The sequence below is a fragment of the Haladaptatus sp. R4 genome, assembly GCF_001625445.1.
In the GTDB taxonomy this organism is placed as follows: domain Archaea; phylum Halobacteriota; class Halobacteria; order Halobacteriales; family Haladaptataceae; genus Haladaptatus.
The window spans coordinates 57,672-112,176 of record NZ_LWHG01000003.1 but is presented as its reverse complement, the minus strand read 5'-3'; the positions used below and the strand labels follow the sequence as shown (position 1 = coordinate 112,176).

The following is a 54,505-nucleotide window of genomic DNA, read 5'->3' as shown; positions in this document are numbered from 1 at the left end:
TCGAATCCATTCCCGTGCCCGACCCGCGCGTTGCCGAGACGCGCGGCGTGCTGGAGGGCGACGTGCCGTCGCCCATCGACCCGCCGAGTGGCTGTCGATTCCGGACCCGCTGTCCGAAACTCATCGCCCCCAAGGAGTATGATCTCTCCCACGAGGAGTGGCAAAACACGCTCACCTTCCTTCGGGAGGTCCAGCGCCGGTCGTTCGAGACGACGACGGAGTCGACCCTCGTGGACCGCTTCTTCGCCGACGGAAAGCCGACCGGCGAGGCGGGACGCATCGTGGGACGAGGCCATCGGCGCATCTCGAACGACGATTGGGACGGTGCGACGGAACTGTTGAACGAGTCGTTCGCAGAGAAGAGCGTCTGTGCGAAAGAAATCCCCGACTACGAGGTGCCGACCGAGCACGGAACGTCGCTCCACTACGCGGCGTGTCATCACCACCGCGAGGACGTTCACGACGGCCGTCAGGTGGATCTGTAATCGGGGAACGAGAAAAGAGGGCAATTCTTTATTCCGGGCACCCCTCGATGGGACATGCAACTGTCCGAATACACGCACACGCCCGGTGCGCATTGCGGGTCGGCGTCGCTTCGAAATCTGGCGGATTATTACGACTGGGGGCTGAACGAGTCGCTCTGTTTCGGATACGGGGCGGGACTCGGCTTCGGCTACTACGAACGCGGCCCGGCGAGCCACATCATCATGGGGCGCAACGGGCAGTTGGAGACAGGATTCTTCGAGACGTTCGACCTCGACTACCGGGAATCGAGCGGACAGGACTGGGAAACGGCGTGGGCCGACGTGCGGGACGCCATCGCCGACGAGACGCCGGTCATGCTGTTCGTCGACCTCTACTACCTCGACTATTTCGGCACGGACACCCACTTCGGACCCCACATCCTCCTCTGATGTCGGCGTCGAGGACGACGAAGTCCTCCTCTCCGACAGCGAGTTCGATTCCATCCAGCGAATTCCCGCGTCTCATCTCCGAAAGGCGTGGAACTCGGAGTACGGATTCGGCCCGCTCGACAACCACTGGATCACCGTGGCCGACCCGACCATCGAAATCGACCGAACGACGGCAGCGCGGAACGCGATTCGGCGGACGACGGAACTCATGCTCTCGCCCGAGGGCGGTGAGTGGGATTCACAGGGTGTGGACGGGATTCGGGCGTTCGCGGCGGACCTCCCCTCGTGGACGGAACTGGCGGATTCGAGTTGGTGTGCGCGCTTTGCCTACCAGAACATCGAACGGCGCGGGACCGGCGGCGGCGCGTTCCGCCGGTTGTACGCCGACTTCCTCGACGCGCTCGCACCCGACCTCGGACTCGACGAGTCGATTCCCGCGGACTGCCACGGCATCGCGGACGATTGGACGGCTTTGAGCGACACGCTCAAGGACGCGAGCGAGACCGAAGGGGAACGACAGGTTCACCTGTTCGAGGACGCTTCCGAGCAAGCCGCGAGAATCGCCGACCGCGAAGAACGGCTGTTCACGCGGCTCCGGGACGAACTGTAGTTCCGGGAATTTCTCATTCGAACCTCCTATCGAACGCTTCGGAAATCGATTGAAGTGTTCGGCCGTCGAACCCCGCCCGGGGGGAAGAATGTGCAAGCGTACGTGATGAAATCGATCGGCGAAACGGGGTTCGTCGACAAGGAACGACCGGAAGCGGGACCGAACGACGCCGTCGTCCGTCCGACGAAGGCGCTCGTGTGTACCTCCGACGTTCACACTGTCGGCGGCGCAATCGGAGAGCGGGAAGACATCACGCTCGGCCACGAAGCGGTCGGAATCGTTCACGAAGTCGGGGAGGAGGTCGAGCACTTCGAATCGGGCGACCGCGTGTCAGTCGGTGCGATCACCCCGAATTGGGGATCGCTGGCCGCTCAGGACGGGCACCCATCTCAGTCGCGGGAAGCGTTGGGCGGGTGGAAGTTCGCCAACGTCAAGGACGGCGTCTTCGCGGAGTACTTCCACGTCAACGAGGCCGACGCGAACATGGCACACATCCCGTCGTCAGTGAGCGACGAGGCAGCCGTGTACGTGACGGACATGATGAGTACCGGTTTCAGTGCGGCGGAGAAAGGGCGGATTCCGGTTGGCGGAACGGTCGCCGTTTTCGCACAGGGACCGGTCGGCTTGATGGCGACCAAGGGGGCGGCCTGCGCGGGGCGGGGACCATCATCGCCGTCGAAACCGTTCCCGAGCGACAGGAGTTGGCCGGGTTCTACGGTGCAGATGAGATCGTGGATTACACCGAGGTGGATGTCGTCGAGACCATCCTCGACCTGACGGACGGCGAAGGCGTCGATGCCGCCATCGAAGCCTTGGGGACGAACACGACGTTCGAAGCGTGTGTCGAAGTGACCAAACCGGGCGGCGTCGTCTCCAACGTTGGGTACCACGGTGAGGGGGAGTACGTCGAGATCCCACGCGCGGAGTGGGGTGTCGGCATGGCCGAAAAGGACATCGTGACCTCGCTCTGTCCCGGCGGTAGGCTCCGACTTCGGCGTCTCCTGCGGTTGCTGGAGACGGACCGAGTCGATCCGACGCGGATGACGACCCACGAGTTCTCGTTCGACGACATGGATGAGGGGTTCGACCTCATGGCTACCAAAGAGGAGGGGATCATCAAACCGCTCATCGACTTCGAGTAACCGTAAAAGAACATGTTCGCGTCAATCTACAGGCCGTGACGACTCGTCCGTTTAGTCGATGACTCGAACGTCATGCAGCAGATCGGATTGTGGTGTGGAACAGGCAGAAACGAACCCGGAAAACCGGCAGGGACCACCGGCACGCTGTGGTCGGTCGGGACGCACCGGATCACCGGCACGGCGCGGCCCATCGGGACGCGCCGGACCGCCGAGATTCGTCGTCTTCGCGCTCGGCGTCGCCCTCGGCGTGTTCGCCTCCCGTCGACTCGAACTCGACTCCGGAGGCGATTAAATGCCCGAAATCGGCGGCGAGCGAGTCGGTTGCGACGCTCGTCAACGTCTTCGAAATCGCCCCCAAAAAACAGAACGCACTCGTGGACGAAATTCGGGAGACGGTGGATTCGATGGGCGAACTGCCGGGATTCGTCTCGATGAGCCTTCATCGGAGCCTCGACGGCGAGCGCGTCGTGAACTACGTGCAGTTCGAGAGTCAGGAGGCGTTCGAAGCGCTTCGGGATTCACGCGACTGGGAGGCGGACATGGGCGAGGCGATGGCATCGGCGGAGGTGGACCCGCACTTTTACGAGGTCGTACTCACGCACGAGGCGTCGGAGTGAATCGGTTGCGGTGACCGTTCACTTCGTGTCGTTCTCCGGAAAGATGGATTGCGGGAGGTACGCCGAGACGACCCAGTTCGGGGCGTCCACGACCTCGTTGATTTTCAGATCGACGGTCGCGGAACACAGCAGATAGGCGTCCGTCCGGCTCAACCCGTGATTTTCGTGGAGGTGGGTGATCATGTGTCGAATCGCCTTCTTGCTGGCGTCCATCAGGTCGTCGCTGATGCCGGTCGTTCCGTAGGCCCGTTCGCCGCGGGTCGCGGCGAAGGCGTCGGTCTCGAACTGCGGTTGTTCGATGTCCATCCCGGAGACGACGCGGAGTCGCGTCGTCACCGACATCGGCGCTTCGATACCCGTGATGCAGACCTCGCCGTCCCCCTGTGCCCCGTGACAGTCGCCGATGCTGAACAGCGCGCCGTCGACTTCGACGGGGAGGTAGAGCGTCGAACCGGCTGTCAGGTGCTTTACGTCGAGGTTCCCGCCGACCCGACGCGGCGGGACCGTGCTGTGTTCTCCGTCGTCGGCGGGTGCGACGCCGAGGTTACCCGGAAACGGAGCCAGCGGGACTTCGATTCCGTCCACGAAGTGGCCGACGTCTCCCTCCAGTTCCCAGACGTGCAAGCCCGGTTCATCGAAATCCTCGGGGAGCAATCCCGTTCCTTCGTCACCCCCGTAACAGTACGTGAAGCCGATTCCTTCGTGCTCGAACGACAGCAGTTCGACCGCGAGAACGTCCCCCGGTTTCGCCCCCTCCACCGCCACCGGTCCCGTCAACGGGTGGCCGGGGAGGGTTCCGACGAGGGCTGAAACGTCCTCGACGGTCGAGTCCGCGTCGAGTCGGCCGTTCGTCGCGTCGCGGCACTCGAATCGGACCACGTCGCCGGATTCGACCGTTCGAATCGGTTCGTGGTCGCGGCTCCAACTCGTGTGGACGTGTTCGTCCTGCGCGGAGATACGGTGGTCGGGAGTGGGTGTCGATGACATCGGCGTACGGGATGATAGCGCCAAACGGGGTATAAAGCTCGTTTTCGCGGCAGTTCACGACGTATCGATTTCGGCTACCGAACCGTGTATCCGCCGTCGAGAACGACCGTCTCACCGGTCATGTACGCCGATGCATCGCTCGCGAGGTACACCGCCGTCGGACCGAGCGCGTCCGGGGACGCGATTTCCTCGTGTAACATCTCCCCTTTCCAGACATCGACGGCGTTTTCGACCGCTTCCGCCCCTTGGTCGGCGTTGTCGGTGGCGATGTAGCCCGGCGCGATGTTGTTCACGCGGATGCCGTGTTCCGCCCACTCGGAGGCGAGTTGGTTCTTGAACCCTTCCAACCCGGCCTTCGAAGTGTTGTAGGCGACCTGCCGTTGTGGGTGATTGGCGATGAATGCGGACATGGAGGAGACGTTCAAAATGGTGCCGCCGCCGTTTTCGATCATCTCACGACCGGCGGCGCGCGAACAGAGGAACGTCCCCGTAAGGTTCACGTCGATGACGTCGCGCCACTCGTCCAAGGTCATGGTTTCCATGGCCTCGTGCACGACGATTCCGGCGTTGTTGACGAGGATATCCACGCCGCCGAACCGCTCGACGGTCGCTTCGACCATCGCTTCAACCGCATCTTCGTCGGCCACGTCACATTCGACGGCGAGCGTCTCCACTCCCGTCTCGTCGGCGAGTTCGTCCGCCGCGGTTTTCCCTGCCGGTCCGTTCCGGTTCGCGACGACGACGTCCGCGCCCGCCTCCGCGAGCGCGGTTGCGATTGCACGACCGATACCACGGTTTCCGCCGGTCACGATAGCCGTCTTTCCGTCGAGTGAGAACGCGTCGAGTACGGACATATTCGTCCCATCGTACGGGGTGCACAAAACGATACGGAACTGTCGAATCGAAAGAAAGTGGTTTCGGGTTCAGTCGTCGCTCATCGATGGCGGCGGACTGACCGCTCCCTTCGGCGTGACACCCCAATCGGTGTTCTTCTCCGTCCCCATGTGGAGTCGAAGTTCACCGCCGTCTTCGAGGTCGGCGTGGTCGAACCAACTCTCGCGGTGAACGTCCCCGTTCAGGTGCGCGTTCTGGATGTAGCGATACCGGTCGCCGTCGTACTCCGCCCCGGTCGTGTCGACGACGAACTGGCCGCCGCCGTAGTGGTAGTCGGGCAGGTTGATGGTCACGGTTTCGAACGCCGGGGAACCGATGACGTAGCTTCCGCTCGCGGGCGTGACGGCGTAGAAACCCATGGCACTCATGACGTACCACGCGGACATCTGTCCGACGTCCTCGTTACCCGGAACCCCACCCGGTCCCGTCGTGTACAGCGAGTTCATGACGTCCTGGACGACCTCCTGTGTTTTCCACGGCTGTCCCGCGAAGGGGTACAGGTACGGGGCGTGATGCGACGGCTCGTTCCCCTGCCAGTAGTGGGTGAACGGGTCGTTCCAACTGGGATAGACGAACTCGTCGAACATGTGGTCGAGGCGCTCGACGAACGTCTCCTCTCCCATCAGATCCACGAGGCCGCCGATGTCCTGGAGAGTGTGCCACGTGTACGACCACGAGTTCCCCTCGGTGAACCCGCCCCAGTCGGTCGGTTTCCATTCCCCGTCGTCCGGCGAGTACCACGACCCGTCCGCGAGCCGTGGCCGCATGAACTTCGTGTCGGGGTCGAAGACGTTCTCGTAGAACCCGGCGCGTTTCATGTACGTCTCGTAGTCGTCGTCCTTCCCGAGCAGGTCGGCCGCCTGTGCGATGGCGAAGTCGTTGTAACTCCCCTCCAGCGTCGTGGAAACGGACCCGCCCGCGTTCCCCTTGTCGTCCTCGGGGATGTATCCGTACTCGGTGTACTTGTCGAGACCGAGACGTCCGGCGTAGTACGTGTCGTCGCCAGGCATCCGCGTCGAGTTCTTGTACATCGCCTCGTACGCCAGGTCGGTATCGTAGCCCTCGGTGAGCCCTTTCACCATCGATTCGCCGATGATGGAGGTCGCGTGGTCGGCGATCATCACGTTCGTGTACCGATTGGCGAACTCCCACTTCGGAAGCCAGCCCCCGTGCTCGTACATGTCGAGCAGGGATTTGATGGCGTCTTCCTGCACCTTCGGCTCCACGATGTTCAGGAGCGGATGTTCGGCGCGAAAGGTGTCCCACAGCGAGAACATCTGGTAGTGGTGGTAGCCGTCGCGGTGTACACCTCGTCGTCCATTCCGAGGTACTCGCCGTTGGTGTCCTCGAAGATGGTCGGACCGAGCATCGCGTGGTACAGCGCCGTGTAAAATTTCACCTTGTTCGCGTCGTCGCCTTCGACCTCGATACGACCCAACCTGTCGTTCCACGTCTCCGTCGCGTCCGCCTCGACCCGGTCGAAGTCCCAGTCGGGAACCTCGGTTTCGAGGTTGTCCATCGCGTTCTCCCGACTCACGTAGGAGATTCCGACCTTCACGATGACTTCGCTCGCGTCGCCGTACCGAACGAACGCGCCGACGTCTGGTCCGCTCGCCGACGTCGACCCATCGCTGGTCTCGACGCCGTTCCACGTGCCGTACTCGTCGAACGGTTTCGAGAACTTCGCCGCGAAGTGGACCGAGTACGGTTCGGCACCGGAACAGAACGGTCCCGGGACGGTCTGACTCCCGACGATGGTTCGTTCGTCCCGAAGTTCGACGTCAGCACTCTTCGTTCCGGAATCCCCGAGGTTGTACCCCGCATCGAGGAGGAACCCGGCGTCGCTCCCGTCGTCGAAGGTGTATCGGTGGACGCCGACGCGGTCCGTCGCGGTCAGTTCGGCCTTCGTCGCGTACTCTTCGAGTCGAACCGAGTAGTAGCCCGGACCGGCCGACTCGGTTTCGTGCGAGAACGTCGAACTGAGTTGTGGAAGGGATAGCCCGACGCCGTCCCCCGCGCCGTCGAACGAGAGCGCGGTTCCGGACGCTCCGTCGGTCGGTTCGGGGTCGCCGTAGACCATCCCCGTGTAACCGTTCCCCGCGTCGTCGGCGACGTCGTCTCCGTCGCTGGGGGAGTTGACGCCGTCGAACGAGTAAGAAAAGAGCACGTCTCCGCTCACCGACTCACCGTCGGCGAGCGCCCGTATCTCGCACTCGTCGAGAACCCGGGAGTACACCGTGGCTTCGTCCATATCCCCGGTAAACCACTCGCCGCCGTTGTCGACGGCACCGCCGACGCTCCACGGGAGTTCGCTGGTTGCGAGGGTGCCGACGGTCGCATCGTCGCCGTCCTCGGCCGAGGCGACTTCCTCGCCATCGACGTAGGCGGCGACCCGGTTGCCGCTCTCGTAGGTGACGGCGTAGTGGTGCCACTCCCCGTCCGCGTACGGTTCGAAGTCGAACGACGCGGTCTGGTAGCCCATCCCCTCGGAGAACCAGACGACGTTGGCGTTGTGAGGGCTCCACACTTGCAGCGGCGTGATGTTGTGGTCGTGACGGAGGAGCGACGTCATTCCACCGGGCGCTTTGTCCGTTCTGAACCAGAACGACGCGGACAACTCGTCCGTGACGTTGAGTTCGCGCTGTTCCCGTTTGACCTCGGTCACGTCTTCCGTCGTCGGACTGAGGAGGAAGTTGCCGAGGCCGAAACAACCGGTTCCGGAGACGTGCGTGTGACTGAAGCCGAGTATCTCGTCGTCCTCGTGGTGATAGCCCGCGATGTTGCTCGTTCCGGTATCGGGGCTCAACTGTACCATCCCGTGCGGGCGCGTCGCGCCGGGGTAGTTGTTCGGGTACGGCATCGCCCCGCCACCCTCACCGGCGGCGGCCGCGCGGGCGGTGCCGACGAACGTGTCGGCGTACTCCACCGGTTCGCTGGCCGTCGCCGGATCGACGCTCATCGGGGCGTCGGAACCGGCGGCGTCGATACCCTGTACCCCCGTGAACGCGCCGAGGCCGAGGGCAGCAGTTCCCTTGAGAACGCTGCGGCGGCGTATCCTGGAGGAGGTCGTCCGTTCGGTGCTGCTATCTGTGTCGGTCGGATCTGTGTCTGCCATCTGTAGTGTACTCTGTTGGTGGCGCAGTGGACGACGGGGTTCGACCCTCGTCACCAGTTGCCAAGGTAATATTCCTAAACCATCCTAAAATATATTTTTATAAAAATATTTAAATTCTATATTGTAAGAACTCAATGAAAATATATGTATCAGGAGAGGAGTCGGTTGGACTGCTATCTTCATCCGAATCGGTCATCGACGCGGTAGCGCGCGCGCCATAGTTTCAAACTTTTTCTCTTTAATTTAGATAATAATCTTACAAGATTTACTTGGGATTTTAATTCCGAATCATATTTTATGGAATTATGTTCGCAAACTCCGTTCGGTATCTGTGACGGATTTTCGATCACCATCCGGCGTAACTGGGTCGTATTTCCACAGTTCACAAGCGTATCGAGAAAATATGTTAATAATAGGAGATAATATGCGTATATACCGTGACAAACGGAATCTCACGTCGTCACATATCGTGAACCGTTGGCCGCGTGATTTACGTCGTTTTTCCCGTGTTCGTCCGTGAACGGATACTCCTCGGCGCGATATTGGTCGATTCACAAAACGTAAATAGTCACCCTTGGTAGCTATTCTCCATGGTGGGTGATTCCCCCCCGAGTCGTCCGCTGAAGACCGTCGAGACCGCCGTCGATATCGTCGACGCGATTCAACGGCTAGACGGCGCGGACATCGGGGAACTCGCTCGGGAGTTCGACCTCGCACAGAGCACGATTCATGGCTACGTGAAAACCCTCGAAAACCGCGGCTACCTCACTTTCGAAGACGGGACGTATCACGTCGGGCTAGAATTTCTGAACAAGGGCGGCCACGCTCGCAAACGAAAACGCGAGTACGACTTCATCATCGGAAAACTGGACGACCTGGCCGAACAGACCGGCGAGCGTGTCCAGTTCATCGTCGAGGAAAACGGCCGCGGCTACTACATCCACACGTCCATCGGGGAGAACGCGGTTCACGTCGATGCGCACATCGGAAAGAAAATCCATCTCCACGCGAGTTCGGCGGGCAAGGCAATACTCGCCACCCTCCCGGAGGAACGCGTCGATGCCATCCTCGACCGTTGGGGACTCCCCGTCTACACCCAGCAGACGGTGACGACCCGCGAGGCGCTGTTCGAGGAACTCCGATCCATTCGGGACGCCGGGTACGCGACGAGCGAACAGGAGTCCATCGACGGCCTACGCGCGGTCGGCGCGCCGATACAGGTGGACGGGGACGAAGCCATCGGAGCGATCAGTTTTTCCGGTCCCGCACACCGCTTGACGGGCGAGTGGTTCGAGGACGAGATTCCCAACCTCGTTCTCGGCGTCACGAACGAAATCGAACTGGATCTCAAATACCAGTAATCGGCACGGATCGTCGTTTTACGATATTCGAACTCCCATTTCGCCGACGCCTTGGGTGGTAGAACGTAATTATTAAATATTAGTTCGGGATTGCCGTGCCTGTTGATGACTGGTAACAAGCACCCCATCTCACGGCGGAACTTCTTGGCGGGAGCGGCAGCGAGTAGTGCCCTTCTGGCAGGATGTACAGGTGACAGTGGTGGCTCGTATCCGAGCGAGGATATGCACTACATCGTCCCGTTCAGTCAGGGCGGCGGGACGGACACCTACGCACGCAAGGTCGTCCCCGAAATCGGCAACGAACTCGACGTCAGCGTCGCCATCGAGAACGTCCCCGGGGCGGCGTCGCTGAAGGGTACCGGTGAACTGCTGAAATCGAAATCAGACGGCTACACGTTCGGTGGTTTCAACCCACCGTCGACGCCGATCTCCTACCTCGTCCACGAACCGAGTTGGGACATCACGAAACTCGTCCCGGTGGCGACGTACGCCCGGACGCCGTACGCCGTCTTCGCTCGTCCGGAGCTCGAGATCGAGGGGATGAAGGACTTGGCGAAGCGGTACCGGAGCGGTGACCTCTCGAAGTTCGCCGGACTCGCTCGCGGTGGCATCGTCCACGTCGCGGCGAACGTGATGAAATCGGAGTACGATCTGAAGTACAACCGGTACATCGGCTACGACGGCGGTGGCCCGGCGATCAAAGCGGCCATCTCGGGCGAGGTTCCGGTCGTGGCGACGACGGACACAGCGGCGATGAGCGCCGTCGATTCCGGCAAGTTGGAACCCATCGCTATCCTTTCGAGCGAGGGGAGTAGCGTGTTCAAGGACGCCCCGTCCCCCTCGGACGAGGGGCTGCCGAGCATCGACTACATCGGCCAGTTGACCCGCTGTATGTTCCTCCCGAAGGGAACGGACACGAAAAAGCGCGACAAGGTAGAGGATGCCGTGAAATCGGCGCTGAATCACGACTCGGTTCAGCAGTGGTCGAAGAAGACCGGGAACATCGTGGAGTTCGGCGGCCACGAGAAGGCGAAGAAGGCCCTCAACGACTCCATCGAAACGATTCCGAAGAAGGTCGACCTGAAGAAAATCGCGAGCGAATAACTAACACAGAGATATGGATATGGAATATTCTGAGACACACGATTACGATGTCGCCGTAGTGGGGAGCGGAACTGCCGGACTCGTCGCCGGGCTTCGGGCGGCGGAACTTGGACATTCGGTCGCGGTGCTGGAAAAAGCACCCGAGGAACGACAGGGTGGCCACACCCGCTTTAGCGAATCTTTCCGTGTGCCGTCGGTCGGTACCGACCTCGAAGAGTACGGCTACGAGTTCGCCGTGGACGACTACACGGAGGAGGATTTCTACGACGACATCATGCACCAGACGAGCGGGAAAGCCGACGAGGCGTTGACCACTACTCTCGTCGAGAACGCCGGGGATACCGTCGAGTGGCTGACCGCGGCGGGCGTCGATTGGCAAATGGAACCGCTCGCGGTGGGGTACACCGCCGCCCGAACGTGGTTCGACGGCGAGGAGTACGTCGAAACGCTCACCGCCGCCGCCGAGGACGCTGGTGCGGACTTTTGGTTCGAGACGCAGGCGGCGGCGCTCCACCGCGCACCGACCGGGGAAATCGACGGCATCGGCGCACGGACGCCGGACGGACAGGTCGAGTTCGACGTTGACGCGGTCATTCTCGCGGCGGGCGATTACGGCTCCAACGACGAGAAACGGGTCCGCTACTACGGCCCCGGCTACGACGAGATGAACGTCCTCGGCAGTCGGTACAACACCGGGGAAGCGCTGATGATGGCCGAGTCGGCGGGCGCGAACCTCGTCGGTCAGTGGGGCGGCGCACACATGGCGCTCATCGACGCGGCGTCGCCGGACGTCGAAGGCGGCGCGAACCGCGTCGACGGCTACCAGTACGGCGTCATCCTCAACGACGACGGCGAGCGGTTCGTGGACGAAGGCGAGGACGCCAGAGCCCACACCTACGCCAAGTTCGGCCGGAAAATCTTCGAACAACCGAACCACGTCGCTACATCGTTCTCGACTCGAAGGCCCACGACATGGTGCGGGCGACCGGTCCGTCCGACCCGGTTCGGGCCGACGACTTCGAGGAACTGCTCACGGAAATCGGCTGTGGCGACCCCGAAACCGGAGCCGAGACGATTCGAGCGTTCAACGGCGCGTGTGACCCCGACGAGTTCGAACCGAACGTGTTGGACGGCAACCACACGGACGGCCTGGCGCTCGAAAAGTCGAACTGGGCGATTCCGATAGACGAACCGCCGTACTACGCCTACGCCGTGACCGGCGGCATCACGTTCAGTTTCGGCGGCGTGAAGACCGATACCGACGCGTCCGTCATCGATACCCGTGATACGACGATTTCGGGGCTGTTCGCCGCCGGAAACAGCACCGGCGGGTTGTTCTACGACAACTATCCGGGCGGGACCGCACAGACGAACGCGGCGGTGTACGGCAAGATAGCGGCCGAATCGGCGGACGGGTACATCCGATCATGAGCAACGAGGAACAACCGGGAACTCTCGAACGCAACCCGGCAACGCCGGTCGCGGAGTTCCTTCGCGAAATCGACGGCGGACCGGTGTTCTTCTGGTTCCTCGTCGTCGTCGCCGGATACATGTTCGTGACCGCCGGGCAGTTCTCGTCGTCCGCACAGCTCTTCCCCCGACTAACCGCGGGGACGGTGCTCGTCGCGGGCGCACTCCGATTGGCGGTGACGCAGTTGGACATCGGCGTGGAGCGCAGCGAAGCGGTCGTCCTGAGCGGCGGCCACGACGAATCCGAGGAAGAGGGCGAGGGTGAAACGACGCTCGAATCCATGCTCATCCTCGGCGTCCTCGTCATCGGCTACGTCCTCGGCGGCTTCTTCGTCGGGTTGTTCTGGCCTACGCCGCCCTTCGTCTTCCTGTACCTGCTGTACAAGCGACAACCGCTCTGGCGCACGGCCCTGCTCACGGTCGCCATGACCGCCGTCGCCTACGGCTTCATGACCATCATGAACCTCGACCTCATGACGGGGGGATTCTGATGGCGGATCTCGGGGTTCTCGTCCACGCGACGAAGATCGTGCTCTCGTGGCCGAACATCGGGCTCGTCCTGCTCGGCGTCCTCATCGGCATCATCGGCGGGGCACTGCCGGGCGTCGGCGGTGCGCTCACCGTCGCGATCACGATGCCGTTCACGCTGGGAATGCCGAGTACGACCGCCATCATCTTCCTGATGGGGATCTACAACGGCGTGATGTACGGCGGCAGCATCTCCTCGATCCTGTTCAACGTCCCCGGCGACTCGTCGCCGGCGCGACGACGCTCGAAGGCTATCCGATGACGAAACAGGGTCGTGCCATCGACGCGTTGACGATATCGGCGCTCTCGTCCGGATTGGGCGACCTCTTCGGCTCCATCGTCATCATCCTGCTGATGCCGGTGATGGTGTCGTTGGTACTGATGTTCGGAACACCTGAGTACTTCCTCATCGCCATCTTCGGCCTGTCGCTCATCATCGTCGTCTCGGACGGTTCGTTCCTGAAGGACGTGATGGCGGGCGGGTTCGGCGCGCTCATCGCCACCGTCGGCGTCGCGCCGATGTCGATTTCGGAGCGCTACACGTTCGGTATGCTCGGGCTGTACGACGGCGTCAACTTCGTCGCCGCGCTCATCGGCATCTTCGCCATCTCCGAAATGCTCCGGCTGAGCCTTCGCGACGGGAGCATCTCCCGCGACGGCGACGTGGACGTGAGCGGCAGCGTGATGTCCGGCGTGAGGCAGGTCCTCTCGAAACCGGTCACCCTGCTCAAATCGTCCAGCATCGGCCTGCTGGTCGGGGCGATTCCCGGTTCCGGCGGGTCGGTCTCGACGTTCATCGCGTACGGGGAGGCGAAGCGGTCGAGCAAGAACCCGGACGAGTTCGGCAGCGGTGCCGAGGAAGGCGTCGTCGCGACGGAGTCCGCGAACAACGCGACGGTCAGCGGCGCGTTGATACCGACGTTGACGTTCGGCATTCCGGGTAGTACGACGACCGCGGTGCTCATCGGCGCGCTCATGCTTCACGGAGTGCGCCCCGGACCGGCGCTGTTCGACCAACAGATCGGGCTCACGTACTCCATCTTCGCGACGCTCGTCATCTGTAGCGTCGTCATCATCGTCTTCGGCTTGCTCGTCGTCCGATGGGCGGGGTACATCACGACGGTCAACACTGACCTGATAATCCCGGTCATCATCTGCCTCTCGATTCTGGGGGCCTACTCGCTTCACTCGAACTACATCGACGTGTTCGTGGTGCTCGTGATGGGGTTCGTCGGGTATCTCATGGACGCATACGACTACTCGCTCGTGGCGTTCCTCCTGGGACTCATCCTCGGACCGATCGCCGAGGAGAACCTGTATCGGTCGCTCCAACTGAGCGGCGGGAGTTTCGACATCTTCGTCGCCAACCCGCTCCGCATCGCGCTCGTTCTGATGACCGTTCTCGTCATCGTCGGGCGTACGTGCGACCGCTGTTCGAGCAACTGCAACGACGGGCAACCAGCCAGTAACACCACACCAATTCACCCTTTGACGGATAGAAAATAATGCAGCAAGAGACAATTCACTGTGCGTTAGTACGGGGCGGTACGAGCAAAGGAGTCCTCATCTCCGGCGGCGAACTTCCGGCGGAGAACCACGACGAGGCGATCCTCTCCCTGTTCGGGAGCCACGAGCCACGGCAAGTGGACGGACTCGGCGGTGCGACATCGACGACATCAAAGCTGATGATCGTCTCGCCGAGTTCGCGACCCGACGTGGACGTGGATTACACCTTCGGACAGGTCGGCGTCACGGAACCTCTCATCGACTACGGCGGCAACTGCGGCAACATGACGGCCGGAATCGGGCCGTTCGCCTACGACGAGGGACTGATTCACGCCGAACCGGACGAGGACGGGCGCGTGTCGCTCTCGCTCTACAACACGAACACGGGGACGTTCCTCGAACAGTCGTTTCCGGTGGACGGATCGCGTGCGGTTTCGAACGGGGAGTTCTCCATCGAGGGCGTCCCCGGAACCGGTGCACGGGTCGATACGACGTTCCTCGATCCCGGCGGATCGAAGACCGGGTCGCTGTTCCCGCTCGGCGGACCGACGATCACGCTCGAAACCCCGTTCGAGGACATCGAAGCGACGGTACTGGACGTGACGACGCCCGTCGCGTTCGTACGGGCGCGTGACCTCGGACTCGACGGGACGGAAGGGCCGAAGCGAATCGACACCGACGACGAACTCCTCGAACGGATCGAGCGGATTCGGGCGCACGTCTGTGCGGAACTCGGCCTCGTGGACGACCCCGCCGACGCGGCGGCGGAATCGCCGGGCTACCCGAAACTCGCGTTCGTCTCCGAACCGCAAACCTACGACACCAAAAACGGAATCGTGGAGGCGTGCGGACTCGACCTCACGGCGCGCATCATGAGCATGCAGTACCTCCACCCGATCTACGCCGTGACCGGGGCGGCGTGCACGGCGGCCGCGGCACTGCTCCCCGGCACGATTCCGAACGAAGCCACGGCGGTGAGCGATACCGACGTGACGCTCGGCCATCCGCGCGGACGATGACGGTCTCGGTCGATGCCGAAGCGGAAACCGTTCGGTCGGTGACCGTCTCCCGGACACAACGACGGCTCATGGAAGGAGATGCGTTCTGCACGGTCCCGGAACCGTCCCCGGCCGAAAAATAAGCGAATTGGGGGAGCGAACTACTTCAGCGTCGCGTCGAGCGTGATCTCCGGCCCTGCCAGCGCTTTCGAGACCGGACAGGTTTCCTTCGCTTCGGTGGCGATGTCGTCGAACGTCGCCTCGTCGATGTCCGGAATTTCGGCCTCCAGCGTCAGGTCGATGCGCGGAATCTCGAACCCGCCGCCGTCGGCGCTTTCGAGGTGAACGTCCGCCTCGGTATCGAGGCTGTCTGGCGTGTACCCTTCGCCTTCGAGGAGTGCCGTCAACTGCATCGAGAAACAGCCCGAGTGGGCCGCGCCAATGAGTTCTTCGGGGTTCGTTCCCACCTCGTCCTCGAAACGCGTGGGGAATTTGAACGTCCCCTCGATCTGTCCGCTCTCGGTCTCGAAGTCACCGCTGCCGTCCTTGCCGCCGGTCCACGTCGTCTCTGCTTGTCTTGAGGTCATCTCATCACCGGGTACGGGAAGCTACCGTATGGTACTATTGGCAGCGAACGTAACCGGCGGGCGGCACCCGTTACACAGTCCGGTGGAAGTGATATCGACGAACGTCGAGATTGCTTCTGGACGACAATCTTTCCTGTTCCTCTGATTGGTAAATCAGACTGATGATCACTCGACAGAAAAGTAATGAGACTGATTGAAACCCCGTCCTCGCCAACACCTTTTCTGCGTCGGATACGTTCCGTCCTGAAAGGAATTGGTTCCGAGACTGGAGAACCCGACCGCGATGGATCGGTGAACAGACCGTGTTCACGTCGGAATGATCCTCCCGTGATGTCGTGACGGAGACCGGTCGGAATACACGTCACGATCCGATCCGTGTCGGATACCGTCCCGCCACTTCCGATGTTCCAAATACCGTCCTATGAATGTTCAATGAACGTTCCACCGTTTACTATATATTCTGATAATAACATGGATCGATAGTTACTGTTAATCGACATCGGCTACCGACTTATTCGTGAAAGAAACGTCTCAGTAGTTGACCGAATTCGACCGCTTTCGACGGCCGTATCCACCCCCCTCTCCACGCTGTGCCCGTTTTCCCACCTATCCATCACGCCCCATTACGTCCCTAATTTTGTAATGGTGTTCGTGTCATGCTTTTTTCGTGGCCGTATTCGTAGCAATATCGTTCGAAACACGGGGATCGATTCCGTCTCAGATGAAGTTCGGATGGTCGGATTCCTGCTCGGCCATGTTGATGTTCACCTCGATGACGTTCGCCGCGTTGGTGACTTTTTCGACCATCGTATCGTGATACTCCGCTTCGTTCATTCGATTGGTCGGGCCGGAAACGCTGACCGCCCCGAGAACGCGGTCCTGCCTGTCCAGCACCGGTGCACCGATCGCTTTGAGTCCCTCTATCTCCTCCTCGTCGTTGTAGGCGTATCCGCGCTCTCGAATCTCCTCCAATTCCGCGAGCAGTTCCTCCCGGTCGGTGATCGTGTTCTTCGTCTTGCGAACCAATCCGTAGCGGTCGATGATCCCGTTCACGCGCTCGGTCGGGAGCGATGCGAGGATCGACTTTCCGGTCGCGGAGAAGTGGAGATAATCCGGCTTCTGTAGTTTGTTCGTCTGGTAGTTGCTCCCCACCGCTTTCGCCCCCCTTACTTTGTAGAGGTTCACACTCAGCCCGTGCTGTTCGGTCGCGAGATGGGCGTACTCCCCCGTCTCGTCGGCCAGGCTCTCGATCTCCTCTTTACCGATACTGTACAACTTGTTCTGATTACGAACGTACTCTCCGAGGAGGAGGAACTGCAGCGACAGCGAGTACGTGCTCCCCTCCTGAACGACGAATTTGTTCTCACGAAGCGTCGCGAGATGGTTGTACACGGCACTTTTCGACATATCGAGGTGCTCTGCGAGTTCCGTCACTCCCGCTCCGTTCAACTCCTCCAGCGCTTGTATCACGTCGAACGCTCGCGTCACCGTTTTCAACGTGCGCGACGAGCCCGTTTCCGTTCGATCGGTCATGTGAGATGATACCGAATCCAACCGTAATAGTGTTTGTATATGGTGCACGGTTTTCCGGCGAGCAAAATCGATAGCAGTAAACGACCTTTATCGATATCGATAATTATTGGAATTTCTATATATGCTGTTTCAATCCTCAAATGGCCCGTTTTCCGGTGAATAGATCGCTTCGACATTGGTCAAATCTGTTCTCCATACGTGCAAACCGTTTCTTGACATTCAGGCTTCGAGGCCGTATCTTTTTACAGTATTTCGAACGGACAAATGATATCTCCGGAATTCACGGCTTCTGGGCGCTCTGTAGCCAGCCGCGAATTCATCCGATGTTCTCGATAGGTGCAATCCACTATTCGGGGGTCGGTCGAATTCGGATTCTCCAGCTATCGGATTCGTCCGGTCCGATAGTCCGGCGTGACGAGGATAGCGCTCCCACTGTCTTCGTGAATCGACCGAAAAACCGCCTGAAGATACTGCACGGTATCGGTGCACGTCTCGGCGACGTACGGGACCGTTGTCCGACGAACTGGAACGGGACTATTCGCAGGCGAGTCGCTTCAGCGCACCGCCGAGCACCTGCGTCGCGGCGGCACAATCGTCCCAGTCGGTCCACTCCAACGGGTTGTGGGAAATCCCATCCCGTGACGGGGCAAACAGCAAGCCAGCGTCCGTGACGTTCGCGACGTGCATGGTGTCGTGGGCCGCGCCGGAGTGCAGGTCGAGCGTTTCGATACCCGCGTCGACCCCGGCGGCGCTCAGGGCGGTTCGACAGCGCTCGCTCATCGGTACCGGGTGGCGGTTCCACGGGCGCTCGAACTCGGCGGTCACGGGGCGCTCGGTCTCGATTCGGTCGAGGCTCGTTCTGGCGCGGTCAACGACGTGTTCGATGGACTCCTGTTCGATGTCGCGGACGTCGAGGCTCAGTTCGACGCGTCCCGGGATGACGTTCGGCGCGTTCGGTCGCACGTCGAGTTTACCGACTGTGGCGACTGCCGTGTCCGTCTCCGTTTCGACGTCCGCGGCCGTTTCGATATCGAGAACGAACTCGCTGCTTGCAGCGAGCGCGTCGGATCGGTCCGGCATGAGCGTCGATCCAGCGTGATTCGCCTCGCCGGTAATCCCGACGGCGCAGCGGGAGAGTCCCGTAATCGTGGTTACGACGCCCGCGGGAACGTCCGCCGCTTCGAGGCGCTCGCTCTGTTCGATGTGGAGTTCCAGCCACGCGTGCCACTCGTCGGCCGCGACCCGCCCATCCCCGCGAAAGCCGATGCCGTCGAGGGCGGATTCGAGCGTCACGCCCGTGTCGTCTTCCAGCGAGAGGGCCGTCTCGGAGGGCCATCTCCCCGGCGGCGACCGCCGAACCGAGCAGGCCGCCGTCGAACCGTTGGCCCTCCTCCTCGGTGAAACAGACGACGTCGTCCGGACGGTCGGTTCGATTCCCGTATCCTGCATCGCTCGGACGCTCTCCAACGCCGCGTACACGCCGAGCGGACCGTCGAAGATGCCTCCTTCCGGCACCGAATCGAGGTGGCTCCCGGCGGCGACCGGTGCGGCGTCCGGATCGGCGCTTTCGGGCGTCCATCGGCCGACGATGTTTCCGACGCGGTCGATGCGAACGGCGAGTCCAGCGTCCCGCAACCGCTCGCAGAAGTACTCTCGTGCGTTTCTATCCGCCTCCGTTCCAGTGAGGACCGTCCGACTGTGGCCCTTCTCGACTGCGACCGATCCGAACGCCGCGTTGGTTTCGATATCACTCCGCAGTCGGTCCTCGCTTACTTGCATGCCTCCCCCGAGAGTTGTCCAACCCTCCTATTTGATTGTTTCTCAAACTGATACCGAACGTATATATTCCGTGATTTATCACCCCCTTCATCGTGCGTGACTGGACGATTCCGAATTCCAACGCCGTTTCCACCGTCGTCCAGACCGATATCGGTCCGCCTTTTTCACGTTTCAACTAAATATCCGCGTAATGCACAACATTTATGACGGGTAACTGAGTTCGATATTCTATGCCAAGCGATAGCAATAGCCGCGATGTTGTTGAAAATAGCGACACGGCCGGAAACGGACGCGTCGACCGCCGAGCATTCCTCGCCGCGACGGCGGCCGGCGTTCCGGTCGCGCTCGCGGGATGTCTCGGAGGGAACGATTCCGGCGGGTCGGACGGCAGTGGCGGAGGCGACGGAAGCCCGAAATCCGGTGGAACGCTCCAGTGGGGCGGTGCTGTCCCGGTGCAGGGACTCGACCCGCACCTCGAAAGTGCCGCCGCGACCAACCGCGTGCTCGAAAACATCACCGAACCGCTCATTCGGTTGGCTCCGGACTACTCGCTCAAGCCCCATCTGGCGAAGAAGTGGACGACGTCCGACGACAATACCAAACTGGAGTTCACGCTCCAAAAGGGTGTGAAGTTCCACAACGGCGACGAGATGACGTCCAAGGACGTGCTCGCGACCTTCGATCGGATCTCCAACGGCGATTACCTCGCCACCGGCTTCTTCGACTTCGTGGACTCGATGAAGAACCCGGACGATCAAACCTTCGTCATCCAACTGTCCGAACCGTTCGCGCCGTTCCTCTCGCGGATGTCTACCGGTGAGATGCACATCGTCCCCGAGAAACAGGCGAAGAAGAAAAAGATCAATGCACCCATCGGGACGGGCCGTACCAGTACGACAGTCGCGAGGTCGAAACCTCGTTCACGATGACGAAGTTCGACGACTACTGGAACGCCAGCGACGAGAACGGCCCGTTCCTCGACAAGATCGTCAAGAGCGAGATCAAGGACCCCGACGTGCGCCTTCAGTCGTTCCGTGCGGGTGAGTACGACTTCATCAACGGCGTCCCGCCGAAGGACGTCGAGTCGCTCAAAAACGACTCGTCCGTCCGCTTCGAAAAGCAGTTCCCGAAGGCGCTGGTCTACCTCGGACTGAACTGCAACAAGAAGCCGTTCAACAACAAACACGCCCGTCTCGCGCTCGATTACGCGCTCGACAAGGAGAAAATCGCCGAGGCCGCGCTGTACGGCACCGGTAAGACGACCGCGACTCCGGCGGCACCCGGCAGTCCGTGGGTCGACAAGGACATCAAACCGCGTCCGCGCGACCTCGACAAGGCCAAGGAACACCTGAAGAAGGCGGGAATGTCCGACGGCTTTTCGGTTTCGTTCAAGATTCCGCAGTCCTACCCGACGCAGGTGCAGGGGGCGAAAGTCATCTCCGACCAGGCATCCGACGCCGGAATCAACCTCAACATCCAGAAGATCACGTGGAGCACGTGGCTTTCGGACGTGTACAGCAAGCAGAACTTCGAGGCGACGACCAGTTCGTACCTCGCGCTGACGTACCCGGACGTCTCGTTCTACAAGTTCCTCCACCCGAAGGGAGCGTTCTACTTCACCGGTTGGAACAACAGCGAGTACAACAAACTGGTCGAGAAGGCACGGCACATGTACGACGAGGACAAGCGTGCTAACCTGTACAAGAAAGCGACCAAAATCTTCCACGAGGACCGCGCGGGTCACCTCCTGCTCTGGTGGCAGGCGAACCTGTACGCCGGTTCGAAGAAGTACAAGGGTAAGATCGGAACAGCCGACGGTTCGACGCTCCGATTCGAAGACAACTGGTTGGACGAATAAGATGGAGGGACACCATGTCGATGTCTGATTATCTACTGCGGCGGTTGGGGTTCATGGTGTTAACCCTCCTGTTCGTGACGCTGATAACGTTCGTCGTGACGACGATCCTGCCCGGAAACGTCGCGTTGCTCATCCTCGGGCCGAACGCGACTGACAAGTCCATCCACGCGCTGCAAGCCCAGATGGGCCTCGATAAGCCCCTGTACGTCCAGTACATCGACTGGGTGCTCGGGCTTCTGCAGGGCGATATGGGGACGTCGCTCCGGTTCGGTGACCCGGTCATCTCGCTCATCGCGGAGAAGTTGCCGCGGTCGCTCCTGCTCGCCGGTGCGGCGACGGTCATCGCGGTCGTTCTGGCGCTGCCGCTCGGCGTCATCGCCGCGGTGAAACAGAACGACATGCCGGACCTGTTGGCGTCGATGTTCGGTTTCATCGGCGTGTCGATTCCGATCTTCCTGTGGGGACTGGTGTTCATCCTCGTCTTCGCCGTCTGGCTGAACGTCCTCCCGACCGGCGGATACGTCCCGCCGAGCGAGGACCCGGTGGGAACGCTGACTCACCTCATCCTCCCGGCGTCGGCGATGGGATTCGCACTCACCGCGTACATCATGCGGATGACCCGGTCGTCGATGCTCGAAGTGATGTCCGAGGAGTACATCAAGCTGGCTCGGTCCAAGGGGATGACCCAGCGGGTCATCGTTCTCAAACACGCGCTTCGGAACGCCATCATCCCGGTCATCACGGTCATCGCGTTTCAGTTCAGCTACGCCTTCGGCGGCGTCGTCGTGCTCGAACAGGTGTTCTACTGGCCGGGCATCGGCAAACTGATGCTGACCGCCATCCAGAGCCGCGACATCCCGCTGTTGCAGGGTTGTATCCTGGTCGTCGCGGTGATGTACATGCTCTCGAACCTCGCCGCGGACATCCTCTACGGCTACTTCGATCCGCGGATTCGCTACGGGGGGAGTGAATAATGGCGACCTCGACGTCGAACTCGACGACTACCTCCGCGCGAAAGGAACGGTTCGAGCGGTTCGCCAGGCAGTTCAGGAACAACACCAAGGCCATGATCGGTCTCGTCATCGTGGTCGCGCTCATCATGGTCGCGATTTTCGCGCCGGTCATCGCACCGTATTCGATTTCACACACGTCCGTCGCCGACCGCACACAATCGCCGTCGGTCGACCATCCGTTCGGAACCGACGACCTCGGTCGGGACATCTTCAGCCGCGTCGTGATGGGAAGCCGTATCTCGCTGAAGGTCGGCTTCGGTGCCATCACCGGCGCGCTCCTGATCGGGACGGTAATCGGACTCGTCTCCGGTTTCTACGGCGGGATCATCGATGAACTGCTGATGCGGTTCATGGACGCCGCGATGTCCTTCCCGCCCATTCTCCTCGCACTGACCTTGTTGGTCGTTCTCGGGCCGGAACTCGACAACGTCATCATCGCGTTGGCGTTCGTGTACACGCCGTACATCGCCCGCGTCGCCCGGAGCGCGACGTTGTCCGAGCGAAACGAGGCGTACGTCGAGGCGGCTATCGCCCGCGGGGAGAGCAACCCATACATCATCTTCAGCGAGGTGTTACCGAACTGTTCGGCCCCGCTGCTCGTGCAGGGGTCGCTGAACATCGCCTTCGCGATGCTGGCGGAAGCGAGCCTGTCGTTTTTGGGACTCGGTGCACAGCCACCGACGCCCTCGTGGGGACTGATGATCAACAACGGGAGCGGCTTCATGCAGACCGCGCCGTGGATCATCATCTTCCCCGGTATCGCCATCGCCGTCACCGTCATCGGGTTCAACCTGCTCGGTGACGGCCTCAGAGACGTTCTCGACCCCAAGGTGGATTCGATAGAATGAACCGAGAAAACACGGACGGCGGACGGCAACCCCTCCTCGAAGTTCGCGACCTCAGGACGGAGTTCCTCACGGAGGACGGGGCGGTCGTCGCCGCAAACGACGTATCGTTCGCCCTCGATGCTGGCGAGACGATGGGTTTGGTCGGGGAGAGCGGTGCCGGAAAAAGCGTCACCGCGCGTTCCCTGCTCCAACTCATCGATACGCCCGGCGAAATCACCGGCGGCGAAGTTCTCTTCGACGGCGAGAACCTGCTCTCGCTCTCCGAGAAGGAGATGCGCGCTGTTCGCGGGAACAAAGTCGCGCTCATTCCGCAGGACCCGATGTCGTCGCTCAACCCGGTGCTCACGGTCGGCGAACAGATCGTGGAGACGATCATGCACCACCAGGACAAGGACCGACCGGCGGCGCGCGAGCAGGCCATCGAGGTGATGCGGGACGTCGAGATTCCGGATGCGGCGGAGCGGTTCGACGACTATCCCCACGAGTTCTCCGGCGGGATGCGCCAACGCGTCCTCATCGCGATCGGACTCTCCTGTAAGCCGGACCTGATCATCGCGGACGAGCCGACGACGGCGCTCGACGTGACGACCCAGGCGAAGATCCTTGACCTGCTGAACGACCTACAGGACGAGAAGGGGATGGCCATCCTGATGATCACGCACAATCTCGGCGTCGTCGCCCAGACGTGCGATCACGTCGGGGTGATGTACGCGGGCAACCTCGTCGAGACCGCGGAACTCGACGACCTGTTCGAGAACCCGCGCCATCCGTACACGCGCGGCTTGATCGATTCGATTCCCCAAGCGGACGTACAGTACGACGAACTCCCGACGCTCGACGGGGCGATGCCGGACCTCACCGACTTGCCGCAGGGATGTAACTTCGCGCCGCGCTGTGCGTACGCGACCGAGGCGTGTCGAACCGGCGGGAACCCCGAACTCGCTCCGGTCGAAGGGACGACCTCGCGTGCGGCGTGTATCCACGCGAACGACCTCGATCTGAGTCAGGGATACGAAGCCGAGGAGTCGGGACACGAACGCAAGCAATCGACCGCAGCGGCGAGCCGCTGTTCGCGGTGAAGAACCTGAAGAAGCATTTCCCCGCCGGGGACGGTTTCTTGGGTAACCTCACGTTTTCGCGGTCCGACGGCGGTCTCCCGACGCTCGAACGACAGGCCGTCAAAGCCGTCGACGGCATCGATTTCGACATTTACGAGGGCGAGACGGTGGGGCTCGTCGGCGAGAGCGGTTGTGGCAAATCGACGGTCGCACGCACCGCGTTGAAGCTCCTCGAACCCACCGACGGTGAGGTGTACTTCGAAGGTGAACCCATCCACGAGATGGGGAGTTCGGAAATCCGGAGCCTGCGCCGCGAGATGCAGATGATCTTCCAGGACCCGCAGTCCTCGCTCAACCCGCGAAAGACGGTGGGCCAGATAATCGGGCGCGCGATGGAGAAACACGACATCGCGACCGGCAAGGAAAAGCGGGAGCGAACCCGCGAGTTGCTGACGCGCGTCGGTCTCTCGCCGGATTCCATCCACAAGTACCCCCACCAGTTCTCCGGCGGACAACAACAGCGCATCGCCATCGCGCACGCGCTCGCCGTCGAACCGAAGCTCATCGTCTGTGACGAACCGGTTTCGGCGCTCGACGTCTCCGTTCAGGCACAGATACTGAACCTGCTGAACGAGATTCAGGACGAGTACGGTCTCTCGTACCTGTTCATCTCGCACAACATCGGCGTCGTGCAGCACATCTGTGACCGCATCGTGGTGATGTATCTCGGGAAGGTCGCCGAGGTAGGCACCGTGGAACAGGTCTTCTCGGCCCCGTTCCACCCCTACACCGAGAGCCTCCTCTCGGCGGTGCCCCACGCGGACCCGGAACTGAAGAGCAACCGCATCCTGCTCGAAGGAAGCGTTCCGAGTCCGCTGAACCCGCCGTCGGGCTGTCCGTTCCAGACCCGCTGTCCGAAGAAGATCGGGGAAGCCTGCGAGCAGACTGAACCCGTCTTGGAGGAAACGGAACCCGGTTCCGGCCATCGGATTTCGTGTCTCCTGTCGGTCGAGGAGATGAGCGAACGCCGGTCGGTCGGCGAACCGGTCGAATCGAATCCCAGCGAACGGGTTCAGTAACTCCAGCGGCTCTCCGGACGTTCTTGTTTTCGACTCGTTCCACGATGGGATGGTCTTCAGTCGAGTACCGACGGGTCCAGCGCCGGACGAAAAAACCTAATTCTGACATATTCTATTATTGTCGCGTAAACAACTTCAATGATTTAAATGGGGGTGGTTAATAGGATTCCGGTCGTCATCGCGAATCGAGGGGGGCGTCAGCGGTCAGGATGGGTTCGAAAACATTGCTGAAAATCAAGGAAATCGATCTGGCACGTCCGTTTCGAAGGAAATTATATAGTGGTCCTCCGGGAAACGAAGAAGCGTAGAGGGCAATGACCCGAGAATCACCGACTCCCGTGAGGACGACCGCGCGTTCGTTCGACATCATCGAGACACTGCGCGAACTCGACGGTGCCCGTCTCACCGAGGTTTCCGCCCATCTCGACCTCCCGGACAGCACGGTCCACAATCACCTCCGGACGCTCGTGCAGCGGGGCTACGTCGTCAGGGACGACAACACCTACTACGTGAGTCTCCAGTTCCTCGACTTCGGGGAGTACGCCCGCTCGCGGCGCAAGGTGTACGAACTCGCCAAATCGGAGATCGATAAACTGGCCGACGAGACCGAAGAGTCCGCGAACTTGCTCGTGGAGGAGGGCGGCCGCGGCGTGTACATTTACAACGCACGCGGCGGCGACGCCATTCCGCTCGATACCCATCCCGGAAAACGCGTCCCGCTCCACGCGACCGCGCTGGGGAAGGCGGTCCTCGCGTACCTGCCGGAGAGCAGGGTGGACGAAATTTTCGACCGACTGGGGTTGCCCGCCGAAACGCCGAAGACGATCACCGACCGCGAGGAACTCCGCGCCGAACTGGAGAACGTCCGCGAGAACGGGCGCGCGGTCGACGACGAGGAACGCGTGCCCGGCATCAGATGCGTGGCGGTCGCCATCAAAAACGAGAACGGCCAAGTCATCGGTGCTATCAGCGTCTCCGGTCCGACGAGCAGGATCGATGCCGACCCCGACGGTCCGCTCCTCGACGACCTCCTCAGGGCGAAGAACATCATCGAGTTGAAACTCGCACACGCGTGAGAAAGTCCGAAGACGAAGAACCGAAACGAAACCCGACTACGGGTTCATCTTGTCGTGCATCGTCGAGACGAGAGTATTGCTCGCGTCCTGCGAAAGCTCCCAGCACATCGTCCCGCCGTAACCGTTGTTCTTCGCGAACTCCGATTTGTTTCCGATCGACGCCGCATCGTCGTAGGAGACGAACGTGTTTTCTGCCGCGGAATAGAGCCACGGAACCTGAGCGGTCGAATGCCAGTGGTACACGTAGTCCGACTGCGGTTTGATGTTCTGTTGGATGTCGAAATAGGTCACCGAACTCGAAGAGTCGAACGAGTTGAACAGTCCGTCGTCGTCCGACGCGACGCCCGAATACGACCGTCCGTAGAACGGCATTCCCATGACGAGTTTGTCCTTCGCGATTGGCTTCCCCGCCCAATACTGCATGTGGTGTTTGACGTCGAACTCCGACGACGACTTCGGGGCCAAAAACGGCGCGTTGAAGTTGGTCTCGCTGCTCCAGTCCCCGTGATAGTCGTAGGTCATGACGTTGACGTGGTCGAGGTAGTCGCTGATGGTTCCCACCTCGTAGGCGTCGTCCACGACGTTCGGGTTCGGGGACGCCGCGATAGAGAGGTGCGTCCACGTGCCGAATCGCGCGTCGAGTTCGTCCCGACACGCCTTCAGGAGGAGCGAGAAGTTGTGCGGGTCGGCGGACCGAACCGACCCGTCCGGGTACTCCCAATCGAGATCGAGACCGTCGAACTGGTACTCCTCCATGATATCGACGGCCGTCTTCGCGAACCGCTGGCGTCGCGTCGCCGTCGATGCGGCGTCCGAGAACGTCCCCGAGTACCATCCGGCGCTGATGGAGAGCATGAACACCGTGTTCGTGTCGTCGTACGTCGCCAGTTCGTCCAGCAGATCCGTGTCCGACGAACTACCGACGCTGACCGTCCCGTCCGACGCCACGTCGAGGAAGGCGAAGTTCAAGTGCGTGAGTTCGTCGAACGGAACGTCCGAAGGCGTGTAACTCCCCGCATACGAGGGATAGTACCCGACGACGCGATTGCCGCCACTCGCCGCCTCGGCCCCGCTAGCGGCGAGCGCGCCCGCCGTGACCATCGCGCCGGTTCCTTTGAGGAACGTTCGCCTCGACGCGTTCGTCGTCAGTTCCCGTTCGATTCCATCGAACCTCCGCTTTTCTCCCGCCATACCCGATCATAGAGCTATAGAACAATAAAATTTATTTCTATATCTTTGAATTTTAATTCCGGTCGCCGCTCGACAGACTCGTCACGGCGTCGCCGTTCCGTCTTGACGGAACCCAAACCGTTATACGGCCGATACGAGCAGTGTATCCCATGACTGCAGCGATGCGTCTCTCCCCCGTCGCGTGGGCGGCGAAGACTCGACGCGAAATCCGCGATGTCGGCGCGGCCGATGGGTCGGTCGTCGTCGTCCCCGTCGGCAGTATCGAACAGCACGGCCACCACCTCCCAGTCGCCACCGACACGCTGTTGGCCGACGCGGTTGCCCACGAGGGCGCGGAGCGCGCCGCGGAGGACGTCCCGCTCCTCGTCACGCCGCCGGTGTGGTCGGGCTTTTCGCCCCACCACCTCTCGCTCGGGGGCACCATCTCGCTCGAACTGGACGACCTGCTCGACCTGCTCGCCGACGTGGCCGACACCGCGCTCGAAAACGGCTTCGACGGTATTTGCTTCGTCAACGGCCACGGCGGCAATGGCAACGCCATCGGAAGCGCCGTCAGCATCGTCGGCAAGGAACACGAAGGGGTGGAGGTCGCCGGACTGACCTACTTCCAACTCGCCGAACCGTTCATCGACGAGGTTCGGGAGAGCGACGTCGGCGGGATGTCCCACGGCGGCGAGTTCGAAACGTCGCTCATGCGCCATCTGTACCCCGAACTCGTGAAGATGGACGAGGCCGACGCCGAATACTTGGACGAACCGTACGACCGCGGGATACAGGACCTCCACGTCGGCGGCCCGCTCTCGACCTACCGCCCGTTCGAGGAGTACTCCGATTCGGGAGCCATCGGGGACCCGAAACTGGCCACCGCGAAAAAGGGCGAGGAACTCCTCGACAGGTTGGGCGACGAGGTGGCCGACGTGTTTCGAAACGTTTCCGAGCAGGCGCAGTAACGACCGTTTATGGTTCCTCGACGCCCGGAATCGTCACCGGAAGCTGACCGGTAAACTCGCCGCGGCCGACCAGCAGGTCGGCCACGGGCGCGAGCGAGGCGGCGTGTCGTCGTACGTCGTCAGGTACGTCCCGACGTCCGGCATCGTCGAGAGGTCGTACGGGTTCCGCGTTGCGACGACGATTGGGTTCGCGCCCGCCGCGACCAGGTCGTGAACGGCGTCGGCCTGTTCGGGATTCGAGGCCGCGTCGGACGTACGGATCACCGTCGGGCGGTCAGCGTCCACGGATTCTCCGGGTGATTCACCAACCCCGAGAACGGTACTGTCCACCGTCAGGCCCACATCCGAAAGTGCCGAGGCGAACTCGCCGCCGCTGTCGTGGGACTCCTCGGCGATGGTCCCGTCGCCACCTTCGAACTCGTAGACCGAGACGCGGTCGCCCGTGGAAAGCGGGAGCGAGTCCGCGTCGTCGCGACGAGCGACGCGCCGCGCTCCGCGACGGTCCGGGCGACCGTTTGACAGTCGGCGGCCGCGGTCTCCCACTCTTCTCGTCGCCGACGTACCCCGCATCGTACGCTCCCTTTGCGTGAAACACCCGCCGAACGGCGGCGGCGTTCCGCTCCTCGGAAATGCGTCCCGATTCGACGGCGTCGATGACGGCGTCGATGGCGGCGTGCTGCTCGCGCGGCGTGTGCGAGACGAATATCTGGTTACACCCCGCTTCGACGGCCTGCACGCACCCTTCCGCAGTACCCACGCCGTCGGCGATGGCGTTCATCTCCATGCAGTCGGTGAGGACGAGGCCGTCGAAGCCGAGTTCCTCCCGAAGGAGTCCCGTGACGACTCTTCGGGAGAGCGTCGCGGGTCGCTCCGCGTCCTCCGTGATGGTCGGAAACGCGACGTGCGTCGTCATGACCGCCCCGATACCGTCCTCGATGGCCCGCCGGAACGGCAACAGTTCGACCGCGTCGAGGCGCTCCCGGTCGTGGTCGATGACCGGCAAATCGAGGTGGGAATCGACCGCCGTGTCGCCGTGGCCGGGGAAGTGCTTTCCGCAGGTCGACGGACACCGGCGTCCTGAAGCCCGCCCGCGAAGTCGGCACCCAGTTCCGCGACGCGTTCGGGGTGTTCGCCGAACGACCGGACGCCGATGACGGGGTTGTCCGGGTTGTTGTTCACGTCGAGAACCGGCGCGAGGTCGATGTCGATCCCGAGGGAACGCAGTTCCCGTCCGACGGCGTTCCCGGCCTGTGCGGCCAGTTCCGGGTCGTCTGCCGCGCCGAGCGCCATGGCGCTCGGCAGTTCGGTCCCCCACGAGAGGCGTGCGACTCGGCCGCCCTCCTGATCGATGGTGACGAACAGCGGCGGCAGTTCCTCCGGGACGAACCCCTGTAGCGTCCGCGAGAGGGTTCGAACCTGTTCGGGCGATTCGACGTTACGGCTGAAGTAGATGATACCGCCGAGATTCCGTTCGGCGACGAGTTCCTCGATTTCCCCGGTCGGCGTGAGACCGTCGAATCCCGCGACGAACAGTTGGCCGACCTTCTCCTCCAGCGAGAGGGCCGCGACCGCCGATTCCAGTCCGGTGACGTTCGATGGCGGATTCGTCGATGTCGATGCTGATGACGATGTCGGTGATTCCGGTTCGCTTGGTGCGCTCGTCATGGCTATCAGTACCGCAGGTACTCGGCCCGTGCGTCGAGGAACTCGGCGCGTCGTCCTCCCAACTGCTCACGATGGTTTCGGCGATTTCGCGAGGGTCGGTCGATCCGTCCGCGTCGTCGATCGTCTCCCGGAGATAGCTTCCGCCCGCCAACTTGTCGATGAAGTACTCGTCGTCGTAGGCGATCCACTCGGGATCGTCGTACGTCGTGAACGCCGAGGCGAGCACCGTCAGGCCCACCATCACGGGATCGACGGTGTCCCGGTCGAGGACGTGAATCTGCACGCCATTGACGTTCTCGGCGTTCGTGTTTGGAGAACGTCGGCGAGAAGTACGCCGGTCGGAAGGCGACGCCGTCCAGGTCCTGACTCGACAGTTCCGACGCCCACTCGTCCCCGTCGATCCACGGCGCGCCGACGAGTTCGAACGGCTTCGTCGTTCCGCGCCCTTCCGAGAGGGTCGTCCCCTCGAAGAAACACATTCCGGGGTACAGCGTCGCGGTTCCCGGCGTCGGCATGTTGGGCGAGGGGTACACCCATGGGAGGTCGGTGTCCGAGAACCAATCCGACCGCGACCAGTCGCGCATTTCGACGACTTCCACGTCCGCACCCATGTCGAACTCGCCGTTGAAGTACGTCGCCAACTCGCCGACCGTCAACCCGTGGACGATGGGCAGTTCGTAGCCGCCGACGAACGAGGACGTTCGCGTCGATTCGGTTTCCGGTGACCGGGAGCGGAGAGACGGGGTTCGGACGGTCGAGGACGACCATCCGCTTGTCCGCTTCCGCGACTCCCTTGAGCGCGTATCCAAGCGTGTAGATGAGCGTGTAAAACCGACAGCCGACGTCCTGCATGTCGTACACGATGGTGTCGATATCGTCCACCATCTCCGGTTTCAGTCGCCGTTGTTCGCCGTAGAGGCTCTTCACCGGTAATCCCGTTCGGTCGTCGGTGCTGTCTTCGACCTTCACACCGGCCTGCGCGTCGCCGCGCAGGCCGTGCTCCGGCCCGAACAGTTTGCGCAAGTCGAACTCGTCGCGCGCATCGAGGAGGTCTATCGTCGTGTTGAGGTTGCTGTCGGTACCGGACGGGTTCGTGATGAGTCCGAGCCGTTCGCCGTCGACCGTCTCGGGACAATCGTCCAGTAACGTTCTACGCCGAGCGTAACCATATCTTTGGCAATGCGTTATCCCCTTAAAAAACCCCGTGTGAATCGGGACTAGTTCTCCGGCTTGACGACCGCCGCGTTCAGCCAGTCGAGATGGGCCTCACCCATGAGCGCGTGGTTATAAACGTGGAGTTCCTCGCCGAGTTCACCGACCTCTGCGACGAAGGTCCGCCACTCGTCCTCGGAACCGATGACGTCAGGGTCGAGAGTGACTCCGACATCGACCGGCATCTCGACGGAGTCTCGATACCCACGAACTCGCCGCCGGGCGAGGTCCCGGTCGTCCGTGTAACAGAGCGCGATGATTCGGTCGAGATGCGGTCGAATCCGGTCGAGGACGACCCCCGCTGGCCACCCGTCGTTCGGGTCGCGGCCGAGTCCGTCCGCCGTGGTAGGTCAACTCCACGTCGCCGCTGGCCGCCGCGATTCGGGAGAGGAACTCGTCGATGACGACGCGCGGAAGTCGAAGAGGTCCGCGAGCACGGGTTCCTCCTCGGCGAGTTGCGCCAGCGATTCGACCTGCCGTTCCGGTGTTCGGAGAACGTCGCGTACCAGTGACCGGACGACTTCGCGGGCACGGTCGAAATCGACGGCGTGGTCGGCCGCTCGCTCCCGGCAGGCCGAACAGAAACACTGGGAGACCAATAGTTGCTCGTCCGGTCCGCGGACGACCTGGTTCTTCGCGTGACCGAACGTCGAACCATGGGGATGGAAGACGCTCGGGAAACCGATCGATTCGAGGTTGATCGCCGAAATATCGTAGTCGGCCAACGAGCGAACGACGCCTTCGAAGTACGCGTGAACCTCGGGATTCGACGGACAGAACGCGTGTTCGTGGGCGTCGCCGAACGCGCTCTCGACCCGAAAATTCGGGTTCTCCGTCGCGAGTTTCGTATTGTGAAAACAGACGAGCCACGCGTTGACGTCGATTCCGCCGTCGGTCAACCGTTCGACGACGTCCCCGAACGGGTCGGGGTGGCCGTCGATGTCGTTCACGGGCGGATCGATGGGCGTGTCGGCGAATTGCTTCGAGTCAGGTGTGAAATAGCACCCCCCCTCGTACGATTCGAACAGCGTGCCTGAGGAACGCGGATTGAGCGTTCGGATGGAGTGATAGTGCGCGGCGACGTTGACGCCCGTCACGCCCAGTTCGGCGAGTTCACGCCTCGTCTTATCGGGCTGTTGAGAGAGCAGACGCCACGGATAACTCCAGACTGCGACCATACCAGCCAACGTTCGCGCCGTGTATTAAATATTGCCCGGTCGGCGGGGGAAAATCAGTCGAACCGTCCGGCGGCGACCATCGCGTGGAACCGCTCGACGAACCGGATGAGGCCGGTTCCTTTCCCGTCGTACACCTGGTTCGTGAGCAGAATCGCGAACCTGTCGCAGTCGTGGTCGAGCCACAACGACGTTCCGGTGTACCCCGTGTGCCCGAGGCCGACGCGCGACCAGTTCGGCGCGGGGTAGGTCTCGTCGGCGAGTCGCCACCCGAGGCTGTGACGGGTGTCGAGACCGGGCAACCAGTCGTCCTGCATGCGCTCGACGTCGCCGCGGAGAGGAGCGTCCCGTCGGCGGCGAGATACGCCCGTGCGAACCGCGCGAGGTCGTCCACCGTCGTGAACAGCCCCGCGTTTCCGCTTTCCCCGTCCATCGCCCAACCGAGCGGGTCGTGGATTTCGCCGCGGAGTATCCGGTCGCGGTAGTCGTGGTCGTACGTCGCGGCGACGTTTCCGGTATCGGACAGCGGTCCGAGGCTCGAATCTTCCATTCCGACTGGACCGAAGACGTGTCGCTCGGCGAGTTCACCCAACGAGCGCTCGGTCGCGCCCCGCAGTGCCGCGGCCAGATAGACGAAGTTGAGACAGCTGTATTCGTTTCGACTGCCGGGTTCGGCTTCGAGTATCGACCGGTTTTCGAGGCCGTTCAACACGTCCTCGACCGAACTCCACTCCTCGGAGAACGAGTACGGTTGGAACCCGGAACTGTGGGTCACGAGTTCGAGGAGTCGGATTCCGCCGCGTCGATGACCGTCGAGGTTCGGAACGTGTCGCCGGAGTTCGTCCGACAGCGTGATCTCGCCCGCTTCGAGGAGCGAGAGCGTCGTCGTCGCCGTCACGACCGGTTTCGTCAGCGAGGCCACGTCGAACGTCGTCCCGCGCGTCATCGCTTTCCCCCGTTCGGGGTCGCGGTCGCCCACGACCGCTATTCGTTCGATACCGTCCGCCGACCCGATTGCGGCCACCGCGCCGGGATACGTACCCTCGTTCATTCCCCGCGTGAGGGTGGCTTCGAGCGACCCGTCGTCTATCGAGCGTTCCATGGTGCCGGATGAGGGTGGGGCATCGACTTAACCCCTCGGTCCGTGGAAATTCGGTGAATAACCTATTTGTCCTCTCCGCCGCTAGGGAGTACTCAATGACATACGATTCGGTGCTGTTCGACGTTGATGGGGTCCTGTTGGACTTCCATTCGGACCACCCGACGGTCTATCGACAGGCGGTCGAAGCGACGTTCGGCGCGTTCGACGTCTCGCCGTCGGTCGACGACCTGAACGCCTTCATCGCCGGTGCGACGATGGACGAAATGCGACGGGCGTGTGCCCGTCACGACATCGACTTCGAACGGTTCTGGCCGGAGCGAGAGGAGAACGCGTCGGCGCTTCAGTCCGGGATGATGGACCGCGGCGAGCGGGTGCTCTACGACGATAGCTCGGTTCTCTTCGACCTCGCCGACCATCACGACATGGGTCTCGTCAGCAGCAACCAGCACGCGACCATCGAGTACATGGTGGAGCGCTTCGACCTCGCGCACCTGTTCGAGGCGGTGTACGGCCGCGACCCGACCGTCGAGGGGTTCGACCGGACGAAACCGGAGACGTACTACATCGAGAAGGCCATGAACGACCTCGACGTGACCGACGGTCTCTACGTCGGGGACAGCGCGTGTGACGTTCGTGCCGCCCACCGGGCGGGGTTGGATTCGGCCTTCATCCGTCGGGAACACCGGAACGGCTACGAACTCCCGGAGGAACCGACGTACGAAATCGAATCGCTCACCCAACTCCACGACCTACCGGGTGTCGCGGATTCCGCGTAAGGAGCTCTTTTCCTCGGTCGGCGTTTATCAGTCGACGTCAATGCGTCGACGTTTGTCGTATCCGTCGACGTTTGTCGTTCGTTTCGATAGTCCGGAGGACTCGCCGAAAGCGGTACATCGTCACCCGTTTCGACTGAGTCGAAACGGGTCGTATAGGGATTCTCGACCGATAATTTGGCGCTCTCGTACCATTCGGTGTTCGTTCGCACGTCCCGACGAATTCGGAAGGGGCGAAATCAGTCCCCAACTCCGTGTGAACTAACCTCATGGCGCTGTTCGATGGGTTTTCGCTCGCAGAGGGCATTACGAGCATAAGCGTGTAATGGTGTTCTCGGCGGGACGCTCGGTATCTCTCGCCGCTATTCGTCATCATTGTATTTTCGTGCCGAATTTCGGCCCGTCCGAAACCGATTTCGAGCCGATTTCTCGCCACGGATATTCCGCTTCGACCTCGATTCCCCGTCGAAGCGTCGTCGCTGGTGATTCGACGGTACCGAAAGCTGTCGATCGATAGAACGGAGACCCCGAGCACTCGAAAAAGACGGACTGCCGGACCCTATCGGTCGGTCGGCGGACAGCGCTTGCCCATGACGACCGGTCGTGATGCGCCCGTCGCGCCGGGAACGTTGTTCGGGACGCCGTCGAGTGCGGCCGCGGCGAGCAGGGCGAACGCGACGGCTTCCTTTTCGTCGGCACCGACGCCATATTCGTCGATGGTTCGTATCGGTGCGTCCACCTCCCCGTCGAGCATGTCGAGCAGCGTGGGATTGAACGCGCCGCCACCCGAGACGACGATTTCGTCGGGAGAACGGGGAACGAATCGTCGGTAGGCATCGGCGATGGAGCGGGCCGTCAGCGCAGTCGCCGTCGCGACGATATCCGCCTCCGAGCAGTCGTGTTCGCGGCAGTCGGCGACGAACTCCCGTGCGTACTCGCGGCCGAACCGTTCGCGCCCGGTCGATTTCGGCGGCGCTTCGCGGAAGTACGCGACGTCCATCGCGTCGGCGAGGACGGATTCATCGACGGTTCCCTCGCGGGCGGTTTTCCCGTCCTCGTCGTAGGTTCGCTCGCCGTCGGTGAGCAGTTCGACCACGCCGTCGATGACCATGTTTCCGGGACCGGTGTCGAAGGCCGTCACGTCCGCCGGTCCCGCACCGGATGGAAGCGCGGTGCAGTTCCCGATGCCGCCGACGTTCTGGGCGATTCGAAACGACTCGTCGTCGGCGAGCAACGCGAGGTCGGCGAACGGGATGAGCGGCGCGCCGTGGCCGCCGACCGCGACGTCGGCGGTGCGGAAGTCGGCTATCGTCGTGACGCCGGTGCGTTCGCGATGAGGCTCCCGTCGCCGATCTGGAGCGTCGAACGCAACCGCTCCTCTCCTCCCGGCATTTTCCGCGGTTCAGGCTCGTGTCGGACCGTCTGACCGTGTGAGCCGATGGCGTCAACGTCTCCGAGGTCGATGTCCGCGGCCGACGCCGCCGCGTCGGCCGCATCCGCGAAGACAGTTCCGAGCGCGACGTTCAGGGTGCACGCCTCGGTGATGGTTCCCGCGTCCGAACAGGCCGCCTCGATTCGGTTTCGGAGCCCGAAATCGTAGGGTTCCGTGACGAACGATTCGACCGTGACGTCGTAGTCGTCCCTTCCATCGCCGTGAATCCGACAACAGGCCGCGTCCACGCCGTCGAGCGACGTCCCGGACATCAGGCCGATAATGATGCGCTCGGTCATCGCGCCGTCTCCCGGTCGAGTTCCTTCGTGAACGACTCGTAGGCGACCCACGGTTCGAAGCCGAGTTTGGCGTAGTAGCCGACGAGGTCGGTCCAGTCGATGATCATGTGATCGTAGCCCGCATCGCGGTACCGCTCGGCGAGCGTGGCGACCAGCCAGAGGCCCCACCCGTGGCCGCGATACGCCTCGTCGATTCCGAGCGGTCCGAGACCGCAGACGCGCCCGTCGAATCGGTCCACCCAGTTGACGTTGCCGCCGCGATATCCCGATTCGGGCGTGTTGGTTCGACCGAATCCGACGGCTTTCCCGTCGTTTCGAAGGAGCCAGTAATCGTCGGCACCGCCGGGAACGCGGGCGAAGTTCCGGGCCTCGTACAGCCATCGACCGGGGAACTGCTCCGAGAGGAACGCGAACAGCGGTTCGGTGTTCGCGCCGACGCGTTCGAGCGTCAGGTTCGGCCACGCGGAACCGACGTCCGCGATTCGCGGCGGCGATTCGTACGTCGCGAGGTCGCCTTTCAGGTCGAAATACGTCCCGTCGGGGGAGAATCCCGCTTCGCGGAGGGATTCCCGGAGGGTGTCGAACTCCGTCGGCACGCCCGGCAGAAATTGACCGGGGTCACCGCCGAATCGGAGTCGGGTGACGCCCCGTGCCGCCATGTCCCGCTCGACCGTGGCGAGCAGTTCCGAAGCGAGATGGGTGTCGTCATCCGAATCGTCGGCGAACAGGCTGATCCACCCCACGGTTCCGTCCGCGAAGTCCGGAACGGCTTCCGTGAGTCGTTTTCCGAGCACGAAGGCGACGAGTTCGTCGTTCTCGAACCCGCCCCACGCCGTCACGTCCATCCCGTCGAACGGCGCGAAGACGTTCTGTGACACCAATCGTTCGGGAATGGAGAATTCCGGATGCGTTCGGTTCCAACGGTCGATACCGGCGAAAACGTGTCCGTAATCGGTGAGACGACGGCACTCGGTGGTCATAACTCCGCTTTCTCGCCGGGCTACTTATACTTCTGTCCGGAAAACCGTGGTTCGGTAGTATTTTCGGTTCCGCGTTTATCTTCGGTTTCGCGTCCGTTTCCGGTCTCACATCGGCGGTTCGTCGATGTCGTACATCATCGTCTCCAACTGCTGGTCGAGGCCCGCGGAGAGGCCGCCATCGACGACAAGTTCGGTACCGGTGACGAACGACGCGTCGTCGGACGTGAGGTAGAACGCGGCGGCGGCCACGTCCTCGGGACGGCCGAACCGACCGACCGGATACTGGTTCAACCACTCCTCCCGAACCGGTCCCTCCGTCGTCAGTTTCTCGCTGGATGCATCGGTGATGATGCTCCCCGGGCAGACGGCGTTCGAACGGATTCCGTGTCGACCGTACTGGGTCGCGATGATTCTGGAGAGCGCGATGATCCCGTTTTTCGCGGCGGAGTATGAGGCCAACCCGATGCCGACTTTCGCGTTGATGGACGAGATGTGAACCATCGACCCGCCGCCCGATTCGACCATCGCGGGGATGGTTTCCCGAGCGCAGAGGAACTGTCCCTTCAGGTTCACGTCGATGATCCGTTCCCACGTTTCGTCGGAGACGTCGGCGACGTTTCCGTCGTCGAACGACCCGCCTGCGTTGTTCACGAGGACGTCGATGCTCCCGTGGCGCTCCATCGTCGCCTCGACCATCGCGGCCACATCGGCGGACTCGCTTACGTCGGTTCTGACGAACTCGGCCGTACCTCCACTTTCTTCGATGCGGGAGACGGTTTCCTCGCCTCCCTCCCGGTCCACGTCCGCGACGATGACGGTGGTTCCCGCGTCCGCGAGTCGTTCCGCGATGGCGCGACCGATACCCTTCGCTGCCCCGGTGACGATGGCGACGTCGCCGTTTCTCTCTGCACTGAAAGCCATATCTCCCACCTGTCGTCCGGGTACAAACGGTTTTGGGTTCACACGTCGGACAGTCACTAACCCAAACCTTTTTCTATGTTCATTTTAATATCGAATCGAGTATGGTTAACAGCAACCACGGTTCTAGCGGCGAGCCAGATAGGAGTCGTCTGACACGTCGCCAGTGGATGGCGCTCAGCGGCAGCGCGACGATAGCTGGATTGGCCGGTTGCGCCGGTGACAATCCCAATGACCAGGACGTCACGATGTCGAACACCGACGGTGGTTCGGACGGGACCGACGGTGGCGGCGGTGGTTCGCCGGTCACGACGGAACTGAACATGCGCGCGCCGGTCAGTTGGCAGCCGAGCAGTTCCAACATCAACCCCTTCACGGACACCAAGAACACCGAGTACTGGATGGATTACATGTGGTGGGAGTCGCTGGTGTACCCCAACGCGAACGGGGACCCCATCTACTGGCTCGCGGACGAGATCAACCTCAAGGGAGGCGGTTGTGAGGTCGAAATAAAACTCAAGGACGATTACACGTGGTGGGACGGAAAACCAGTGACCGCACAGGACGTCCACACCGCACAGCTCATCAGCGATTACAAAGCCAACTACGGTCCGGAGAACACCGACGACAGTTGGGAAGTCGTCGACAAACACACGCTCAAACACACGCTGTCCGGACGGCTAATCCCACGCTCCAGAAGACGGCGACCCCGTATTTCACCACCGTCGTCAAGCACGATTACTTCAAATCGTGGCTCGAACAGTACGAGGACGCCGGTGGCGAAAGTGCCGTCGAGAAGGTGACGAAGGACCTGACGTCGACGACGATTACCCTGAACGACCTCGTGGACAAGGGCCTCGGTTGCGGGATGTGGAAGCCGAAACAGCTCTCGCCAACCAACGCCGTCCACGAAAAGTACGAGGACCACCCGCGCGCCGACTGGACGAACCTGAAGACGTTCAACTGGCACCTCATCTCCGAGAAGCAGAAGGCCATTCAGGCGCTCAACGCCGGGCAACTCGACATGGGAGACAAGACGATAAATCAGGCCAAACAGAACGGCAAGGTGGACGTGTTCAACCGGTTCCCCACCTCCAGCATCGTGAAACTCTCGATGAACTGGAACAACAAGCACCTCGCACGTCGCCCCGTTCGTCGGGCCATCGCCTACCTCCTCGACCACGACGAACTCGTGCAGGTCATCAAGAGCACGCAAGGGTTGAACTACAAACCGCGCGACACCGTCACCGGAATGTCCACGAAGGCGACGAACCAGTGGGCGGGCGAGGGCTTCCGGAAGAAGCTCATCGGATACGGTCGCAACTCCGAACCCCAGAAAGCCAAGAAAGTGCTCAAGGACGCCGGGTACTCGAAGAACGGCAAGTACTGGGCCGATTCGAGCGGTGACGAGGTCAAGGGACTCACCTACCTCACGCCGCCGTGGAACATCTACGAGACCATCGGGAATTACGTCAGCCCGAAGCTCAAGGAGTTCGGATTCGGGAACAAACTCATCATCCCGTCGAGCAGCGGTTTCTGGAAGCGCTGGACGGACACGCACGACTTCGACATGGTCAACTGGTTCTCGGACACCTCACACCCGGCGAACGCGTACTCGACCCTCAGCGTCGCAGGAATCGGGAAGTTCGACGAAGTGGTGGACGCGAAGGAACCGACGAAGTCCTGTAAGGTGGACCGCCGGATGCCGGACCTCACGCAGAATCGGAGCAAGAAGTTGAACCAACCCATCCGTCCCAAATATCCGACGAAGGTCGGACAGATGGGCAACGGCGGTGCGAAACAGACGCTCTACCCCGTCAAGTGGGGCAACATCATGTCCCAGACCCAGTCCACGAAGGAGGTCAAGAAGTTCACCCGGAAGCTGATGTGGTACACTAACTGGCAAGTTCCCCACATCGGATTCTACGACGAGACGCGGGCGTACTGGGGCAACGAGGACAAGTTCGACTTCCCGACCGGGAAGGTGGACGACCATCCACACGCAAAGGAGACGAAGAACGAACACTACACCAACTCGATGGAGTTCCTGATGAAGGGACACATCAACGCCAAGACGAAGTAGGCGAACCGTCGCAGTCGGTTTCGCGTCGTCACGTCGCATCGACTACCACACCAACCGTCATCCACGTGGCTGTTTTTCACGTACGGTAGCACTTCAATAGAATCCCTGCCGTCGCGGCTCCGAGCACGCTCGCACCCGCGATGTTCAGGATGGAAACGACGTGTTGGGACGTCCCGGGTTCGGAACCGAAGAAGAGCGCGAGCGAGAGGAGACCGGCGAGACACTCGAAGGCCAGCAACAGCGCGAACTTATCCGCGTTCGAGCAGACGTAATCGAAGAGGGTCAACCTGTGGGACATTCGTTCGGGTCACTCGTTCGTCAGGAATTAAACGTTTCGTCCGACCCGCCGTCGACACGCGCGACGCCGTGTTGCACGCCACACGCAGGGCACTCGTAGTACTCGCGGTCGAAGGTCTCGCCGCACCTGATACACTGGTACGTTTCAGCGTCATCGTCGTCTCCGCGTCCGAATACGTCGAGGATTCGGGTGAGGAGTGTCATATCGTCCCCTCGTCGAGGACCGTAATGAATGGTCCGTTCCAGACAATCTCTCCCATACCTTTATTGCTGTGGGAGAAACACAAGCACAGTAACACGATGTATTATTGGAAGCGGATCGGCCAGTCAGTGCTGGTGTTTTTCCTCGCGCTGACAGTAACGTTCGCTCTGTACCGGATGCTTCCGTTCGGTCCGGTTCAGATGGTGAAGATCCATCTGATGCAACAGATGCTGGAACAGGGGAACAGTCCATCGGCCCAGCAGATGGAACACATCAACGCGATGGTGCAAACCTACACGGGTATCGACCCATCACAGCCGTGGTACGTCGCGTACTACGACTACCTCCGAGACATCGTCCTCTATCAGGACTTCGGGCGATCGATATTCAAGAACAGGCCCGTCTTCGACATCCTGTTCGAAGCGATGCCGTGGTCGATCTTCATCAGCATCTACGGCCTCGCGCTCGGGACGACCGTCAGTTTGCTGCTCGGCGCGGTGATGGCGTACAACGAGGGAAGCCCGTTCGACACCGGAATGACGATGGTTTCCATCGCCAACACCACCGTCCCGTACTACATCGTCGCCATCCTCTCGCTCATCGTCTTCTCGTTCTATCTCGGCTGGTTGCCGAGCGGCGGACGGATGGACCCGAACACGACGGCCGGACTCAACTTACCGTTCATCGTCGGCGTCGTCAAACACGCCATCCTCCCCGTGCTGTCGTCGTTCATCGCCGGATTCGGCGGTGCGCTGGCGTTCCGGGGCAACTGCATCCGCGAGATGGGTGAAGGTTACATCAGGGTCGCACAACTACGCGGCATCAGTCAGGGGAGAATCGCCATCCGCTACGTCGGTCGGAACGCGCTGTTGCCCGTCTACACGAGCATCATGATGGGTCTCGCCAGCATCTTCGGCAGCAGCATCATTTTGGAGAAAATCTTCAACTATCCCGCGATGGGATTGGTGACGTACAACGCGCTCATGAATCGAGATTATCCGGTCATCATGGGAGCGTTCATCTTCTTCACCGCGATTACGCTTCTCGGCATCCTCATCGCCGACCTGACCTACGGCGTCATCGATCCCCGCGTCAAAGGAGGGAACAGCCGTGAATCCTATTGACGACTCCGAGAAACCCACCACGCGGACCGATGGCGGGACGAGCGAGCGGTCCAGGGGTGGTATCGACGACAGCATCTTCACGCAGATGTCGAACGTCCCCGAACTGACGACGCGCGAGAAAGCACGCCGGTCGTTCGAACGACGGATTTACGCGCCGACCGCGGTGTTGTTGGACGACTGGCGCGCGCTCGTCGGTTCGCTCATCCTCCTGGGATTCGTCGCTATAGCCATCGTCGCCATCGAGCCGTTCGGTATCGTTCTCGTGTCGAAGGCCACGGTGATGGAAGGTCCGATATTCATCCCACCGTTCCAGGACTGGGCGTACCCGCTCGGAACGAACGTGTATGGAAAGTCGATTCTCAAGCAAGTCGTCCACGCCGCACCTGCGATGCTCGAAATGATTCTCGCCGGTGCGCTGCTCTCGGTCTGTCTCGGAACGATAATCGGGACGGTTGCGGGGTACCGTGGCGGACGCACCGATTCCGCGCTGATGACGCTCACCGACGTCGTCCTCACGATTCCCGGACTGGCGCTGGTCATCGTGCTGGCGAGCATCTATCAACCGGAACAGTCGTGGGTCGTCGGACTCATCCTCGGAATCGACAATTGGCCGAAGTTGGCGCGCACGATTCGTTCGCAGGTGTTGAGCATCCGCGAGGAGTCGTTCACCGAAGCCTCGCGTATCATGGGCCTCTCGGAGTTCCACATCCTCCGAAAGGACGTCATATCGAACCTGATGCCGTACATCTCGGTGAATTTCGCCAACAGCGCCCGGAGCATCATCTTCGAATCCGTCGCGTTGTACTTCCTCCACATCCTCCCCCAATCGAATCTGAACTGGGGGATCATGATGCAGAAAGCGTACAACAACGCGAACTTGACGAATCCGAACCAGATCCACTGGTTGCTGATCCCGATGATATTCATCATCCTCATCTCGCTCGGATTCATCCTGCTCGCACAGGGACTCGACCGGGTGTTCAACGTCCGACTGCGTGCCCGCCACGAGAGTGCCGGAGGTGACGAATGAGCGTCGAAGCCGACCACGGGCAGACCGTCTCCCTGTTGCTCGCAGTCCGTCAATCGTTCATCGCCTTCGTCACCATGTTGGGCGTCGTTTTCTGGGTGCTTGCACTCCTCCTCTCGGGGTACGTCCCGTTCGTGACGAACGGTGTCCTCTCCGGAATGCTCGCCATACTGGGGACGAGCGCCTTCGTTTACGCCATCTTCGGCCACCTCGGACTCCGACTGATAGGGTACAACTGATGACTTCACGATCCACGATACGACCCATGTACACCGCACGAACCACGAACCCGAATCGAATCGCCTGCGAAAGCCATCGACACGCCGTCCGGAACCACGAAACCGACGGCCGGTGGAGGTAGCCGAAATGGCGACCAACTATCGATCCACGCCGGGAGCGAGCACGCCCCCCGACGAAGACGTGATCCTGGAAGTACGCGACGCCAGCGTTTCCTTCAGCATGGACCGTGGGGACTCCCGCGTTCTCCGCGACGTCAGCATCGACGTTCACGCGGGCGAAGTGCTCGGCATCGTCGGCGAGAGCGGGTCCGGAAAGTCGATGCTCGCCTCCGCGATGCTGGACGCATCGTCTCGCCGGGACAGGTGGACGGCGAAATTATCTACCATCCGCCGGACGGCGGCGAACCGATGGACGTGCTCTCGCTCTCTCGCGAGGAACTCACCGCGCTCCGCTGGAACGAGATATCGTTCGTCATCCAAGGTGCTCAGAGTGCGTTCAACCCGACGATGACCATCGGCAGTCACTTCGAAGAGACGCTCCGCGCGCACGACGCCGACCGCGCCGAGGGGATGGCGTTCGCTCGCGAGCTACTTACCGACCTCTACCTCGACGCGACCGCGTGCTCCGCTCGCATCCGCACGAACTGTCGGGCGGGATGCAACAGCGGGCGCTCATCGCGCTCGGTCTCGTCCACGACCCGAACGTGGTCGTCATGGACGAACCCACCGCGGCGCTCGACCTCCTCATGCAGCGGTCCATCATAGGCATGCTGGAGGATCTACAGGCGAAGTACGACCTGGCAATGGTGTTCGTCACGCACGACCTGCCGCTGATCGCCGACCTCGCCGACCGCCTCGCCGTGATGTACGCCTTCGACCTCGTCGAACTCGGCCCGACGGACGAACTCCTCGACCACGCTGCCCACCCGTACACTCGCGCGTTGCTCAACGCCGTGCCGAACATCTCGGACCGGGCGATGGACATCGAGGGTATCGAGGGATCGAGTCCCGACCCCGTGTCGCTTCCGAAGGGCTGTTCGTTCAATCCGCGCTGTCCGCTGGCGGACGAGACGTGCCGAACCGAGGTTCCGCACCTGCACGACGTGGCCGACGGCCACGACGCCGCGTGTTTCCATTGGCGAAACGCCAGGGAGGAAATTCCGTTGTCGCTCGGCGACTCGGGAGCCGATGTGAACGCGAACGTGAACGCGAACGCCGACGGAGGTGAGCGACGATGACCGACCGAACGGGCGAACCGTTGCTCTCCCTGCAAAACGTGAGCGTCCACTTCGAGAAGGAGCGGTTGCTCGGCCTCGCCGGTTCGGAAACCGTCCACGCCGTGGACGACGTGAGCCTCGACGTGTACGAAAACGACATCGTCGCCTCGTCGGCGAGTCCGGGTGTGGAAAGACGACGCTCGGGAAGACCGCCATCGGCGTCCAGCGCCCTACCGAGGGAAAAGTGCTCTATCGCGGCCAGGACGTCTGGGAAACGAAGGAATCCAGTGGATGGTTCGGCGGCGGAAAATCAGCGGGGGAGTATTCGTCCAGCGAAATCCGTCGGTCGCTCCAGATGATCCATCAGGACCCGGATAGCTCGCTCAATTCGAACTACACCGTCGAATCGAGCCTCGCCGACCCCCTGAAACACTGGCAACCGGAGATGAGCGAGGCGGACCGACGCGCCCGCATCTACGGCCTGCTCGAATACGTCGGGATGGCCCCGGCGGAGGATTACGCCAACCGCTATCCGCATCAACTCTCGGGCGGTGAACAACAGCGCGTGGCTCTCATCCGGTCGCTGTTGATGAACCCCGACCTCATCCTCGCGGACGAGGCCATCAGCGCGCTCGACGTGAGTCTTCGCGCCGAGATGATGGACCTAATGCTGGAATTACAAGAACAGTTCAACACGTCCTACCTCTACATCTCCCACGACCTCGCCAACGCCAAACACCTCACGCAACGGGCGAACGGCCGGATCGGTATCATGTACCTCGGCGAACTCGTGGAGGTCGGCACGCCCGAGCAGATAATCCACGATCCACAGCACCCGTACACGAAGGTGCTCCTGTGGGCGACTTCTGACCTCAGAAACCGCTCCGAGGGTGTCTCGGACCCGCCGATCCGCTCGCTCGACATCCCCACGCCCACCGATCCGCCGTCCGGGTGCCGGTTCCACACGCGGTGTCCCGAGGCCCGCGAAGCGTGTACGAAGGAGTGTCCGTCGCTGACCGACCACGACGGCGACGGCCGCCGGACGGCGTGTTTCCGACAGCAGGGCAATCACGAGTACTGGAACAGCCCCCCGCTGTCGGGGGAAGACCTCGCGGAAGTGGTCCCGCGACGACGAGCGAATCGGCCGAGGGCGACTGATTTCGAACTTTCTACTTCTCAATCACACCGATAGCGCTCGACCTTCTCCTCATCGACCGTGATGCCGAGGCCCGGTCCGTCGGGCACCGGATACGCGCCGTCCTCGACTTCGAATGGGTCCTCGATTACGTAGTCGTCCCATCCGTAGTACGTACTGTCCGGCGGGAGGTTGATGCCGGGCGTGCTCGCCACGGTGTGGAGCACCGCGGCCGTCTTGACGCCGAGGTCGAATCCGCAATGGTGTGAGACCGAGACGCCCGCGTTGGCCGCCATGGCGACCTGGTCTCTGACGGCGAGGATGCCGCCCGCCGGAACGAGGTCCACGACGGCCACGTCGATGGCGTCGGCCTGCAACAGAAAGCGGAGGTTCCGCGGGAAGTAGGTGTCCTCGTTGACCGCTATCGGGGTCCGGACGCGATTTCGAAGCGAGGCGTAGGTTCCGTAGGTGTCGATGCGGACGGGTTGTTCGAGATACTGGAGCAGGATTCCTTCCTCTTCGAGGCGGGTGGCGACGCGTACCGCGTCCTCGAACGCCCACCCCTGATTGGGGTCGAGTCGGAATTCGAGTTCCCCGTCCACCTCGTCGTGCATCGCGCGGATTCGCTCCACGTCCTCGCGCCAATCCGGCCCGGCCTTCGTTTTCAACGTGGAAAACCCGTGATCGACCGCTCGCCGCGCGTAGGTGCGCGATTCTTCGGGTCCGAGGATGCCGAGACAGGTCGCAATTTCCACTTCGTCGCGGGTCTTGCCGCCGAGCAGTTGGTACACCGGCGCGTCGAGTTTCTTCCCGAGCGCGTCCCAGAGTGCGGTTTCGACGGCCCCCAGGAACGGCCGGACTTTCACGTATGGGAAATAAAACGACTCGACGAAGTCGCGGATGTCGCCGATTTCGCGACCGACGAGTTCCGGCGCGATCACGTCGTCGATGACGGCCTTGGTCACCGCGGCGGATTTCATGCCGACGAGCATCTCGCCCCATCCGGTTACGTCCTCGTCAGTCTCGACTTTGACGAGCATTCGCGTGACGGATTCGACTTGATCGTGGTTGCTCACGTACGGGGCGAGACCCAGTCCCGATTCGAGTGGCTGGACACCCATCTCTACGGGGATGGCTGACACGTTCGTAACCGACATACCCCACCCTCACAGTCCACCTACAAATAACTCCCCACAGCGGCGGTTTCGGACCCGTCGCCCGGAGAACTTATGTCAGGGAATCGTGTTCGAGCAACTGATGGCTACGGATACCTTGGGAGTTCTCGTCGTGGGCGCGCATCCCGACGATTGCGACCTCAAAGCCGGTGGTGTGGCGTGCAAATATGCCGACGACGGTCACGACGTGCTGTTCCTCTCGATGACGGACGGTTCCGCCGGACACCACGAACTCGACGGCGAAGAACTGGTTCGACGACGACGTGAGGAGGGAATCGCATCGGCGGCGGTCGCCGGTATCGAATTCGAACTGTCCGACGTCCCGGACGGAAAACTCCAACCGTCGCTCGAAAACCGGGAACGACTCATCGAACGGATTCGGGAGTTCGGTCCCGACCTCGTGATCACTCACCGCCCGAACGACTACCACCCGGACCACCGCTACACGGCACAACTCGTGCGGGATGCGGCCTACATGGTCGCCGTGCCGAACGTCTGCCCCGAGACGGCCGCCCTCGAATCGAACCCCGTCTTCGCGTACATGAGCGACACGTTCGACCGACCCAACCCGTTCTCGCCGGACGTGGTGGTCGATATCGACGACACCGTCGAGCGCAAGTTCGAGATGCTCGACTGCCACGACAGTCAGATGTACGAGTGGCTTCCGTACGTGGAGGGGACCATCGACGAGGTGCCCGACGACCCCGACGAGCGGTTCCGCTGGTTGCGAAACGGCGGCCTTCCCCACGTTCGGGCGCTTTCGGACGTGGCCGGTCGGTACCGCGACGGACTGGTCGAACGGTACGGTCCGGACGGTACGGACGTCCAGTACGCCGAGGCGTTCGAGGCGAGCGAGTATGGCAAGCCGCTCACCGAGGACGAGGCGGCGCGACTGTTCCCGTTCTGAAGCGAGCGACAGATACGCCCGAACGATAGGATTATACCCCAAGGGTTTGACACCGGAAACAATGACGAACGTTTTGCTCGCTGGCGAATCGTGGACGACCGTGCAGTTCGAAATCAAAGGGAGAAACGTCATGCACGACAGCGAATACGGCGAATCGGCCGACGAGTTCATCGAGACGCTCGAATCGGTCGGCGCGTCGGTTACCTATCAACCGTGTCACGTCGCCGCGAAGTCCTTCCCGCGGACGGCCGAGGAATTGGACGAGTACGACCTCGTCCACTGAGCGACATCGGCGCGGACTCGCTCCAGATACGGACCGAGTCGCGGCGGGCGATACCGACGCCGACCGCTGTGCGGTGCTGGCCGACTGGGTCCGTGACGGCGGCGCGTTCGGCATGATCGGCGGCTACATGAGTTTCGCCGGAAAGGGCGGACAGGCGCGCTACGGCATGACGCCGCTCGCCGACGGTGCTCCCCGTCGAAATCGCTGCGGGGGACGACCGCGTGGAGACGCCGAGCGGCGCGGTACCGAAAAACGAGGGCGTTCCGGACGCCGACCTGCCGGACGAGTGGCCGCACGTCCTCGGCTACAACCGGACGACGGCGAAACCCGAAGCGGAAGTCTGGGCGACTGTGCAGGACGACCCGTTCCTCGCCATCGGCGACTACGGCGACGGGAGTTCGTTCGCCTACGCGACGGACTGTGCGCCCCACTGGGCACCCGAAGGACTGCTGTCGTGGGACGGCCTCCCGACGCTCTGGGAGCGCGTTCTCGACCGCGTCTGTTAGCTTTCGGATTCGGATTCTATTTTCGACCGGGTTCGTTTCGCGTTGCGAAATTCGAGTCCCGACCAAATCCCTCACGCGAACGGCGAATCTATTTATTCCGTGCCGCGCGAGACGTTCGTATGCCGAACGAAACCATCTACGAGGAGTTGGGTGTCCCGCACGTCGTCAACGCGACGGGGACGAAGACGAGGATCGGTGGCAGTCGCATCCGACCGGAGGCCGTCGAGGCGATGGCACAAGCATCGGAGGCGTTCGTCCGCCTCTCGGACCTACAGGCCCGGGCGAGCGAGTTGATCGCCGACGTGACCGGCGCGGACGCGGGGTACGTCACCTGCGGCGCGTCGAGCGCGCTCGCGCTCGGCGCGGCGACGTGTATCGCTGGAGACGACATCGGGGCGATGGCGCGACTGCCGGAGACGGACGACGTACCGAGCGAAATCGTCATGCCGCGAACCCATCGAACCGGCTACGACCACGCGCTCCGCGCCGCTGGTGCGAAGATAGTGGACGTGGGATCGAACGACCGCCACCTCGGCACGGGATCGCGCAACGTCGAACCGTGGGAGATCGCGGACGCGATAACTGAGGACACGGCCGCCGTCGCGTACATGGAGAAGTCCTACACCGAACCGCCGCTCGAAGTCGTTTGCGAAATCGCCCACGATAACGGCGTTCCGGTCATCGTGGACGCGGCCGCTGAACTTCCACCCGTGAGCAACCTCTCGGCCTTCATCGAGGCGTGCCGACCTCGTCGCGTTCAGCGGTGGGAAGGCGATTCGCGGACAGACGACGGCATCCTCGCCGGACGGAAGGACCTCGTCGAGTCCGTCGCGGCCCAACACCTCGACATGCACGCAGCCGAGGACGTGTGGGAACCGGCCCCCGAACTCGTGAACCCGAGCGAACTCGGTGGCGTCCCGCGACAGGGAATCGGTCGCCCGATGAAGGTCGGTAAGGAGGAACTCGTCGGTCTGATTCGCGCCCTCCAACTCTTCGTGGAGGACGACCACGACGCCCGCATCTCGGAATGGCTCGACCGCTCGGAGCGAATCGCCGAGCAACTCGACGCCGTTTCGGGATACGAAACGCACCTCACGGCCGACGACAAAACCGCCGTCGCGCCGGAGGTCGTCGTCAGCGTCGATGCCGAACTCGCGGGCGTCACCGCGACTGACGTGGTCGGCGGCCTGCGACGCGAGGAACCACGCGTCTTCGTCGGCGCGGACGCGCTCACGGATGGTGAGTTCACGGTCAACCCGATGTGTCTCACGGACGAGGAAGCGGAGTACGCCGTCGAACGGATCGTCGCGCAAGTCGAGGGATAACGGGAGAAACGGAGGTATCTGCTGTCCAGTCACCCTCGTTCAGTCCGGTCGAAACACGGCGGTCGATCGACCGAGCGATACATCGGTTGTTGCGGGTTTCTGTGCAGTCTGTGCAGTCTGTACAGTCAGATCGGTAGTTGCAGGGTTCTTACGTTCGGCCTACCTCGGTAGTAGCATGACCCTATCCCCCGTCAAACGCGAGGTGCTGGACGAAATCCGTACGAGGGTTTCGGACCACGCGACGTGGTGTCTCTTCGGCAGCACCGATACCGTGCTTCGAGGACTCGACGACGACCCGAACGACATCGACATCCTCGCTACCGAGGAAGCGGCGGAGGAGTTTCGTGCGAAGTTCGCGGACGATTTCGTCGATACTCGGGAACTCGGCTACTCACAGATAGACACGTACGAGGTGGGCGGCGAGGAACTCGAAGTGATATTCAGCCGGGACGAGAAGCCACAGCAGGAACCGCTGATCGATCTGAGCGAGGTCTCGCTGGAGACGAGCGACGACCCGGCGATGCCGTTACTCCCTCTGGACTCGCTCGTTCGAGCCTACAGGAAAATCGAGAAGCACGAGACGGCGGATCGACTGGAATCCGAACTCGACGTGAAAAGAAAATAGGCGAATTCTACAGCGTGTCGAACTCCACGACCGTTTTGATGACGTCGTCGCCGGATTCAAACGCCTTCTCGGCGTCTTCGGGGTCGTATACGCCGGTTATCAGATCGTCGGTGAGCCAGTCCGGGAACTCCGCGAGCGATGTCTTGGCCATCTCGTAGTGACGGACGTTCGAGTTGACGCTCCCGAGTAGCGCCTTGTTCTGGAGCACGATGTCCCGGTGGAGGCGACCGCCGTCGATTTCGAACGTGTGGTCGCCCGGAATGCCGAGCAGGGCGGCGACGCCGTTCGGCGCGAGGGCATCGACGGTCTGGAAGACGTGTGGAGCGTAACCCGTGGCCTCGTAGACGAAGTCGACGGGTTCGTGGGCGTCGGGGATGTCATCCACCGGCGTTTCACGAGAATCGACGTACGTCGCCCCGAGTTTTTCGATGATGTCTATGGTCGGGTCGGGTCGGTCCCGGCGGCCGAGACAGTAGGCGCAGTCGAAATCGTCGTGGGTCACGAGCATCGCCAAGGTGAGCAATCCGAGCGGGCCGTTACCGAGGACGAGGCCCGAATCGGGCGTCCACTCGAACGCCGAGCGACTGGCGTAGGCGTACTCGATGGCCTTCTCGGAGTTGCTGATCGGTTCGACCAGAAATCCGGTCTCCGCGAACTCGTCGGGAACGGGGACGAGGTACTGCTCTGGGCTGGTGAAGTACTCGGACATGTAGCCGTGTGCGCCGACGATACCGCGTTCGAGGTACGTTCCGTCGGGAGCGACGTCCGGTTCGCCGCGTTCGAAGTATTCGTTCGGTTCGCCTACCGGTCGCCTGACCGTCGGGACGACGAGGTCACCCGCGTCGAACGCCGTTCCGTTCGGGTCCTCGACCACGCCGACGGCTTCGTGGCCGAGGATCTGGTACTCCTCGCCGTCCGGATAGCCGCCGTGATTTCCCTGAATGACTTCGTGGTCGGTGCCGTCGATGCCGACCCGAAGGGTCCGGACCAGCGCCTCTCCCGCTTCCGGGGACGGTTTCGGAACGTCGATGAGTTGTGGGCCGGGTTCACCGCGCCGAACTGCGACTGCTCTCATATCATCACCTCCTTACTCTTCATCACTCTTCCCCGCGAGCGCTCGCGACGACTTCGATTTCGAGCGCCGATATCGATGGGCAGATCCTCGACTTGGACGGCGCTTCGGGCCGGATACGGCGAGGAGACGTAGTCGGCGTACACCTCGTTTATCTCGTCGTAATCGTCCATGTCCTGTACGAACACGGTCGCTTTGACCACGTCGTCCAGCGAACGCCCGGCGGCTTGCAAGACGGCATCGATGTTTTCGAGTGTGCGCGCCGTCTGCTCGCCGATGGTTCCCTCGACGATTTCGCCCGTCTCGGGGTCGACGGGTCCCTGACCGGAGACGTAAATCCGGTTCCCGTCGCGGATGGCCTGCGAGAAGGGGCCGATGCTCGGCGGCGCGTCGTCGGTGCTGATTTCCTCCATTCAGTTCACCTCCGGGATTGCCGCGGCGGTAGTCTCGGTGCGGACTATGCATTCGCTTCGATGGAGTGTGGTACCGGTCATCAAACCGTGTAATCAAACCGCTGAATTATAAAACCCGACGGACGCGCCACTGAAGGTTGGGAGAACGGTATCGGGAAAACGGAAGGAGCTACGCCTCTTCGTCGTTTCCGCAGTCACAGCCGCCCGACTCTATCAGTTCGACCGCATCGTACTGTTTCCCGCAGTCCTCACAGAACAGGCGAACGTCGACCAGTACGTCGAACGAACCGAGCGAGATGCGGTCGGTGTCCCGAAGCGTCCTGAGCGTCTTCTCGCTGACGGCCGCCGTCCGACTTCGGAGTCGTCGGATCGTTTCCGCGCCGCGCTCCACCGATTCCTCGTCGGACGGCGTGTCGGGACTCTCCGCGCCTCGACGTTTCGTGAGGTAGGTGTGGACGGCCTGATGTGAGACGAAGTCGGAACGGAGGCGCTCGACGTCCACACCCTCGCGCTGGAGTGTGGTTTCGGCCTCGGTTCGCATCCCCGCGCTCACGTCGTCGTCGGTGAGGAGTCGATATGTGTTCGGCACGTCGCCGTCGAGTATCGTCATTCCGGCGTTCTCCATCGCGACTCGAACCAGTTCCCGGTTCACGTCGTCGGCCAACTGTCGAAGGCTACGCCGTTCCTCTCCCTCCGCGGTCCAACGATGCACCAGTTCCTCGTCGAAGCCCGATAGATCGTACTCGCGGAGTACCCGCGCAACCTTGCTGTTCGGCACCTTTTCCTCGGCTTTGGTTCCGCCGTCGGTCATTAGTAGACAGTAGGACGATAGAAGCGCAAAAGCGTACCGACTGAGCGAGTCAACCGTCGGCCGAAGGTCGCGTTCACGATTCGTCGGCGGATTTGGCGTCCGTGTTCGAGTCGTCGTCACCTTCGTTCCCCCCTCCATCGTCAGCCCCTCTCTTGTCCGCCTCTCCCTCGTCCGCCTGTCCTTCGTTCATTCCGTCCGTCTCCTCCTCCGCCGCCGTCTGGACGTCCTCGATGTCGATGGCCGAACCGAGCTTTTCCTCGTCGATCGCGGATTCGAGCGTCTCACGGTCGGTGACGGCGTCGAGTCCGTCTTCCTCGACCGCCGACTGTATCGTTCCCGCATCGACGGCCCCGCCGACGTCCTTCCGCTTCACGACCGATTTGACGGCGCGTCGTACCGCGATGTATCCGAGGACGCCGGTACCACCTGCGGCGACCGCACCCGGAATCCCGTATCGTTTGTAGCCGAACTTTGCTGCCTTCTTCCCGACGGTGAGTGGTCCGAACATCGTTTTCTAGCAGCGGTCGAACTCGTCTAAGGCCTGGGCTTGCATGTGAAACCGACTCACGACCCGTCGACGACTGCACGCGATTTCCGGTTCCGTCAGCGGTCACCGACCATATCATCAAAAATATTAGCTGAGCTGTAAACAAACAAAAATTTGGTACGTTACTGATCGAACCGATCGTATCGTTCCGTCAGGGCGAATTTCGACGAAATTCTCATCCTCCACCGCTTTTGTCGGGAATTGATCGGACTCGATGGACCGAACGCTCGAATCCGGTTCGAGTTGCGTCGGTCGGTGTCTGCGGAAACGAGTAGTAACGGCCGTACGTAGTGTGAAATTCTCATCTCGTGGGGGAAATAATTCCCAAATCCATACACGGTATAAAAACGTGACACGAGGAATATCCATCCCGGAACGAATCGCTTTCGAATATATGATGTCAAGAATATATTTACCGAATTCTGTCGCTGGTGGCAACGCCATCCGATGGATGCGTTCCGGTCAGACGGACGATCGGCGGGTTTCCGGGGACGGATCGTACCGAGTTGTGGTCGGGTCACGCATGCGAACGAACAAAAGTCTCGCTCACGTACTCGACGGCAAGTAGATGACACGCACGCTACGGCTTCCGAACGGGGAGACGGTCACGGAGGACGACCTCATCCTCTACAACGGCTACCCGTATCGGGTTCGCTTCGTGGACGACGAGGAATACGAGTTCGAACTCGCACCGCTCTACTGGGGCGACAGCGGAATGGACATTCCCTTCGCCGACCGGGAAGCGCTCGAAGACCAGTGGGAAAGCGATTCGCGGGGGACCCTCTCGGACTCGGAGTGGGAACGATGGGTCGCGGATGCGCGCCGGGACTCGCAGTTCTCCGACGAAGAGGTGAACGAAATCGCCCGCGAACTGTCGATATCGACCGGATTACTGGACCGCCTCCGGCAGTTGTTCTCCCGCTAATCCGAGAGCCGAAATACGACACCGAAACTTCCGGGGAAGTCACGGTTATCCGTTTCGCGTGGTAATCCCGAGTATGGAACTATCGCTCGTGGACCTCGCACCGATTCCGGAGGACGGCACGGCGACGGAGGCGTTCGAAAACACGCTCGAACGCGCACAGCACGCCGAACGGCTCGGATACTCACGATTCTGGGTGGCCGAACACCACGACTTCACCGACCGACTCGCCAGCACGTCGCCCGAAGTGCTGATCTCCCATCTGGCCGCCCAAACGTCCGATATCCGCGTCGGCTCCGGGACGGTGCTTCTGAATCACTACAGCCCGTACAAAGTGGCCGAAAGCATTCGCGTCCTCGACGCGCTCGCCCCGGACCGCATCGACCTCGGACTCGGACGCGCGACGGGGAACCCGGTCTCGGACTTCGCGCTCCAGAACGAGCGGAGCCAGCAGCGAAACCCCAACGACCACGCCGAAAAGATAGACGAGGTGACGAAGTTCCTCTACGGCGGATTCGACGACGATAATCCCTTCAAACAGTTGTCCGTCGCGCGCTCACGCGACGGAATTCCGGACGTCTGGGTGCTCGGCTCCAGCCCGTCGAGCGCGGCAATCGCGGGCGAATTGGGGCTTCGCTACTGCTTTGCGTCGTTCATCAGACCCAAACCCGCAGTCCGGGCGTTCGAGGTGTATCGGGACCACTTCCAGCCGTCGCCGAACGGTGCGGGGCCGGACGAACCGTACGGCATGATCGCGGTGAACGTCACCTGTGCCGAGACGGACGAGGAGGCGGCACGGCTTCGCGCGGTGCCGGAGGCAA

General features: G+C 61.9%; 50 protein-coding genes and 12 pseudogenes (1 of these 62 running past the window's edge). 37 read left to right on the top strand and 25 right to left on the bottom strand.

The window, feature by feature from the left end:
* The 5 genes and pseudogenes from A4G99_RS01870 to A4G99_RS24180 all read left to right on the top strand — a co-directional run.
* Positions 1–485: pseudogene (locus tag A4G99_RS01870) on the top strand (ABC transporter ATP-binding protein); the annotation flags it as partial.
* 54 nt (positions 486–539) lie between these two features.
* Positions 540–914, top strand: a complete 375-nt coding sequence (locus A4G99_RS26565) for a BtrH N-terminal domain-containing protein (RefSeq protein ID WP_223301572.1) — start codon at positions 540–542, stop codon at positions 912–914.
* A gap of 136 nt (positions 915–1,050) precedes the next feature.
* Positions 1,051–1,524 carry a DUF4872 domain-containing protein gene (locus A4G99_RS26560; protein WP_255358975.1) on the top strand — a complete coding sequence of 158 codons (474 nt, stop codon included), beginning with the start codon at positions 1,051–1,053 and terminating at the stop codon, positions 1,522–1,524.
* Positions 1,525–1,614: 90 nt separating this feature from the next.
* Positions 1,615–2,666 (top strand): annotated as a pseudogene (locus A4G99_RS29680) (NAD(P)-dependent alcohol dehydrogenase).
* A gap of 146 nt (positions 2,667–2,812) precedes the next feature.
* Complete coding sequence (locus tag A4G99_RS24180; protein WP_190303662.1) at positions 2,813–3,283, top strand: antibiotic biosynthesis monooxygenase; 471 nt, start codon at positions 2,813–2,815, stop codon at positions 3,281–3,283.
* Positions 3,284–3,301: 18 nt separating this feature from the next.
* Here A4G99_RS24180 and A4G99_RS01850 read toward each other — a convergent pair whose 3' ends face one another.
* From A4G99_RS01850 to A4G99_RS28460, 4 genes are all read right to left on the bottom strand, one after another.
* Positions 3,302–4,270 carry an acetamidase/formamidase family protein gene (locus tag A4G99_RS01850; protein WP_066138751.1) on the bottom strand — a complete coding sequence of 323 codons (969 nt, stop codon included), beginning with the start codon at positions 4,268–4,270 and terminating at the stop codon, positions 3,302–3,304.
* 74 nt (positions 4,271–4,344) lie between these two features.
* Entirely contained in the window at positions 4,345–5,124 is a 780-nt protein-coding gene (locus tag A4G99_RS01845) for an SDR family NAD(P)-dependent oxidoreductase (RefSeq protein ID WP_066138748.1), read from the bottom strand.
* Between the two features lie 69 nt (positions 5,125–5,193).
* Positions 5,194–6,441, bottom strand: a complete 1,248-nt coding sequence (locus tag A4G99_RS28465; RefSeq protein WP_066138745.1) for a glycoside hydrolase family 92 protein — start codon at positions 6,439–6,441, stop codon at positions 5,194–5,196.
* Positions 6,396–8,279 carry a glycoside hydrolase domain-containing protein gene (locus A4G99_RS28460; protein ID WP_066138742.1) on the bottom strand — a complete coding sequence of 628 codons (1,884 nt, stop codon included), beginning with the start codon at positions 8,277–8,279 and terminating at the stop codon, positions 6,396–6,398. Before A4G99_RS28460 ends, A4G99_RS28465 begins: the two co-directional genes overlap by 46 nt.
* 590 nt (positions 8,280–8,869) lie before the next feature.
* On the opposite strand from A4G99_RS28460, the gene A4G99_RS01830 reads away from it, so the two are divergent.
* The 8 genes and pseudogenes from A4G99_RS01830 (at position 8,870) to A4G99_RS28450 (ending at position 15,389) form a co-directional block, all read left to right on the top strand.
* Entirely contained in the window at positions 8,870–9,640 is a 771-nt protein-coding gene (locus tag A4G99_RS01830) for an IclR family transcriptional regulator (protein ID WP_066138739.1), read from the top strand.
* A gap of 105 nt (positions 9,641–9,745) precedes the next feature.
* Positions 9,746–10,744: a tripartite tricarboxylate transporter substrate binding protein gene (locus A4G99_RS01825; protein ID WP_223301571.1), complete on the top strand. Its 999-nt coding sequence runs from the start codon at positions 9,746–9,748 to the stop codon at positions 10,742–10,744.
* A gap of 19 nt (positions 10,745–10,763) precedes the next feature.
* Entirely contained in the window at positions 10,764–11,930 is a 1,167-nt protein-coding gene (locus A4G99_RS01820) for an FAD-dependent oxidoreductase (protein ID WP_223301570.1), read from the top strand.
* Complete coding sequence (locus A4G99_RS26540) at positions 11,867–12,175, top strand: FAD-binding protein (protein ID WP_223301569.1); 309 nt, start codon at positions 11,867–11,869, stop codon at positions 12,173–12,175. The genes A4G99_RS01820 and A4G99_RS26540 overlap by 64 nt, the downstream gene beginning before the upstream one ends.
* Positions 12,172–12,705, top strand: a complete 534-nt coding sequence (locus A4G99_RS01815) for a tripartite tricarboxylate transporter TctB family protein (RefSeq protein WP_066138733.1) — start codon at positions 12,172–12,174, stop codon at positions 12,703–12,705. Before A4G99_RS26540 ends, A4G99_RS01815 begins: the two co-directional genes overlap by 4 nt.
* Positions 12,705–14,211 (top strand): annotated as a pseudogene (locus A4G99_RS01810) (tripartite tricarboxylate transporter permease). Before A4G99_RS01815 ends, A4G99_RS01810 begins: the two are co-directional and overlap by 1 nt.
* A 36-nt stretch (positions 14,212–14,247) precedes the next feature.
* On the top strand, positions 14,248–15,267 hold the full coding sequence (locus A4G99_RS01805) for a PrpF domain-containing protein (protein ID WP_223301568.1): 1,020 nt from the start codon (positions 14,248–14,250) through the stop codon (positions 15,265–15,267).
* Positions 15,264–15,389 (top strand): hypothetical protein, encoded by a 126-nt coding sequence (locus A4G99_RS28450; RefSeq protein WP_255358971.1) that lies wholly within the window; start codon positions 15,264–15,266, stop codon positions 15,387–15,389. Before A4G99_RS01805 ends, A4G99_RS28450 begins: the two co-directional genes overlap by 4 nt.
* Positions 15,390–15,407: 18 nt before the next feature.
* Here A4G99_RS28450 and A4G99_RS01800 read toward each other — a convergent pair whose 3' ends face one another.
* The 3 genes from A4G99_RS01800 to A4G99_RS01790 all read right to left on the bottom strand — a co-directional run bounded on the left by A4G99_RS01800 (position 15,408) and on the right by A4G99_RS01790 (position 19,145).
* Entirely contained in the window at positions 15,408–15,833 is a 426-nt protein-coding gene (locus tag A4G99_RS01800) for an OsmC family protein (RefSeq protein WP_066138730.1), read from the bottom strand.
* 717 nt (positions 15,834–16,550) lie between these two features.
* Entirely contained in the window at positions 16,551–17,366 is an 816-nt protein-coding gene (locus A4G99_RS01795) for an IclR family transcriptional regulator (RefSeq protein WP_066138727.1), read from the bottom strand.
* Between the two features lie 534 nt (positions 17,367–17,900).
* Entirely contained in the window at positions 17,901–19,145 is a 1,245-nt protein-coding gene (locus tag A4G99_RS01790) for a Zn-dependent hydrolase (RefSeq protein ID WP_223301567.1), read from the bottom strand.
* Between the two features lie 230 nt (positions 19,146–19,375).
* On the opposite strand from A4G99_RS01790, the pseudogene A4G99_RS29675 reads away from it, so the two are divergent.
* The 6 genes and pseudogenes from A4G99_RS29675 (at position 19,376) to A4G99_RS01765 (ending at position 26,077) form a co-directional block, all read left to right on the top strand.
* A pseudogene (locus tag A4G99_RS29675) lies at positions 19,376–21,003 on the top strand (ABC transporter substrate-binding protein).
* A gap of 14 nt (positions 21,004–21,017) precedes the next feature.
* On the top strand, positions 21,018–21,977 hold the full coding sequence (locus tag A4G99_RS01780) for an ABC transporter permease (RefSeq protein WP_066138724.1): 960 nt from the start codon (positions 21,018–21,020) through the stop codon (positions 21,975–21,977).
* The gene (locus A4G99_RS01775) at positions 21,977–22,864 is read left to right on the top strand and encodes an ABC transporter permease (RefSeq protein ID WP_066138722.1); all 888 of its coding nucleotides are present in this window, start codon (positions 21,977–21,979) and stop codon (positions 22,862–22,864) included. The genes A4G99_RS01780 and A4G99_RS01775 overlap by 1 nt, the downstream gene beginning before the upstream one ends.
* Positions 22,861–23,943, top strand: a complete 1,083-nt coding sequence (locus A4G99_RS26535; protein WP_223301565.1) for an ABC transporter ATP-binding protein — start codon at positions 22,861–22,863, stop codon at positions 23,941–23,943. The genes A4G99_RS01775 and A4G99_RS26535 overlap by 4 nt, the downstream gene beginning before the upstream one ends.
* Positions 23,940–25,001: an ABC transporter ATP-binding protein gene (locus tag A4G99_RS26530; protein WP_223301564.1), complete on the top strand. Its 1,062-nt coding sequence runs from the start codon at positions 23,940–23,942 to the stop codon at positions 24,999–25,001. Before A4G99_RS26535 ends, A4G99_RS26530 begins: the two co-directional genes overlap by 4 nt.
* A gap of 314 nt (positions 25,002–25,315) precedes the next feature.
* A complete protein-coding gene (locus A4G99_RS01765) occupies positions 25,316–26,077 on the top strand; it encodes an IclR family transcriptional regulator (RefSeq protein ID WP_066138717.1) in 762 nt (253 codons plus the stop codon).
* A gap of 36 nt (positions 26,078–26,113) precedes the next feature.
* Here A4G99_RS01765 and A4G99_RS01760 read toward each other — a convergent pair whose 3' ends face one another.
* On the bottom strand, positions 26,114–27,268 hold the full coding sequence (locus tag A4G99_RS01760) for a glycoside hydrolase family 18 protein (RefSeq protein WP_066138714.1): 1,155 nt from the start codon (positions 27,266–27,268) through the stop codon (positions 26,114–26,116).
* A gap of 149 nt (positions 27,269–27,417) precedes the next feature.
* Here A4G99_RS01760 and A4G99_RS01755 point away from each other — a divergent pair, with 149 nt between their 5' ends.
* Positions 27,418–28,218 (top strand): creatininase family protein, encoded by an 801-nt coding sequence (locus A4G99_RS01755; RefSeq protein ID WP_150123004.1) that lies wholly within the window; start codon positions 27,418–27,420, stop codon positions 28,216–28,218.
* Positions 28,219–28,251: 33 nt separating this feature from the next.
* On the opposite strand, the gene A4G99_RS25600 is transcribed toward A4G99_RS01755, so the two are convergent.
* The 4 genes and pseudogenes from A4G99_RS25600 to A4G99_RS28425 all read right to left on the bottom strand — a co-directional run.
* A complete protein-coding gene (locus A4G99_RS25600; protein WP_190303661.1) occupies positions 28,252–28,503 on the bottom strand; it encodes a hypothetical protein in 252 nt (83 codons plus the stop codon).
* 16 nt (positions 28,504–28,519) lie between these two features.
* Positions 28,520–29,221 carry a glycoside hydrolase family 3 N-terminal domain-containing protein gene (locus A4G99_RS28435; RefSeq protein WP_255358967.1) on the bottom strand — a complete coding sequence of 234 codons (702 nt, stop codon included), beginning with the start codon at positions 29,219–29,221 and terminating at the stop codon, positions 28,520–28,522.
* Positions 29,128–29,883, bottom strand: a complete 756-nt coding sequence (locus A4G99_RS28430; RefSeq protein ID WP_255358966.1) for a glycoside hydrolase family 3 N-terminal domain-containing protein — start codon at positions 29,881–29,883, stop codon at positions 29,128–29,130. The genes A4G99_RS28435 and A4G99_RS28430 overlap by 94 nt, the downstream gene beginning before the upstream one ends.
* A gap of 133 nt (positions 29,884–30,016) precedes the next feature.
* Positions 30,017–30,939, bottom strand: a pseudogene (locus A4G99_RS28425) (exo-beta-N-acetylmuramidase NamZ domain-containing protein); the annotation flags it as partial.
* Between A4G99_RS28425 and A4G99_RS26525 the strand changes: the two are divergent.
* Positions 30,880–31,029: a hypothetical protein gene (locus A4G99_RS26525; protein WP_223301580.1), complete on the top strand. Its 150-nt coding sequence runs from the start codon at positions 30,880–30,882 to the stop codon at positions 31,027–31,029. The pseudogene A4G99_RS28425 and the gene A4G99_RS26525 sit on opposite strands and share 60 nt — an antisense overlap.
* A 71-nt stretch (positions 31,030–31,100) precedes the next feature.
* Here the strand turns inward: A4G99_RS26525 and A4G99_RS26520 are convergent, their stop codons facing one another.
* The 3 genes and pseudogenes from A4G99_RS26520 to A4G99_RS28415 all read right to left on the bottom strand — a co-directional run bounded on the left by A4G99_RS26520 (position 31,101) and on the right by A4G99_RS28415 (position 33,321).
* Positions 31,101–31,280, bottom strand: coding sequence for a hypothetical protein (locus A4G99_RS26520; protein WP_223301563.1), 180 nt, complete (start codon positions 31,278–31,280; stop codon positions 31,101–31,103).
* A 165-nt stretch (positions 31,281–31,445) separates the two neighbouring features.
* Positions 31,446–32,273, bottom strand: a complete 828-nt coding sequence (locus A4G99_RS01740; protein WP_223301562.1) for a hypothetical protein — start codon at positions 32,271–32,273, stop codon at positions 31,446–31,448.
* A gap of 53 nt (positions 32,274–32,326) precedes the next feature.
* Positions 32,327–33,321, bottom strand: a pseudogene (locus A4G99_RS28415) (serine hydrolase domain-containing protein).
* Between the two features lie 146 nt (positions 33,322–33,467).
* On the opposite strand from A4G99_RS28415, the gene A4G99_RS01730 reads away from it, so the two are divergent.
* Positions 33,468–34,148: an HAD family hydrolase gene (locus A4G99_RS01730; RefSeq protein ID WP_066138708.1), complete on the top strand. Its 681-nt coding sequence runs from the start codon at positions 33,468–33,470 to the stop codon at positions 34,146–34,148.
* Between the two features lie 556 nt (positions 34,149–34,704).
* Here the strand turns inward: A4G99_RS01730 and A4G99_RS01720 are convergent.
* The 3 genes and pseudogenes from A4G99_RS01720 to A4G99_RS01710 all read right to left on the bottom strand — a co-directional run bounded on the left by A4G99_RS01720 (position 34,705) and on the right by A4G99_RS01710 (position 37,777).
* Positions 34,705–35,849 (bottom strand): annotated as a pseudogene (locus tag A4G99_RS01720) (anhydro-N-acetylmuramic acid kinase).
* Between the two features lie 23 nt (positions 35,850–35,872).
* Positions 35,873–36,856, bottom strand: coding sequence for a GNAT family N-acetyltransferase (locus A4G99_RS24995; protein WP_066138703.1), 984 nt, complete (start codon positions 36,854–36,856; stop codon positions 35,873–35,875).
* A 105-nt stretch (positions 36,857–36,961) separates the two neighbouring features.
* Positions 36,962–37,777 (bottom strand): SDR family NAD(P)-dependent oxidoreductase, encoded by an 816-nt coding sequence (locus A4G99_RS01710; RefSeq protein WP_066138700.1) that lies wholly within the window; start codon positions 37,775–37,777, stop codon positions 36,962–36,964.
* 167 nt (positions 37,778–37,944) lie between these two features.
* On the opposite strand from A4G99_RS01710, the gene A4G99_RS26515 reads away from it, so the two are divergent.
* Together A4G99_RS26515 and A4G99_RS26510 are read left to right on the top strand one after the other, a co-directional pair.
* Positions 37,945–38,577, top strand: a complete 633-nt coding sequence (locus A4G99_RS26515) for a hypothetical protein (RefSeq protein WP_223301561.1) — start codon at positions 37,945–37,947, stop codon at positions 38,575–38,577.
* 65 nt (positions 38,578–38,642) lie between these two features.
* Positions 38,643–39,857, top strand: a complete 1,215-nt coding sequence (locus tag A4G99_RS26510; protein ID WP_255358979.1) for an ABC transporter substrate-binding protein — start codon at positions 38,643–38,645, stop codon at positions 39,855–39,857.
* Positions 39,858–39,933: 76 nt separating this feature from the next.
* On the opposite strand, the gene A4G99_RS01700 is transcribed toward A4G99_RS26510, so the two are convergent.
* Together A4G99_RS01700 and A4G99_RS01695 are read right to left on the bottom strand one after the other, a co-directional pair.
* Complete coding sequence (locus A4G99_RS01700) at positions 39,934–40,155, bottom strand: hypothetical protein (protein WP_066138697.1); 222 nt, start codon at positions 40,153–40,155, stop codon at positions 39,934–39,936.
* Between the two features lie 20 nt (positions 40,156–40,175).
* Complete coding sequence (locus A4G99_RS01695) at positions 40,176–40,358, bottom strand: hypothetical protein (protein WP_066138696.1); 183 nt, start codon at positions 40,356–40,358, stop codon at positions 40,176–40,178.
* A gap of 96 nt (positions 40,359–40,454) precedes the next feature.
* On the opposite strand from A4G99_RS01695, the gene A4G99_RS01690 reads away from it, so the two are divergent.
* The 5 genes and pseudogenes from A4G99_RS01690 (at position 40,455) to A4G99_RS01670 (ending at position 45,155) form a co-directional block, all read left to right on the top strand.
* Entirely contained in the window at positions 40,455–41,480 is a 1,026-nt protein-coding gene (locus A4G99_RS01690) for an ABC transporter permease (protein WP_066138763.1), read from the top strand.
* Positions 41,467–42,510, top strand: coding sequence for an ABC transporter permease (locus A4G99_RS01685; RefSeq protein WP_066138693.1), 1,044 nt, complete (start codon positions 41,467–41,469; stop codon positions 42,508–42,510). The genes A4G99_RS01690 and A4G99_RS01685 overlap by 14 nt, the downstream gene beginning before the upstream one ends.
* A complete protein-coding gene (locus A4G99_RS01680; RefSeq protein ID WP_066138691.1) occupies positions 42,507–42,746 on the top strand; it encodes a hypothetical protein in 240 nt (79 codons plus the stop codon). The genes A4G99_RS01685 and A4G99_RS01680 overlap by 4 nt, the downstream gene beginning before the upstream one ends.
* Before the next feature lie 127 nt (positions 42,747–42,873).
* Positions 42,874–43,984, top strand: a pseudogene (locus tag A4G99_RS01675) (ABC transporter ATP-binding protein).
* Positions 43,971–45,155: an ABC transporter ATP-binding protein gene (locus A4G99_RS01670; RefSeq protein ID WP_223301560.1), complete on the top strand. Its 1,185-nt coding sequence runs from the start codon at positions 43,971–43,973 to the stop codon at positions 45,153–45,155. Before A4G99_RS01675 ends, A4G99_RS01670 begins: the two are co-directional and overlap by 14 nt.
* Here the strand turns inward: A4G99_RS01670 and A4G99_RS01665 are convergent.
* Positions 45,140–46,255 (bottom strand): mandelate racemase/muconate lactonizing enzyme family protein, encoded by a 1,116-nt coding sequence (locus A4G99_RS01665; RefSeq protein ID WP_066138689.1) that lies wholly within the window; start codon positions 46,253–46,255, stop codon positions 45,140–45,142. The genes A4G99_RS01670 and A4G99_RS01665 overlap by 16 nt on opposite strands.
* A gap of 100 nt (positions 46,256–46,355) precedes the next feature.
* Here A4G99_RS01665 and A4G99_RS01660 point away from each other — a divergent pair, with 100 nt between their 5' ends.
* The 6 genes and pseudogenes from A4G99_RS01660 (at position 46,356) to A4G99_RS01645 (ending at position 49,919) form a co-directional block, all read left to right on the top strand.
* The gene (locus A4G99_RS01660) at positions 46,356–47,180 is read left to right on the top strand and encodes a PIG-L deacetylase family protein (RefSeq protein WP_066138760.1); all 825 of its coding nucleotides are present in this window, start codon (positions 46,356–46,358) and stop codon (positions 47,178–47,180) included.
* A gap of 61 nt (positions 47,181–47,241) precedes the next feature.
* A complete protein-coding gene (locus A4G99_RS28410; RefSeq protein WP_255358964.1) occupies positions 47,242–47,463 on the top strand; it encodes a glutamine amidotransferase in 222 nt (73 codons plus the stop codon).
* Between the two features lie 73 nt (positions 47,464–47,536).
* Positions 47,537–47,596: pseudogene (locus A4G99_RS28405) on the top strand (hypothetical protein); the annotation flags it as partial.
* Positions 47,597–47,648: 52 nt separating this feature from the next.
* Positions 47,649–47,969, top strand: a complete 321-nt coding sequence (locus A4G99_RS28400; RefSeq protein WP_255358977.1) for a glutamine amidotransferase — start codon at positions 47,649–47,651, stop codon at positions 47,967–47,969.
* A 119-nt stretch (positions 47,970–48,088) separates the two neighbouring features.
* Positions 48,089–49,294, top strand: a pseudogene (locus tag A4G99_RS01650) (aminotransferase class V-fold PLP-dependent enzyme).
* Positions 49,295–49,469: 175 nt separating this feature from the next.
* A complete protein-coding gene (locus tag A4G99_RS01645; RefSeq protein WP_066138686.1) occupies positions 49,470–49,919 on the top strand; it encodes a hypothetical protein in 450 nt (149 codons plus the stop codon).
* Between the two features lie 7 nt (positions 49,920–49,926).
* On the opposite strand, the gene A4G99_RS01640 is transcribed toward A4G99_RS01645, so the two are convergent.
* From A4G99_RS01640 to A4G99_RS01625, 4 genes and pseudogenes are all read right to left on the bottom strand, one after another.
* A complete protein-coding gene (locus tag A4G99_RS01640; protein WP_066138683.1) occupies positions 49,927–50,994 on the bottom strand; it encodes a glucose 1-dehydrogenase in 1,068 nt (355 codons plus the stop codon).
* A 22-nt stretch (positions 50,995–51,016) separates the two neighbouring features.
* A pseudogene (locus A4G99_RS01635) lies at positions 51,017–51,404 on the bottom strand (RidA family protein).
* 169 nt (positions 51,405–51,573) lie between these two features.
* Positions 51,574–52,215: a rod-determining factor RdfA gene (gene rdfA / locus A4G99_RS01630; RefSeq protein ID WP_066138679.1), complete on the bottom strand. Its 642-nt coding sequence runs from the start codon at positions 52,213–52,215 to the stop codon at positions 51,574–51,576.
* A 73-nt stretch (positions 52,216–52,288) separates the two neighbouring features.
* Positions 52,289–52,723, bottom strand: coding sequence for a hypothetical protein (locus A4G99_RS01625; protein WP_066138676.1), 435 nt, complete (start codon positions 52,721–52,723; stop codon positions 52,289–52,291).
* A gap of 607 nt (positions 52,724–53,330) precedes the next feature.
* Here A4G99_RS01625 and A4G99_RS01615 point away from each other — a divergent pair.
* Entirely contained in the window at positions 53,331–53,687 is a 357-nt protein-coding gene (locus A4G99_RS01615; RefSeq protein WP_066138670.1) for a hypothetical protein, read from the top strand.
* Positions 53,688–53,760: 73 nt separating this feature from the next.
* Positions 53,761–54,505, top strand: a pseudogene (locus tag A4G99_RS01610) (LLM class flavin-dependent oxidoreductase); it runs 289 nt beyond the window's last position.

Bases quoted from the DNA above. Each gene is read 5' to 3' on its own strand.
- A4G99_RS28430 (WP_255358966.1), bottom strand. From the start codon at position 29,883: ATGACGAGCGCACCAAGCGAACCGGAATCACCGACATCGTCATCAGCA.
- A4G99_RS28465 (WP_066138745.1), bottom strand. From the start codon at position 6,441: ATGTTCTCGCTGTGGGACACCTTTCGCGCCGAACATCCGCTCCTGAAC.
- A4G99_RS01775 (WP_066138722.1), top strand. From the start codon at position 21,977: ATGGCGACCTCGACGTCGAACTCGACGACTACCTCCGCGCGAAAGGAA.
- A4G99_RS01695 (WP_066138696.1), bottom strand. From the start codon at position 40,358: ATGACACTCCTCACCCGAATCCTCGACGTATTCGGACGCGGAGACGAC.
- A4G99_RS01625 (WP_066138676.1), bottom strand. From the start codon at position 52,723: ATGTTCGGACCACTCACCGTCGGGAAGAAGGCAGCAAAGTTCGGCTAC.
- A4G99_RS01830 (WP_066138739.1), top strand. From the start codon at position 8,870: ATGGTGGGTGATTCCCCCCCGAGTCGTCCGCTGAAGACCGTCGAGACC.
- A4G99_RS01680 (WP_066138691.1), top strand. From the start codon at position 42,507: ATGAGCGTCGAAGCCGACCACGGGCAGACCGTCTCCCTGTTGCTCGCA.
- A4G99_RS01765 (WP_066138717.1), top strand. From the start codon at position 25,316: ATGACCCGAGAATCACCGACTCCCGTGAGGACGACCGCGCGTTCGTTC.
- A4G99_RS01825 (WP_223301571.1), top strand. From the start codon at position 9,746: ATGACTGGTAACAAGCACCCCATCTCACGGCGGAACTTCTTGGCGGGA.
- A4G99_RS01710 (WP_066138700.1), bottom strand. From the start codon at position 37,777: ATGGCTTTCAGTGCAGAGAGAAACGGCGACGTCGCCATCGTCACCGGG.
- A4G99_RS01780 (WP_066138724.1), top strand. From the start codon at position 21,018: ATGTCGATGTCTGATTATCTACTGCGGCGGTTGGGGTTCATGGTGTTA.
- A4G99_RS01690 (WP_066138763.1), top strand. From the start codon at position 40,455: ATGTATTATTGGAAGCGGATCGGCCAGTCAGTGCTGGTGTTTTTCCTC.
- A4G99_RS01805 (WP_223301568.1), top strand. From the start codon at position 14,248: ATGCAGCAAGAGACAATTCACTGTGCGTTAGTACGGGGCGGTACGAGC.
- A4G99_RS01850 (WP_066138751.1), bottom strand. From the start codon at position 4,270: ATGTCATCGACACCCACTCCCGACCACCGTATCTCCGCGCAGGACGAA.
- A4G99_RS01820 (WP_223301570.1), top strand. From the start codon at position 10,764: ATGGAATATTCTGAGACACACGATTACGATGTCGCCGTAGTGGGGAGC.
- A4G99_RS01615 (WP_066138670.1), top strand. From the start codon at position 53,331: ATGACACGCACGCTACGGCTTCCGAACGGGGAGACGGTCACGGAGGAC.
- A4G99_RS24995 (WP_066138703.1), bottom strand. From the start codon at position 36,856: ATGACCACCGAGTGCCGTCGTCTCACCGATTACGGACACGTTTTCGCC.
- A4G99_RS26535 (WP_223301565.1), top strand. From the start codon at position 22,861: ATGAACCGAGAAAACACGGACGGCGGACGGCAACCCCTCCTCGAAGTT.
- A4G99_RS26510 (WP_255358979.1), top strand. From the start codon at position 38,643: ATGTGGAAGCCGAAACAGCTCTCGCCAACCAACGCCGTCCACGAAAAG.
- A4G99_RS01740 (WP_223301562.1), bottom strand. From the start codon at position 32,273: ATGGTCGCAGTCTGGAGTTATCCGTGGCGTCTGCTCTCTCAACAGCCC.
- A4G99_RS01800 (WP_066138730.1), bottom strand. From the start codon at position 15,833: ATGACCTCAAGACAAGCAGAGACGACGTGGACCGGCGGCAAGGACGGC.
- A4G99_RS01815 (WP_066138733.1), top strand. From the start codon at position 12,172: ATGAGCAACGAGGAACAACCGGGAACTCTCGAACGCAACCCGGCAACG.
- A4G99_RS28460 (WP_066138742.1), bottom strand. From the start codon at position 8,279: ATGGCAGACACAGATCCGACCGACACAGATAGCAGCACCGAACGGACG.
- A4G99_RS28450 (WP_255358971.1), top strand. From the start codon at position 15,264: ATGACGGTCTCGGTCGATGCCGAAGCGGAAACCGTTCGGTCGGTGACC.
- A4G99_RS01700 (WP_066138697.1), bottom strand. From the start codon at position 40,155: ATGTCCCACAGGTTGACCCTCTTCGATTACGTCTGCTCGAACGCGGAT.
- A4G99_RS26565 (WP_223301572.1), top strand. From the start codon at position 540: ATGCAACTGTCCGAATACACGCACACGCCCGGTGCGCATTGCGGGTCG.
- A4G99_RS01660 (WP_066138760.1), top strand. From the start codon at position 46,356: ATGGCTACGGATACCTTGGGAGTTCTCGTCGTGGGCGCGCATCCCGAC.
- A4G99_RS01755 (WP_150123004.1), top strand. From the start codon at position 27,418: ATGACTGCAGCGATGCGTCTCTCCCCCGTCGCGTGGGCGGCGAAGACT.
- A4G99_RS01845 (WP_066138748.1), bottom strand. From the start codon at position 5,124: ATGTCCGTACTCGACGCGTTCTCACTCGACGGAAAGACGGCTATCGTG.
- A4G99_RS01730 (WP_066138708.1), top strand. From the start codon at position 33,468: ATGACATACGATTCGGTGCTGTTCGACGTTGATGGGGTCCTGTTGGAC.
- A4G99_RS01795 (WP_066138727.1), bottom strand. From the start codon at position 17,366: ATGACCGATCGAACGGAAACGGGCTCGTCGCGCACGTTGAAAACGGTG.
- A4G99_RS01640 (WP_066138683.1), bottom strand. From the start codon at position 50,994: ATGAGAGCAGTCGCAGTTCGGCGCGGTGAACCCGGCCCACAACTCATC.
- A4G99_RS26515 (WP_223301561.1), top strand. From the start codon at position 37,945: ATGGCGCTCAGCGGCAGCGCGACGATAGCTGGATTGGCCGGTTGCGCC.
- A4G99_RS01665 (WP_066138689.1), bottom strand. From the start codon at position 46,255: ATGTCGGTTACGAACGTGTCAGCCATCCCCGTAGAGATGGGTGTCCAG.
- A4G99_RS28410 (WP_255358964.1), top strand. From the start codon at position 47,242: ATGACGAACGTTTTGCTCGCTGGCGAATCGTGGACGACCGTGCAGTTC.
- A4G99_RS01760 (WP_066138714.1), bottom strand. From the start codon at position 27,268: ATGGCGGGAGAAAAGCGGAGGTTCGATGGAATCGAACGGGAACTGACG.
- A4G99_RS01790 (WP_223301567.1), bottom strand. From the start codon at position 19,145: ATGCAAGTAAGCGAGGACCGACTGCGGAGTGATATCGAAACCAACGCG.
- rdfA (WP_066138679.1), bottom strand. From the start codon at position 52,215: ATGACCGACGGCGGAACCAAAGCCGAGGAAAAGGTGCCGAACAGCAAG.
- A4G99_RS26520 (WP_223301563.1), bottom strand. From the start codon at position 31,280: ATGCCGGTCGATGTCGGAGTCACTCTCGACCCTGACGTCATCGGTTCC.
- A4G99_RS01645 (WP_066138686.1), top strand. From the start codon at position 49,470: ATGACCCTATCCCCCGTCAAACGCGAGGTGCTGGACGAAATCCGTACG.